Source organism: uncultured Dialister sp. (assembly GCA_900314595.1).
Taxonomy (GTDB): Bacteria; Bacillota; Negativicutes; order Veillonellales; family Dialisteraceae; genus Dialister.
Genome location: OMVW01000008.1, coordinates 1 through 57,671, shown reverse-complemented (window position 1 = coordinate 57,671; position 57,671 = coordinate 1). Strand labels below are relative to the sequence as shown.

Sequence of the window (57,671 nt, the reverse complement as noted above, 5' to 3'; positions counted from 1 at the left end):
GGGGTTTTCTTTACACAAAAAAGCGGCCCCTCTGGCAGGGTGCCGCTTTTTGTATCAGATATGATAGTAGGTCTTGTACCATTCCGCAAATTTACGAAGGCCTTCGCGAAGGGTGGTAGCAGGGCGATAGCCGTAGTCTTTTTCCAGGGCTCCGGTATCCGCATAGGTAACGGGAACGTCGCCGGCCTGCATGGGCACCAGTTTCTTGTGAGCTTCGAAGTCGTAGTCTTTGGGAAGGACACCGGCGCGAATGAGTTCCTGCTGCAGGATGTCTACGAACTGGAGGAGGTTTTCCGGCCGTCCACCGCCGATGTTATATACAGCATAGGGCGGAATGGGAAGGCCGTCTTCGCCGTTTTTCTTTTCCGGTGCCCCCTGCATGACGCGGATGATGCCTTCCACAATGTCATCGATGTAGGTGAAGTCCCTTTCGCAGTGGCCGTAGTTGAAAATCTGTATGGTCTTTCCGGCCCGCAGCTTGTCGGTAAACCCGAAGTAAGCCATATCCGGCCGTCCGGCAGGGCCATAGACGGTAAAGAAGCGGAGGCCTGTGGAGGGGATGTTGTAGAGCTTGGCGTAGCAGTGAGCCAGAAGTTCGTCTGATTTCTTGGTAGCCGCATAGAGGGAGACGGGATGATCCACTTTATCTTCGGTGCTGAAAGGAACTTTGGTGTTGCCGCCGTAGACGGAAGAGGAGGAGGCGTATACCAGGTGTTCTACGCCTTTGGCGCCTCCGTCATAGGAGTGACGGCAGGCTTCCAGAATATTGTAGAAGCCGATGAGATTGGATTCGATGTATACATCGGGGTTGGTGATGGAGTAGCGTACACCGGCCTGGGCAGCCAGGTTCACTACGATGTCCGGATGCCAGGTGCTGAAGATGTCTGTAATGCAGTCTTTATCTGCCAGATTGCCACGGATGAAATGGTATTCGCTTCCTTCTGCCAGGGCAGCCTCTTTTTCCAGTTCCTGCAGGCGGTATTCCTTCAGGGATACATCATAGTAGTCATTCATATTATCAATGCCGATGATGCGGATATTCTTCACTGTAAGCAGCCGCTTCACCAGATTGGCTCCGATAAATCCGGCAGAGCCGGTGACAAATACGGTTTTTCCCTCTAATGTAATCGGTGTTTTCATATGTTTCTCCTTTGCATGATCTTCTTGTTAAAATTTATTATTTTTCCAGTCTTTTAGGATAAGAGGAATGACCATTGCTCACCCCAGCAACATTGTATATTATAGCGCCATTTGATATAATGAAATAAATAAGTCAACTCGTGAAGGATATAGGCTGGGTTCCCAAATGGGAGTAGGCGCAGATACGCTGAGAATTCCTTTGCCCCTGGGGTTGGCTTATTTTTTTTATTTAAAGTCTTTTTGCCTTCCTTTTATATTTTTAATGATATTCTCCGGATCCTTTTTGATTTCATTATAAATCATTAGCAGCGCTGCTTCACTGTAAGTATATAATGTCTGCTTTCCGTTAATATACTTATAGCAATATTTGTCTTCATTTTTTACCCCATAAAACTTGACTATCAGATCAAAATGGCTGGATGTAAATATATGCAGTCTTTCATCCTCCGGTTGTTTAGATGGATTAATGAAATCTAAATGATCTCTTTTGATCCACCGATTGATAATTTCCAAACTCTGTTTCCGATTATAAGGGCACAATAGATGCTTATCTTTTACATCTCTAAGAATATATGCGGCTTCTGCCGCATTTTTTGTAATCGAAATTGTTGCTGTTGCTAATTCAGATTTCTTTGTAATATACATATCATGCCTAATCAGGACTGCATATTTACTATTCCCATTTTCCGGTACAGAGTCAATGATATTTTGCTGCGTTTTCAGCAAATGTGATGCAATTTGCTTTGGATATCTTGCTTGGATGACCTGTGGATCAACAGGTGAAATTTTAACGGAGAGTGTCAAAAAATTAGATGGTATGTTTTCCGTGACATCTTTGTTAAAATACTGGAGCATCTTATTTGTATAGTTGATTACGCAAGACTGAAATAATGGTATATAAATTTGCTCATACTCTTCTGTAATAAAATGGGTGCTCGTATTTCTAAGTTCAACGATTCGCTCTAAATTGATTCGCACAGGATCTTTATCATTCGTAAAAATCATCTCAATACAATTGGATAAAGTAATAGTTCTATCCTGCTGCTTTGCATAATAGATACTCTTTTCTCCTTGGGACTCTATCAAATACGCCTTAAGCATTAATTCCCATGCATTACAAATAAAGAAAGAGAAACCCTCTACCCTGTATCTAAGAGTAGGTTTATTATATATCTCAATCGCCATGATAAACGCTTCTATGCTCTTTTCCAGCATTTTATGACTGATGGCTTCCATTATCTGTTCACCTCTTTTTCCCCAAAATGGTTACGCTTTGGCTCCCAGGTATTTAAGATACAGGGAAATCATTTCTCCGTACCGTCCCTGCATTCTGGCGGTACGGGCAGCCTGGTGGAGGTTTTTGTGTCCTTTGGGCGGCACCAGGGGTACGTCTTTCCAGGGGGACTTCTTCTGAATGGCGGCGTATTCCTGCACCACCGGCCATGCCTGCACCCAGCTGTGCCAGGGTTTGGCGTGGCCGGCGAAGTGGATAATGACCTGGCGGTGATAGTCCTCATTCACCGGCTGTTTTTTGAAAAGGGACTGGCGGTCCAGGTTGTAAAGGTAGTTGTATTTCTTTTCAATGAAGAGGCATTTGCCGTCCAGCATTTCATTGTGGATATCCTGGTCATGATGGGAGAGGCGGTTTCCCACGCGGGCCACGTTTTCTTCGGCCCGGCGGACAATATCATCGAATAAATTCTCCTTCATCCAGTCTTTCACATTGATGAGCATCATGCCTGCATTGAAATACCGTTTCGTGTGGACCCGCTTCATCTGGAGCTCTTCCTTGCGGTCGGAGACCACGGCCACCATATTTCCTTTGAAATCAAGGTCTGCCAGGTATTTCAGAGATCCCCGGCACATCATATCTCCGTCCAGGTAAAGTACCCGGTCCGTCACGGGAGCCACTGTGGGCGCTACGAGGAACCGGTAGAAAAAGGCTGCCACTCCGTCGGAAAGGAGAAGTGTCTTGAATGCGGAATCATCGATGAGATGGACTTCGATGGGACATTTCATCATTTCCGCCGCCTGGGCGAGCCGCCCCTTTTCCAGAGTTGAAAGGGAATTGACAAAGAAATGGAAACAGAGCGGCAGATCTTCATTGTAGGCTGCCACGGTCAAGGCTACCACTCCCATATGGGAGATATAATCGGCCGTCCCCGTGAGGGCGATATGAAAAGCGCCGTCTTTTGCCTTTTCGCCTAAATGAAGAGTCTCCGTAACTGCATGAGAAAGAACGTTGGACATGTTTGCTCCTTGAGAAATATAGGGTAATTCATCTTATTATTTTAACATAAGTCAGCCGATAACGCTCGAATTAAGAAGATTAACCGAACTCATGCAGTGAAGTCGTTCTTCATTTTTCATTGTTCGTTATTCGATAAGGATATGGTTCGCTCTGCGAACCAATTTTTATGATGGCCCTTCGGGCCCTGGCCTACGGCTCTCTTGATTGATTTTATGGAAATATGCCTTTTACCTCTGGTCAGGAGAAAATCTCCCGGTCTGAAAGGGCTGTACTGCCAAATAAGATTTTCTAACCTGCCTGTGTACATTCCCCATAAAAAAGGTGCCGCATCAGCGGCACACCTTCACGAACAACGAATCACGAGCCACGAAGAACGATCATCGCAAATGACTCTATCCTTTATTTCTCATGTTCAACTATATACTCATAAATCCCCTGATGCAGGATCTTCTTATAATCTTCCACGCCCGGCTGGTCGTAGGTATTTACGTCGGCCAGGGCTCCTTCGTAGGCGATGGCGAGGAAGAAGAAGTACATGAGGGCTCCGAGATGGAAGGTGGTTCCTTCTCTCACAGAAATATGGCAGCTCATGCGTCCTTCGGAGGCCAGGGCTTCTTCGTTGGAGCGGAGGGCGGTCTTCAGCATGAAGGACATGGGAACCTGGCCGGTCACTTCTTTTTCGCTGCATTTCACGGAAATGTCTCTTGCCTTGTTTTCCACGGAGATGAACTGGACCAGTTTGTTTTTGGCTCCCTGCTGGTGTTCCTGGGTGAGGGAGTGCATATCCGTGGTTCCCACGGTAGCCACGGGGATTCGTCCGTAGTAGACTTTCTCCCCTTTATTGTTATATTTTTTCCCTAAAGATTCGCCGAGGAGCTGGGCATACCACCAGCCGAAGGACCGGAGCCGGTCTCCATAGGGCATGATGATTTCTGCTGCAATGCCATATTTCTTAAGGGCGATATATTTCAAAGCGGCCAGGAGAAGGGCCGGATTTTCTTTATAATTTTCGCTCCGGCAGGCTTCTTCCACCATTCTGGCTCCGGAGAGAAGCGCTTTTATATCCACACCGATGAGCTTTGCAAAAACGAGGCCCACCTGGGAGAGTTCGCTAAATCTGCCGCCGATACCGTCGGGTACGGTAAAGCAGAGGAAATGATGCTCATTGGCAAGAGCCCGGAGCACTCCTTTTTCCTTGTCCGTCACGCCTGCGACGGTGATATCTGCCTTGCCCTCAAGCTGGGCTGCAAGTCCATGAATGGCAGAGGCCGGTTCCAGGGTAATACCGGATTTGGAAATCGTAAGGAGCAGGACTTTGGCCTTCCGTCCCAGATGGCGGCTTTCCCTTTTCACCTGGTCCGCCAGCGCCAGGAGTCCCGTGGGATCCACATTGTGGCCGGCGAAGAAAACTTTCGGGAAACCTTTCCGTTCTTCCTTCGTCATCATATTCCAGAAAGGCCCGCAGTGAAGGTCAAAAAGCATCTGGTTTCCCAGGTAGGACCCGCCGATGCCGATGGAAATCACTACATCCTGCTCTTTGGAAAGAGCTTCCAGCTTTGAAAGGGCTTCTCTTTCCTTAAGAGGCATGAGTACTTCTTCTTCCAGTATATAAGGAAGGTGCGGAAAAAGGACCGGAGTCCCGTCAGGACCCAGGCCGGTCTTCCGAAGCTTCGTCACTTCACCTGCCGCCTTTGCGATTTCTCCGCTGAAGGCTTCCAGATCTTCTTTTTTCACACTCCAGGAATGTCCCAGAAGATTTCTGACATCAATCGTCAGTTCATTCTGTATATCCATAAAACACAATCACCTGACCCATTTTTCAATCGCAGCCCTCCCCGGCTGCCTTTTCCGTTCATAGTATCTATTATTATAAAGGATTTACGCAGTAGCGACAAGACAAAATAACGAATTTGTAAACAAATATGACGATTATGACGTAAAACTTCCCCTTTCCGTTCTAGTGAGCGCACTTTGTGAAATAAAATTTCTTCCCCAATCATCCCCGGCGGGGCTGATTCAAAATAACAGCAGGCTATGGAAACCATGCCGGTCGATACTGGAATTTCATGCGTTACGCAACGAGTAATACGCAGGAATTCCCGACTTCCGGACTGCATTCCCGGGCCGGCATGAAAATGCAGCTTCATTCCACACGGACCATCGTACGCCCTTCACCGCATTCGCGGAGCTCCCCGGGTTCCATCTACCTTTTTGTCCATTTTCGACTTGTACGATCGTACAGACCCTCCACTCTCCCCGCTCCACGCGCACGGCCGGGAATACACTTTGTCCCTCGTGCGGGGATGCAGGTACTCGTGCGGCAGGGAATACAGGTACAGACCGCTCATGTAGAGCCACCGCCTGCGTACAATCCTTTTCAACTCACCTGCGGGCCATAGGCCTGTACAAGAATTGGCCGCTTTAAAAATTTGACGCGGCCACCTGCCCGACCGCCCCGCAGTACCTGCCCGTCAAGTGAAAAAAGCCTGATTCCCTGCAAGGCTGTACCGGCAGGCAAATAAGTCCGCTTGCCGTAGTTCCGAAAAAAAGTTATAATAAATTAATTAATCAAATATTCTTATTGAAAGGTGTCTCATCTTGAAAAGAAAACAATACACCCTCGGAAAACCGGTTTCCTACAAAGGCAACGGACTTCACTCCGGCATGCCGGTGACCATGACCATGCTGCCCGCCGGAGAAGGCACAGGCATCGTATTCCGCCGGACGGACCTTCCCGGAGCTCCGGAAGTACCGGCCCAGAGCCGCTACATCACCAATACCCTCCGTGCCACGACCCTCGAAAAGGGAGAGGCCAAAGTATTTACCGTCGAACATCTTCTTTCCGCCCTTTTCGCGCTGAAGGTGGACAACTGCCTCATCGAAATGGATTCCCCGGAACCGCCGGTAGGAGACGGAAGTGCAAAGACTTTCTGCGATATGATCGAAGAAGCAGGTATTGTAGAGCAGGAAGCAGAGATTCCCGTGCTCACCCTTGAAAAAAGCGTAGCGGTCTACGAAGGGCAGAAATTCATCACCGCCCTTCCCTATGACGGCCTCCGCATCACTTTTATTTCCATCAATCCTCATCCGCTCCTGGGCACCCAGATGGTGGATGTAACGATTGACCACGATACATACATGAAGGAAATCGCTTCTGCCCGTACCATCGGCTTCACCTGGGAACTGGAAGCCATGAAGAAGATGGGCCTTGGAAGAGGCGGCACCCTGGAAAACGCAGTGGTTTACTCCGAGACAGAATGTCTCTCAGTTCCCCGTTTCCCGGATGAACTGGTACGCCACAAGATTCTCGATATCCTGGGAGATATTTCCCTGGTGGGCCCCCTTCATGCCCATATCATCGCCGTCCTTGGCAGTCACAAATTGAACGCCGGGCTTTCCGAAAAGCTCCAGGCTTTGAAATAAGGAGGAAATAGAATGGAACTCAATGTTGAAGAAATCATGGAAATCCTGCCGCATCGATACCCCATGCTGCTGGTCGATAAAATCATTGACATGGTTCCGCTGAAATATGCGGTAGGCGTCAAATGCGTGACCATGAATGAACCTTTCTTCCAGGGCCATTTCCCGGGACATCCCGTCATGCCGGGCGCCCTCATCTGTGAAGCCATGGCCCAGGTCGGCGGAGTCGCTCTCCAGTATCCGGAAGAATACAGGGGACTCATCCCCCTGTTCACCGGTATGGATAAAGTCCGTTTCCGTTCCCCCGTCCTTCCGGGAGACGTACTCGTCACCAGGGCGGAAATCAAGAAAATCATCGGCCGTATGGGCAAAGTACACTGCGAATGCCGCGTAGGGGACGTGCATAAAGCAGAAGCAGACTTCCTTTTCTATCTCCTGGATCCGAAAGAAACACCGGAAGCTAAGGAAAAAGAACAGGAAGCCAAAGCAGCTAAAAAATAATCAGACTTTTCTGTAATTTTTTTGTAAACAGTTAAATTTCATAGATTTTGGAAGAAAAAAAGAGATAATAAGAGAATTTCAAGAAAAATAAATCCCCTTCACCGTTTCGAACAGATTATAAAGAAGGGATTTATGTATAAAGAAATCAAAAATCCAAAATCCGACCGGAATTCAATTCCGGTTACAATAAAAGGGGAATGAGACCATGGAATTAAAAGTTATTAAATCGGCAGAACCGAATATTCATCCCACCGCTGTCATCGATCCCTCTGCTATCATTCATAAGAATGTAGTCATCGGGCCCTATGCAGTCATTGGTGAAAACTGTGAAATCGGGGAAGGCTCCATCATCGGTGCCCATGCTGTCATTGCCAAAAACGTGCGCATGGGTAAAGAAAACCACATTTATCCCCATGCAGTCATCGGCGAAGATCCGCAGGACCTGAAATTTACCGGCGAATACTCCACCGTCGTTCTCGGCGATCATAACCTGATCCGTGAATATGTGACTATCCACAGAGCTACCGGCGAAAACTGCGAAACCCGCATAGGCTCCTACAATATGCTCCAGGCTTACACCCATGTGGCTCACAACTGCAACTTCGGTGACCATATCGTTATGAGCTCCTTCTCCGGCGTGGCAGGCCATGTAACAGTGGAAGACCATGCAGTCATCGGCGGAATGAGCGGCATCCACCAGTTTGTGAAGATCGGCGCCTGTGCCATGGTAGGCGGCATGTCCAAGATCGTCCAGGACGTATGCCCCTTCGTGATCGTAGACGGCAACCCCTCCAGAGTCGTAGGCCTCAACTCCGTAGGTCTTGCAAGAAACAACATCAGCCCCGAAGTGAAGAGCTACCTGAAAAAGGCCTATCGCCTCATTTTCCGTTCCGGCCTCAAGCTGAACGATGCAATCCATGAAATGGAACAGGAACTCCCCTCCACCCCGGAAATCGAACACCTCCTCCGTTTCCTCCGGAACTGTGACAGAGGCCTGTGCAGGACGAGAGAGAGATAAGCTCGAGACATCTGTGCGAAATATAAGTTGTTCGTTGTTCGTTGTTCGTTCTTCGTGATTCGTGATTCGTGATTCGTGATTCGTGGTTCTTTCTTCGTAAATCAATGCAGCACCCTTTCGGAATGAAAGGGTGCTTTTTTATTGAAAATCCGGCGGAAACGGTCCGGAATCCCTGAAATTCCGGAAATTTTGGGGAAAAATGGAAATAGGGGCTGTACTCCTCTCACAGGTGCTGATTATAAAAACATTTTATATACAAAAACTCAAAATAAAATCCTCTTTTTGTACTATATAGGCAGAGCAAGGGAAATCACCCACGAACTTCCGCTACGGCAGCCATTCTCAGAGAAAGCGGAAAGGGCGACGGACCAGGCTCAAAAATTCACGGGCCCGTGAAGCAGAAAGAAAATACCAGTATGAGACAGAAAGCCGCTACACCCCGGGAGCAGTACGCCCTTCGGGAGTAGTGGCTTTTTGCGTGGGTATTTTGAAAAAACGGATGGCGGATTTATTGGAGACAGTTGTCAGATCAGATGATTTGAGTCAATTTCGGTATTCGGGATTAGCCTCACAAGGACATGCCCCGATAGATTCTTTTTCGAGATTTCGGGGTGCGGGATGCGGGGTGCGGGGAGGTTCCCCCCATTCCGCTAAAAGTACCGGTCGATTTGCCTCAAGCCCCCCAAGTCTCCATCGGCGGGCAAATTCCGTGATACTGTTAGAACGTATTTCATCTCTTGACCAAAAATCTCCTTCATGCTATGATATTTCTAACTTTACAAAAGACCATGACCGGAATCAGGCCCCGGAGTCTTCCCAGAGAGGCAGCGTTTGGTGAAAGCTGCTGAAGCGAAGCGGCCGCGTCACCCGGGAGTCCTTCTTTTGAAACGTTTGCGTAGGAAGAAGCGGCGGCTCCGTTACAGCCAAATCAAGTATGTGTACAAGGTGGTACCTCACGAATTCGTGCCCTGTCGGATTATTTCCGTCAGGGTTTTATATTTCCATACCGAAAGGAGAACTTTTATGAAAAAATCAGGCAATGCATTCATCGCCATCGGGCTCATGCTCTTTGCCCTCTTCTTTGGCGCGGGGAACCTGATCTTCCCGGTCTTCATGGGGCAGAATTCAGGCGTCAATACCATCCCGGCCACCATCGGCTTCCTCGTCACCGGGGTAGGCCTGCCCATCCTGGGGGTAGCCGCCATCGGGTATTCCGGAAACGACCTGCAGGGACTGGCTTCCCGTATTTCCAGGCCTTACGCCATTTTCTTCGCGGTGTGCCTGTACCTGACCATCGGGCCGGCCTTTGCCATCCCCCGTACGGCCACTACTTCTTTTGAAATAGCCATCGCTCCCTTCTTCGGAAGCGCTATGAAGACCACTGCCCTTTACGGGTTCTGCGCTCTTTTCTTCATCGTTTCCTGGTGGCTTTCCGTCACCCCTTCGAAACTGGTCGACCGCATCGGTAAAGTCATCACCCCGGTGCTCCTCCTCTTCCTGGCAGCGCTCTTCGTATTTTCCACCGTTTCCCCCATGGGCCCCTGGCAGGAAGCGACCGCCGGTTACCAGCCTTCCATGAAAGCCCTCACCCAGGGATTCATCGACGGATATGGAACGATGGACGTGCTGGCAGCCTTTGTTTTCGGAATTATCGTAGTCAACGCAGTCCGTCAGTACGGCGCTGAAACGCCGGAAGAAGTGGCAGCCTCCACCCTCCGCTCCGGCCTCATCGCAGGCCTCTGCCTGGGCATCATTTATATTTTCCTCTGCATCCTGGGCGCAAGCTCCGTCACAGTCCTGGGCATGCAGGACAACGGGGCAGGAGTCCTGGTCGGTGCGGCAAACCATTACTTCGGCTCTTTCGGAAATATCGTGATGGGTGTCATCGTGCTCCTTGCATGCCTCACCACCAGCGTAGGACTCATCACCTCCTGCGGCGAATATTTCTCCCGCCTTCTCCCCTTCCTTTCCTTTAAGAAATGGGTCACCGTCTTTGCTTTCGTTTCCTTCCTGGTAGGACTCTTCGGCCTCACCACCATCATCAAAGCAGCCATCCCGGTGCTCATGTTCCTCTATCCCCTGGCTATCGCCCTGATCATCCTTTCCTTCACCAATTCCTTCTTCGACGGAAGCCGGATTGTATACCGGATGGCCATCCTCTTCACCTTCATCCCCTCCCTCTATGACGGAATCCACACCGCCGGCCTTGCCCTTGGTGGAATCGATGCTTTCATGAAAGGCCTCCCCTTCGCCGCCCACGGCCTCGCCTGGGTATCCTTCTTCATCGTTGGATATGTGATCGGAATTGTACTTTCGAAAGTAAGAAAGTGAGGAGCAGTTAGTGGAAATAGAAATAAGAGACCCTGCCGAAAGACAGGGTCTCTTTTACTTTGGGGAAAGCTTTCATCTTTGACAGCTTTTGAATCGGGATTGTCGGGGATCTCGGGGATAATTCCGGGGTTCTCGGGAAGGTGGCGGGCATCAGATTCATGAAGCCCGCCTTTTTTGATCGTGCCTTTGGCCCTCATTTATGCCGGGTGAAGTTTTCCTTATCTGTGCAGTTCCCCCTCCCTCCCTTCGCGGGAGCTCCCCGAGGCTGCATGACTCTCACTGCCATGCGCGCCCCTGTCTTCGCCTCTCCTTCAAAAGGCGTTCGAGAGCAGCACCCGGAAGGGTTTGCCCGGTATCATGCCTTACGATTTCCTCATATGCGCATTGCAACTGTGGTGCAGTGATATTTCTTCAGCACTATCCCCCCTCTGCACAATTTTCTCTATCAGACAACATGCTGCAGGGCCCCACCTTCCCTGAGATGGGAAGGTGGCTGCGGAGCAGCCGGATAGGTTGTTAAACGGTACCCATCGATATGGCACGCCAAAGGCCGTGCGCGGAGCGCACTAAAAAAGATTGGTTCGCGAAGCGAACCATATCCTTCCCGACAGCCCCGATACTCCCGAGACCCCCGACATCCCCGAGCCAAAAGTTTTTATTCCTATGGACATCCTTTTATTTCCCCAAAATTTCCCCCTTTCCAAAAAAATCTGCTACAATACTGTTGGAGAGAAGTAAGGAGAAACTATGTCAAACACAGTAAAAAGATGGCCGGGCCTCATCCTTTCGGTGCTGGCCGTTTTCATCATGATTCTTGCAGGCTGCGGGAATGAGGAAAATCCCAATTCCCTGACCATTCCTGCGTCTACGGGGGAAAAAATCGAAGTCACCCTGGACAATTCGGATGATTTCCACATGGAAAAGCCAAATGAAGTGGTCCTCGTCTACCAGAAGAAGAAAGTCATGCTGCGCCTTGCCTTTATTTCCAAAGAGGAGGAAATGAAGCAGCGCTCTGCCATTATTACCATGCCTTTTGAAATCTACGAAGAGCGGGACGACTATATTTCCTATGCAGCCGCGGGCCCTCAGGGCATGGTGACTTACTATATGTACCCCGTAGGTGAAAAGACCTGGCTCTATGCAGGCACCCACCTGCCAAAGGAAGCGGCGGACAAAGTCCTTGCCCGCCTCCATTTCAAAGAGGTGAAATCATGAAAATCATGGTAAGCGCCTGCCTTCTGGGAAAGCGCTGCAAGTACAGCGGCGGAGACAACCGGAATGAGGCAGTCATTTCCTTTCTGAAAGATAAAGAATACGTGGCCGTGTGCCCCGAAGTGGCGGCGGGCATGCCCGTTCCCCGGCCGCCTGTGGAAATCAGGAAAGGCCGGGTCATTTCCATCGAAGGAAAAGACCTTGATGAAATATATCGGGAAGGCGTGCGGAAAACTCTCGAAGAAGCAGGCCCCGTGGACATGGCCATCCTCAAAGGAGGAAGCCCCACCTGCGGAGTCCATCAGATTTACGACGGAACCTTCAGCGGGACAAAAATCAGGGGAATGGGGATCCTCGCTTCTGCGCTCGCCGCAAAGGGTATTCCCCTCTATGATGAAAAAGATATTGAAAAAAGGAACGGAGAAATATAGTATGCTCATCGGCGGAATCGAAGCAGGCGGAACGAAAATCATCTGTGGCATCGGGGAATGGAAAGAAGGAAATCTGAAAATCCTCTCGGAAAAGCGGTTCCCCACCACCACGGCGGCTCAAGTCATCCCGGAAATGATTGCCTGGTTCAAACAGTACAATGTCAGAGCCCTGGGTATCGCCTCCTTCGGCCCCCTGGACCTGAAGAAAAATTCCACCACCTATGGCTATATCAAAGCCACCCCGAAAAAAGGCTGGCAGGACGTGGACTTCACAGGCCCCTTTGCAAAAGCTTTGAACGTACCCATCGAATTTGATACGGACGTCAACGGAGCAGCTCTCGGTGAAGCCGTCTACGGAGCAGGAAAAGGATGTGAAGTCGTGGCCTACATGACCGTAGGCACAGGAATCGGCGTGGGACTCTTTGCAAACGGACATCTCCTCCACGGACTCGTCCATCCCGAAGCAGGCCACATGAGGATCCTCCGCCATCCGAAAGACACATACAAAGGAAGCTGCGCCTTCCATAACGATACAGAAGGCGCAGGCGGGTGCCTCGAAGGCTATGCCTGCGGACCGGCCATCGCAGAGCGCTGGGGCGCCCCGGGCGAAACCCTCAGAGACCGGAAAGAAGTCTGGGAAATGGAAGCCTACTACCTCGGTCAGGGCGTGGCCAACCTCGTCCTCCTCTACTCCCCGGACAGAATCATCATCGGAGGAGGCGTCATGCACCAGGCACAGCTCTTTGATATGGTGCGTAAAGAAACAAGGAAAAACGTAAATGGCTACATCCACTCCGAAATGCTGGATGAAAAAATCGACAAATACATCGTTCCCCCGGCCCTGGGAGACCACGCAGGACTCATGGGGGCTCTGGAGCTGGGAAGAAGGGCGCTTTTGAAATAAGTCATTGAAACCATGAAATAAAATATGTGAAATCAACTTTTGAATCGGGACTCCCGGGGTTTCCGGGGATACCCGGGAGTCCCGGGAAGGTGGCGCCTTGAAATCATGAAGGCGCCTTTTCATATTTGACATCATCAAAATTACATGACGAAACAGCTCCCTCTCCATGGTCTCCCGCGAAAAAGGTTCCCCGGGAAGCTGACCCGAAGAGCCTGAAAAAGTAAGGAATACCCCGGCAGCCAAAGGCAGCTGAGGAGAAACTGCACTTTCGACAAAAATTATACATATCGATTTCGTCCGGCGTCCGAGCGCGGGGGAAGCTCCCGCGAGCAGGTATTGCGGGGCTATCTATCAGAAGAATGATAAATGTCATGCCGTTGTAATCATGAATTCCTTACGATACGTATGAATCTCCAGCTCCGGTATACCAATGGACTCCTATAATTCCATTTGAGCATATTCCAACTATTTGATACAATATAAAGAGTATATAAAGTGAGGTGTCATTATGTTTGTTCATGAATTAGCAAATACGGCTCCTGCTTCCCATATGGCCATCGTGGGAGATGCCACAGTCACCTATGGAGAACTTCGGGAACTGATCCGCCTGTATCGGAATACGCTCTATGAAATGGGAGTCAGAAAGGGCGCGAAAGTAGGCCTTTATTCGGCAAACAGGGCTGAATTTCTTTATGCGTACCTGGCCATCGTCAGCCTGGGTGCCATCTTTATTCCTATCAATAATTCCCTGGTAGACCGGGAAGTGGATTATATCCTGAAAGATTCAGGTACTTCCCTTCTCATTACAGATACGAAGCTCAATGTATCCTGTCCGACCGTGGATATTCACGATCTGGATTTCAAAGCTTCTGAAGACAAGGCAAAAGAAGCGCCTCCGTTCCCGTCGGATATCACCGAAGATGATCTCTGCGCCCTGGTGTATACATCCGGTACCACGGGCATCCCGAAAGGGGCCATGCTGACCCATAAGAATCTCATCGACAATGTGGAATGTTTCACAAAAATGGTCATCGTCAGGCCGGAAGACAAAGTCCTCTGCGTGCTTCCCATGTTCCATTGCTATGGGCTCACCACATCCATTAATTCCGTACTGTACAATCAGGGGACGATTGTCATTATCCGGACCAAGAGTCCTACGGAAATCATGAATGCCATCGTAGAACATGCGGTGACCATTGCTTTCATGGTTCCGCCCATGTACAATCTCCTGGCCCGTCATGGGGATCCGTCCCTTGTTTCCACGGTCCATGATTTCATTTCCGGCGGGGCACCTATCGCCCAGCCCATTGCCCAGGCCTTCTATGACCGTTTCCATCATCCCGTCCGTGAAGGCTATGGTTTGACGGAAGCCTCCCCGGTCGTTTCCGTCCTGCCCCAGGACCAGCTGAAATACCTCTCCGTAGGACCGGCTATCCCTGGAGTGGAAGCGAAAATCCTCACCGATTACGAAGGCCCCTATAAGCCCGGTACCGTAGGCGAACTCATGGTACGCGGCGGAAATGTGATGAAAGGCTACTGGAAGAAACCGGAAGAAACAGCCAAAGTCCTAGAACCGGACGGCTGGCTCCATACGGGCGATCTGGCCTACATGGATGAAGACAATTTCATCTACATCGTAGACCGCCTGAAAGATCTCATCATTGTAAACGGGGAAAATATTTACCCCGGTGAAGTAGAAGGCTGCATTTATGAAGTGGAAGGGGTCTCCGAATGTGCCGTAGTCGGCCATCCCGATGCCCTCAGAGGACAAGTCGTCTGGGCCTATGTAGTCATGAAACCGGGCTATGCCTATGACGAAGCAAAAATCCGCCGCTACCTCACCAAAAACCTGGCAGGTTACAAGATTCCGAGACGGTTCATCCCCATGGATGCCCTGCCCAAGAACGCATCCGGGAAGATTCTGAAGCGGGCGCTGAGAAATAAATAATGTAAGCCGTCAGCCATTGGCCGTTATCTGTCAGTGGTTGGCTTAGTGAAAATAGAAAAAGGCCGTATCGAAAGATGCGGTCTTTTTTGTGTGCCTTTGATTTCACGCCGGCTGCCTTAATCCCCCACGGAAAGGCCCCCTCCGGGTCCTCGTCTTTGGGTCAGAATCAATGGAGCCCGGTTCCATTCATCAATCAGGCCCATATGTGCCTGGCACGATAGATAAACTTAACCGGCCACCCTTTCAGCACTCGAAAGGGTGGAGCCCGATAGTATGCTTTACCATTTCCTCACATGTGCCATGAACATGCAGTGCAGTAAAATTTTCTTCGGCACGATCCTCTGGCAGGATAGTTATCTCTATCGGTCAGCATACTATCGGGCACCACCTTCCCCGGATGGAAAGGTGCCCGTCAGGGCGGATAGGTGTTTGAACGCTGCAAGACCAAAATGAGGGCCAGCGGCAAAATATAAAACTGCAGCGCCCACAAATATGCGCCGCCCCTGCCCGGGACCTCCGATATTCCAGAAATATCCCCGAAAATTCCCGATGCCAAAGCCTTTCATCATAAAATCCCCACACAAAAATGGCGCCCCTTCTTTTCAAAGGGCGCCACCTTTACGAACAACGAATCACGAATCACGAAGAACGAAAATCGATTCTGACTCTATCCATAAAAATCGACAATTGTCTCTTACTTAATATACGCAGTCGCCTTCAGCATGAGCATGTCATCCATCTTGCGGCCACCCATGTCTTCTGCCTTGAAGCCGTATTCTGCTTCGATGAGGAGACCTTTCATGGGTACGAAGCCTGCTTTGGCCAGGAAGAATTTAGCACCGCCGTAGTTATGTTTGTTGGATTCTACAGGACCAAGTGCATTGATTCCATCTACTTTATCAGCAAAGTAAGCCGGAACATTCTTCATACCATGCCAGTTTTTGTAAACGTGTCCCATGTACTGGTCGGTAATGGCATCGGAGGAGCCGCCGAAATAGGTGCCTGCCTGGCTGTATACATAGTCCAGACCAATCTGGTAGGAGCCCTTCTGGAGAATATTGGTGGTGCCGTAATGAAGTCCATAGTTGAAGGAGTATGGCTTTTCATTGTTCAGCGGGAGTTTCCGCAGGTTCTTGACATATTCACCCTGGATATGCCATTTCGGGGTGATGTAGTAAGCGCCGGCAAAGCCATAAGCTTTGCAGATATTTCCTACCGGTCCATTGGCCTTCATGGCATAGGCGTGGAATTCCCAGTTCATCGGCTTTTTGTAAATATAGGACATATAGGTAACAGGTACGTCTTCATCTTCGCCCCAGCCCATAACGGTATCGGAACCCATGGGGTAAAGAATGCTGGTATTCGGATCGAAATAACCGGTGCCGGTGAGTCCGTCAGCTGTCTTGGCAGCGGTAGCTGAAATGCCATTGCCGGCAGTAGAAAGCTGGGTTCCCTGAGCAATCAACTGCTGATTGCTGGTTGCAGTACCTACAGCAGCCATTTTGCTGCCAATACCGGACAAATTGGAACCAAGGCCTTTCATAGCACCAATCATCTCAGATGTATTATTGCTGCTCTGGAGAGTAGCCAAATTTTTAGAGAGACCGGCTAATTCCGCTGGAGCTAACTTCTGAAGCTGTGCCATAAGCTCTGGATTTCCCATGAGGCTGCCTGCCAGTGCTTTAAGATCATCTGCTTTGCTGCCAATCAAGGCTTTTGCCAGAGGAGCGGTATTGATCCCTCTCATCATCGGTCCTGTATAGTTGTAGTTGATATCGGTGGCACGGCCGTGGGCGATGGTGAATCTTCCGCCTTTCTGGTAGTCGCCGAAGGATACGAAGGCACCTTTGAACTGTCCGTCATAGGTATAACCGGTGACACCCATTTTGACCGGGAACTGGCCGATACCGATGAGGTTTTTAGAGGGTCCGAAGGGAAGTTTGGAAGTATCCTGTTTCTTGCCGAAGTGGTAGGTAGCCCACAGGCGGTTCATGTGCATATCGCTGTCGCCATGTCCGCTTCTGATGGAATCATCGTTTTCGGATTTCCAGTTGTACATGTTCGGGTCAAAGACGTCTTTGCCGTTCAGGCTGGTGAAGGATTCGAGCTGGCCATAGACGGTGGAACGGGGATTCACATTGGCCATGATGTTTACACGGGTACGGAGAGAAAGTTCGTCGTATTTTTCTTTATCCGATTTGAAAATATTGGAGTATCTCGGTACGTCCTGGACGCGGAGTTCGGTGATGACGGAAAGATTTCCCGTCTTCTTTTCCAGTTCGGAAACACGAACGCCCAGGCTTGTCAATTCGTCTGCATATTCGGCGGAGAGTTTCTGCACGGTTGCTTTCTGGGAATCGCTGAGGTTTTCTTTCTGCATGAGGCGGGCGATGATCTGGGCCAGTTCGTAGCGGCTCACATTCTTGTCCCCGCGGAAGGTGCCGTCCGGATATCCGTCGATCACATTATCTTCAGACAGCTGGGAAACGGCTTTGTAGGCCCAGGAAGATTCATCCACGTCTGCAAAGGGATTGGCTGCGGAAACGGTCCATGCTGCGCAGGTCATAACGGCTGCGGCTGCGATTTTCAGAAGGCTGTGCTTCATTTCTCTCTCCTTTTGAGCTTGCGCTCTCTTATTAAATTCTCAACAATAATATTTTTAAACGTTATTTCTATTCTGAATGATTTTTCTCTCATGAAACTAAAACATTATACCTTGAATTTATTTAATCTGTCAATAGGGATTAGCACCTGATAATAATTTATTATGGAAAAAGCTGCCGTCTCTTTCCCGGAAGAACATCTGTCGTCGGGGACAGAGGGTTCACAATCATTCGTTACCGAAGGGAAATAATCATGGTTAAGTCCTGTATTGATCGGAGAAATTCATCATTCCTTTCTCTGGGGGATCCTGTTTTCTCCCTGAAAAGTCCCGGGCGGAGCGTATATTTCCATGGATGAAAAAATACGCCTGTTTTTATAAATAAAACAAATTTATTTAAATCGATTAATTTTATGAATATTCTGTTTTAAACGGATCAAATCAGGTTATTTGTCAATCCCGGCCCTGCAGGAAATTTCCATCTCCCATCATTTCGTGCCTGTTTATTGTCATTTTGAGCCGCCTGCAGGGAATTTTATTTCTTCTGAATGAAATGTATATCCCGCGCATATTGAGAATTGTTAACTATATGTTATATTAATATGGTATATAATAATATTTTTTACATTATAAATAAAGCAGGGACATCTTTATGGCAACCGTAAAAAAGCGCCTTCTGCTGGTGGGCATTCCTGCCTTTCTGGCTGAAGAACTGACTGAAGTATTTGAGAAAGAGGACTGGGCTGTCCTTATTCCGGAAAAAGAGCTTTCCGATGAGAATATGGCCGATTATTTTGCAGCAAAACTTCCGGACGTCCTGATTTACAGGCTGGAGTCGGAGCGGGACGACTGCATTGCGCATCTGGACCAGCTTCTTTCTCATGCCATGAAGGCGAAAGTTTCCCACATCCTCCTTCTGGAGGAGGCAGGCGTTTTCCATCCGGGCATCCATGCGTTGGAAGATTCGATAGAGGATCCGCTGAACCGGAAGGGCCGCCGTTTCCGCCGTATGGAATCACTGGCTTCCATCTGGCGGACCAATGAAAAGCTGACCATCACCCTCGTCCGCATTCCTTCTCTCTACGGGAAGGGACAGAAACCGGGAGACGGTCTTATCGGGGAAATCCTGGATCATGCCTTCCGTGGAGAAAAAGCCCCCATCCTCACTGCGTCTTCTCAGCCCTTCCTTTCTGCCGGGGATGCGGCTTACGGACTTCTCCGCTGTGTCCTTTCAGGAAAAGATCTGGAAATCGTCCATCTGGGACCGGGCACTTCTCTGACCTGGGATGAATTCTCTGCCTTGGCAACTCCTCTCCTTCCGGAAGGAATCCGCCTTCCGGAGACCGATTTCCCGGAAAATCTTTCGGATGAAGAGCTGGACCACCATCTGATTTATGGAAGTGCCCTCCTGGACGGAAGCCTTGCGGAAAATAAACTGGGCTGGTCTTCCCGTAATGATGACCGGGAGGAAATCAGACAGGCTGTAGAGGAAATCATCGGCGCCTATAAGAAACAGCAGGCCGATGAAAAAGAGCTTCAGAAGAAAAAAGAAAAGAAAGACCGGCTGGAACGGCTCGTTCCATTTGCCGAAAATATCGCAGGCTTCCTCATCATGGCCCTCGTACTGGCGGTGCGCATTATTTCCGGCTCCCGCTCTCCTTTTGACTTCAATTATCTTTACATCGGGACCATGGGTCTCCTTTACGGAAAGCAGCAGTCCCTCCTGGCAGGCGCCCTCTCGGTGATTCTCCTGATCACCCAGATGGTGACGAGCGGCAGGGACCCTTATTCCATGCTTTACGATCCCATGTCCTTCCTTCACCTGATTTCCTATTTCTTTATTTCCGTCCTCACCGGTTATTTCGCAGACCGTGAGAAATATGAGGAAGATGCGGCGAAATGGCAGGAAAGCCGGGACAAGGCACAGATTTCTTTCTTAAGGAACCTTCTGAGGGAAAGCCAGAACGTCCGTGACAAGCTGTATCGTCAGGTCGTCAATTCCGAAGACAGCCTGGGCCGCGTATACCATATCATTCATCAGCTGGACAGCAGAGAAGAAGAAGAAATTTATACAGGCACCGCAGCAGTCACTTCGGAACTGCTGGATATCTCCGATCTTGCCATTTATGCAGCAGGCGGGGACGGCCGTACCCTGCGCCGCAGGGTCCATCTGGGAAGACGGGCCGCCATCCGCCCTGCTTCTCTGGAAATAAGTAAACATTCCTACCTCACCAGTCTCATGGAGAATGGGAAAATTTTCATGAACCGCCAATTCCTTGAAGATGCGCCGGACCTGGCTGCTCCGGTCATGGCCGATGGAAAGGTGGTGGCGGTGATTGAGCTGTACGGTCTTTCCTTCGACCAGTGGAGCTACCACGAAGAATGCCAGCTCTCCCTCATCGCCCGCCTTGCAGGCAGCGCCCTTTCCCGTGCAGCTGCCTGGGACGAAGCGCAGGGGGCCGGGAAATTCCTGCCGGATACCCGCATCCTTCGCAGGGAATCTTTTGAACAGATGATAACAATCCTTCACACCCGTCACCAGAAGCTTCAAGATGATCCGGGCCAGCTTTTCATCCTGGACAGCAATGGTCTGACTCCCGCAGGGCTCAGTGAAAAAGTCTGCTCCTGCATTTACAGCGAAGATTTCATCGGCGAATACAGGGATGGTTATGCAGTGCTCTTCCCGGATACGCCAGGGGATGCTCTTCCTTTGATTGAAGAACGTTTCCGCAAAGCCGGGCTGTCCGTCCTGCGAAAGGAAGAGGTGGTATAGCATGGAGATAGAATATATCTGCATCCATCTGGCCATCACTCTCCTGTATTTCCTTGTGATGAGGCGGAAAGCGGGCTGGAAGCAGGCAGGGGCCGAGACGCTCCTCGTCTTCTGTCTTCCGGTGATCGGTTTCCTTTCCTTTCTCATCTGGCACGTCCTGAGCTTTCGCCATCATAAGAGGATTGTCGGGGCAGATGACCGGCCGGATCAGGATGAGTCTTCTGCCATTAGCGGTATGATCTACCAGTCAGATATCGTGCCCTTCCGGGATATGGATCTCATAGGGAATGACCGGTTGAAACGCCGGCTCTTTATGACAGCCATTACCCAGGAAGTGGTGGATAATCCGGAAATCCTCCGCGAAGCAGTCCATGACGGGGACCGGGAAATATCTTATTATGCCGTTTCCCTCATCACCGCCAGGACGGAAAAGATCACTTCTGCCATTTTCGGGCTGGAAAAGCAGCTGAAAAATGTAATAGGAAGCGGGGAGGAAATACCGTTTCTGAAAGAATATGCCCATAAACTCATGGAATTTCTGGACGGCCGTTATGGCGATGAAAACCAGCGGAAGGAAAGGGAAAAAGCCCTCCTCAAAGTCCTGGAAAAACTGGCGGACCGGCTGCCGGATGAACCGGAGTGGCGGGTCCATTCCATCCGTCTTGCCATCAAACTTCATGAATACAGCCATGCGGAAGCGCTCATCACCCTTGCCAGGAAAAATCTGCAGGATTCGGAAGAATTCATCCGCCTTGCCCTGGAACTGGCCGTGGCCCGCCGGGACAGGAAAGCGGCCCTTTCCGCCCTTGAGGAGCTGAAGGCCTTCCCCGGCCGTCTCTCCTATGAATCCCTTAAGGCCATTCGTTACTGGGGAGGCGCTGCATGAACAGGAAAAGTATCGCTATCCTCATTTTCATCGCCTTCCTTGCCGGCTGTTTTTTCCAGTATACCCGCATGAAGGATTTCCTCCACATGGGTTCCCTCACCAATGCCATCGTGCAGCGCGAGGAAGCGGCCACTCCCTGGGCTGATGCAGAAACCATCCCCCGGGACCATTACTACATTCTCTATGACCCTTACCGCGTCACTTCCGCCTATGCAGCCCATAATGCGGAGGTCATGCTGAAAAAACAGAAAAAATCCTTTGAAATTCACAGGATTGATGAAGAACTGCCTCCCATCGGAGACAAAGTACAGGGCATCCTTCTGGCTGCCACCCGCCCGGCGGAATTGAAATCCATGGACCGGCTCAAAGAATATGCAGAAGGCGGCGGAACGGTCATCCTTCTCCAGCGCATCATGTCTTCCGACCCTTCTTCCACTTCCCCGGAAATCAATGAAGCCCTGGGCATCGTCCATCTCGGCCCTACGGGCTGGAAGGACGGGCTCAGCCTTAAAACTTCCTTCATCCCCGGAATGAAGGGAAAGCTGTTTCCTTCCGATGAAAAATACAGCACGGAAGGAAATACGGTCACTTTAAGTGATGATTCCACTGTGGAAATCTCTTCCCTGGACGGGACGCCGGTCATCTGGACCCATCCCTTCGGAAAGGGAAAATTTATCGTTTTCAACGGCAATGAAAGGCTGGACAAATCGAATGCAGGTTTCCTCTCCTCCCTCATCGCCCATGCGGGAGAAGAATCCATTTATCCCATCGTGGGGGTAAAAATTTTCTTCCTCGATGATTTCCCGGCTCCCGCACCGAAAGCCATCATCCCGAAGCTCCAGAAAGAGACGGGGCTCAATATGGCCGAATTCTACAGGCAGGAATGGTGGCCCTTCATGGCAGCGCTGGCAAGGAAAAACAACCTCCTCTACACTGCATCCATGATCGAATCCTATAATACGGATGTGGATGGAGACTTTGAAGGACCCGACTCCTCTGTCCGGGAAAACTTTATCGCCCAGGGGAGAGAACTCCTCGCCATCGGAGGCGAACTGGGGCTTCACGGCTACAACCATCAGCCCCTCACTTTGAAAAATATTCCCGACACCGGGTATGAACCCTGGCCCGATGAAAAATGGATGGCCGATTCCCTCCGGGAACTGTACCGTTATGCCAGAGGACTCTATCCCGATTACGATTTCCGCGTATATATCCCGCCGGCCAATATTCTGGACGAAAAGGGCCTTGAAGCGGTAAAAGAGACGCTTCCCGATGTCAGGGTCATCAGCTCCGTCTACAACGGACCTGCCGATTCGCCCTGGCGGATTCAGGATTTCTCCAGGAAAGACGGGATGTACTCGATTCCCCGCATTTCCTCCGGCTATGTGCCTGATGAGACGCAGCGCATCGCTGCCCTTTCCTCCATTCTGGAAATGGGGGTCTTCTCCCATTTCGTTCATCCTGATGAAATTCTTTACACCGAAAATGAAGGATATACCTGGAAGGATATGCAGGACGGACTTTCTTCCTTCATGGAAGAAACGACCCGCCGCTTCCCCTGGCTCACGCCGGTGACCGTATCCGAAAGCATTCCTTACTTTGATGATTATTTTGACCTGGATTACCGGATCATCAGGAACCCTCACTTCGTGGAAATCCACGCGTGGAATTTCAAAAATGAAGCCCGCTTCCTCCTCCACAGCAGCCATACCCTGGACCATGTGGATGGAGCGGAAGTGGAGAAAATCGATGAGGGCACCTGGTTCATCCGCATGAAAAATCCCGAGGCCCGTCTGTACTGGAAGGAGAATCCATGAAAATCTGTCTTCTCACCGAAGGCTCCTACCCCTATGTGGTAGGCGGCGTTTCCGCCTGGGTCCACATGCTCATGGAAGGCCTTCCGGAATTTGAATTCACCATTTATTCCATCGGCGCATTTGCCAGAGACCGGGGAAATTACAAGTACAAGCTTCCGGAAAACTGTACCGGTATCCGGGAAGTTTTCCTGGACGAAATCCTTTCCGAAAAGACCACAGGCCTCCGGAAATCGGTACTCACCCCCTCCCAGCGGGAAACCCTCACCGCCCTTGTCCGGGGTGAAGGGGATATCGACATGAAAGAGCTTATCCATATTTTCCGTGATCATTCCTGGAAAAGCCCGCTGGACATCTTCATGGCCGGTGATTTCTTCGATATCATCGAATCCGTCTATAAGGAGAAATACAGCTATCTCCCCTTTACCGACTATTTCTGGACCATGCGGTCCATGTTCCTTCCCCTTTTCTACCTGCTTCAGCAGGAAATCCCGCAGGCCGACGTCTATCACAGTGTAGCTGCCGGATACTGTGCCATTATCGGCAGCATCGCATCCACCCTCTGCCAAAAGCCCATCCTCCTCACGGAGCACGGCATTTATGCCAGGGAAAGAGAAGCGGAAATCATCAAGAGCGCCTGGGCAAAGGGAGATTTCAAATCCCTGTGGATCCGTTATTTCTACACCCTGGCCCGCCTCACCTACCGGCAGGTGGATCACGTATACACCCTTTTCGAGCATAATGCGGAAATAGAAAAGGAAATCGGCTGCGATCCGGCCAAAATTTCCATCATCCCCAATGGCGTCCATATGGAACAATTTGCCCATGTGCCGGAACTGACGGACCATCCGGGACCGGTGGTCATAGGAGCCGTCGTCCGGGTGGTGCCCATCAAGGATATCATCACCCTCATCCATGCTTTTTACCGGGTGCAGCAGGAAATACCGGATGCTGAATTTTACATCATGGGAAATACGGAAGAAGATCCGGAATACGCAAAGCTGTGCAGACATACGGTGGACGTCCTGGGACTTAACCACTGTCATTTCACAGGAACCATCAACGTGCCGGATTACCTGCCGAAGATGGACGTGCTGGTGCTTTCCAGTATTTCCGAAGGCCAGCCTCTCTCCGTGCTGGAAGGTTTCTCCGCGAAAAGGCCCTATGTGGCCACCGACGTGGGTTGCTGCCGCGAACTCATATATGGAGACAGTACCGACCATCTGGGCGCGGCGGGAGCCGTCGTGCCGCCTCTGGATGAGGAAGCCCTGGCAAGGGAAATCCTGCGCCTTGCGAAAGATTTCCCCCTCCGCCGGAAAATGGCACTCGTCGGCTACGAGCGGACGAAACGGAGCTACACGTATGAACATTTTATTAATTCCTATAGAGAAGTCTATAGAAATCTGGAAAGGAAGATGAAGAAATGGCAGGAGTCGGCTTCGAACTGAAAAAGCTCTTTACTGCCCGTACGGCAGTAGGCCATATCAAAGCTTACACCTATTCAATCATCGTCACTGCCGGGCCTTTCCTTCTCCTCACGGGCATGATGCTGGGAGTGCAGCTCCTTTTCCGCAGCCGCGGTATTTCCATGGATGAACAGAATCTTTTCCTGGCCCCGGTGGTCTATTCTTTCATCTTCTCCCAGATCCTCACCAGCGGTTTCGTCATGATTCTCACCCGCTACCTGGCGGACTGTCTTGCCACCGGTTTTCTAAGGGACGTCACTGCTTCCCTCTTTGGCATGTGCGTCCTTCTCGTAGTACCCGGGGCCGTTCTGGCTGCTTTATTTCTCAAAGGCAGTCCTGTCCCCGCCTTTTCAAAGGCCCTTTCCATCCTTTTATTCCTGGAACTCATCATCATCTGGGTGGAAAGTATTTATCTTTCCGCAGTGAAACGGTTTAAAAGGCTCCTCAGCGGATTTGTGCTGGGCATGGTCACGGCCCTGATTGCCTGTGCGGTCCTTCTTCTTTCGGGATTGCTTCTCCCCCATGCGGCGGCCCTTCTTTCCCTGTGCCTTGGCATGGCTGTCCTCATCACCACATTCCTTGTCCATGTGACAAGCCTCTTCGGACTGCCGGGAAAGGGACTTCTCTTCGGGTTCCTTCCCTATTTCGAAAAGCACTGGAAACTTTTCCTGGGCCAGCTGGGCTATACCACGGGCCTCTACATCCCCAATATCCTCATCTGGCAGGGCCCCTGGGGCATGGTGGTGGCCGATACTTACCGTTTCTCGCCCCTCTATGACGGAATCACTTTCTTTGCCTTCCTTTCCCTCCTGCCCCTGATGGCCCTTTTCGTAACGGCAACGGAAACGAATTTCTATAAAAAATATGCCGCCTACTTTGAAGCCATTACCCGGAAGGGCAGCCTGCAGGAAATAGAGGACGCCCGTCACGACCTCCTCTTCACCCTCTAGTTCCAGCTCCGGCAGGTGGTGGAATTCCAGTTCCTCTTCACCCTTCTCTTCCTGGCTTTTGGAGGTGCCCTACTCTCATGGGCCCACATCCCGGGAAATGAAGTAAACATGTTTGACGTACTTCTCTTTGCGGTCTTCTTCACCGGAGTGATGCAGATCCTCTACATCCTCCTCTCCTACTTTGACCTCCAGATGGCCGTGCTCCGCACGGGAGGCGCCTTTGCCCTCCTGAACCTGGCCGCCGGTCTCTGCGGACTTTACTTCGGCGGTACTGACTCCTATGGTTTTACATTCTTCATTGCGGCAGCCTTTACCCTCATCATTGGATGGCTCGAGCTCTCCCGCTTTACCTCCCACATGAGCTACTACGTATACTGTGCCCAGCCCATTTTTTACCGGCCGCCCAACGGACCTCTGACGAGACTGGCCCAAAAATTGAGCGGCGGACGGATCATAGACATCCCCCGTCTGGGTCCCGGAGAAGGGAGGAAATACTCATGATTGTAAGGAAATATTTCCTCACTCATAAAAGAATCCGCCTCTCCGCCGCCCTTCTCCTGCTCCTGGCAGCGCCAGCCGTAACAGATGCAGCTTACCACGATCCGGTGACAGAGGCGGCGCCTGCCATCACTGCCCTCCGGCAGGTCCGGGAGCAGATTGACTCCGTCCAGTCTGCCCATAGGAACCTCCGGGCTGCGCGGAAAGCCGTGCCGGAAGCGGAAAAGAACCTTTCCCTTTCAAAAGAATCGGTAGTCTCCGCTGAAAACGATAAAAAAGAAGCGGAGAAAAATCTCTCCGATGCGCAAAATGCTCTTTCCAATGCAGCCAGAGGCCTTTCCGAAGCCGAAGAGCGGTCTGCCCATGCGGATATCCTCCTTGCAGATGCCAGGAAAAACCTGGAAAAACAGCAGCAGGAAGCAGCGGAAAAGCAGGCAGCCCTGGAAAATATAGAAATCACCCTGGACTCACAGAAAGGGCAGATGGCCGGTACCACCCGGGCAGATGCCGTGAAACGGGCCGTAGAGGAAGTGGGTTATGCCCAGAACCGGATGAATGAAGCCATCCGCCTGGCCGGGCTTTACAGCGCAGGACTTTCCTCTGATGCCGGTTCCGGGGATGCGGAGCAGGCCTTCCTTGCCATGAAGCAGAAAGTGAACGAATCAACCGCCGCCTATGCAGGGGCGAAACAGGCCTATGAACAGGCCGCTTCCCTCCTTCCCTCCCTGGAAGCGACGTACAGGGATGCGGAAAAAGAAAAGGCAGACTCCCTCGCTGCTCAGGCTGAAACGCAGAAATGGTATGATTCCGCAGTCCGCTGGGTCGAAGAGAGCAAAAACAACCTCACCCGGGCAGAGGAAAATATCATTTCCTCCAGAAACTGGGTGACAGAAGCGGAAAATGCCCTGGATGCCTCCTTAAATTCCAGAAAAACCATAGCTAAAGACGTATGGGACATGGGAAACTGGGAAAGCTTCCGGCTCGGTATGGACTACCGCCACTGGAAAAATGGTCCCTACTCCGGCCATCAGATTTACAACTCCTTCTCCTGGTATAAATCGTTCCACACCGATTCCTACACTGGAGAAGAAAACGTCAGCGATGAAGACTGGCCAAAAGGAAATTCCCACAAAGGATTCGAGCTGGGCCTTGACATGGGCCGCCTCGAATCAAATACCGGCGCTTACCACGGAAAATCCTCCGGCTTCACCGATACCACCCTTTACGTGCGCTACCACAATGACCATCCGGTAAACAGCATGCGCTATGGCCTTGCCCTCGTCCTTCCTACCGGGGAAAACAGGTACTATCACAATGCCTACGTACCCAAAGGCCTCGGACTATTTCAAGACTTCGGCGGCGGCTGGCAGATCAGGCCTGAAATCGAAGCGATCCATCAATTGTCGGAAGAAGACCGCCTTACCGCCAGACTTTCCTACAATTTCAAAGGAAGCTACGCCTACTCCAAAGAAGACCCCTCCTGCAAAGTAGGACCGGGCAATGAGACAAGGGCCGATATTTCCTACGAACACAGCGAAAAGAAACACCAGCACAAATTCTGGATCTCCCATACCAATAAAGAACACACCTGGCAGGACGTAAGAAGGTATCCCGACTATGCCCGAAGCCGCATCCGCTACAACGATGGAGACGCCTGGGAAATCGGGGCAGCCGGCAGCTGGCAGATCCGCCTGAAAGACGCTCTGGGCGCCTATATGATTTACGGTTACACCGGAGAAACGACAGGAGGCCTTACAACCGGCTCCCTTTCGGAGGAAGAAATCCTCCTCTCCTTCACCCATACCATCCGGAAAGGCCTCTCCTGGCAGACCTTCCTCTCCTGGTACCACTCCACACTGAACTACGATCCCCTCTACCGCGAGGAATCCGCCCAGGACGGCTGGACAAGAAAGGGAATCGGTGCCCGCATCGACTGGGACGAAAGTCCCTATGCCCGCTGGACCCTTGCCCTGGAACGATACATCCGCTCCCAGGAAAGTTCACCCGACGCCCAGGGATATGGACTCTCCCTCTGGTATGCGAGGATGATGTAACTTTCCCGCTTGCCCCATTCCGAAAGGGAAACCGTAAAACAAGAAACTTTTGTGTCGGGGTGATCGGGATAATCGGGGTGGTCGGGGCGGTCGGGAAGGATATGGTTTCCTGCGGAAACCAATCTTATAATGCGCTTCGCGCACGGCCTTCGGCATTCATCTGATGGGACCGACATCGCCATATATTCAGACCAATTGTCTCAGAATTTTTTGCGAGAAGGCTCCCCTCGATAGAGGAGCTCCGCCGAAGGCGGTGAGGGGGAACTGCACTTTCGCCAGAAACCATACAAATCGAAGTTTCACGCCGGAGGCCCATATAAAAAAGGCGCCTGCCAAATATAAAGGCGCCACCACCCCTTTCCCCTTACCTCTTTCCCCTTGCCCCATTTCTCATTTGACACTTTCCCTTCTAATTCGCTAGCGACTCTAACCAAACGAGGTACTCATGACTCTGAAAAAACTCATCAAAACCATGGCAGCCGGTCTTCTCGGCCTGGGTCTTGCCGCAGCTCCCGCGACAGCGCAGGCTGTCTTTACGCCGGAGCAGGCTATGGTGGACCTCGCCAGTGATATCCATGACTATGCACGGGCGAGAAATCCGGATTTCCAGCTTCTTGGAAACGGAGCCATCGGCCTTCTGGAAGTGACGACGGATGAAAGTGAAAAGAGCGTGGAAAAACTCCTTTCCTCCCTGGATGGCTTCCTGGGAGAAAGCATGTTTTATATGGAAAAGGACGGAAAAACCGTCCCCCGGAGTCCGAAAGTCCTCACCTACCTGGATGCCATGCTGGCCAAGCCAAAAAGCAGAGGTCTTCCCGTATGGACACTGGACTATGTAACAGGCAGGAAGGCAGCTATCGACCGGAATAAAGGAACCATCCGGTCTTATATTTCCATGACCAGCGCCACCACCGGTCTCGATGAAATTCCACCGGAGGTGCCTCATGAAAATAAAAAAGATATCAAAAAATTAAAGGATGCGGAAAATTTCCTCATCCTCAATAATCCCATGAAATTTGAAAATAAAAAGGCTTACCTTTCCGCCCTCGCCGCGTCTCCCTTCGACGTAGTCATCATCGACCCCGATTATGGCGGAAGCCCCCTCACGGCGGATGATATTTCTCCCCTCAAAGAAAAGCCCCAGGGCGGGCAGCGCCTCCTCCTTGCCTACCTCAGCGTTGGGGAAGCTGCCGACTACCGCTCTTACTGGGATTCCTCCTGGAACGATGAATCCGCCCGCCCCGCCTGGCTGGAAAAGCCCAACCCCGCCTGGCCCGGCGCCTGGCGCGTCCGGTACTGGACAAAAGACTGGCGAAATATCCTTTATGGAAATAAGGAATCCTCCCTCGACCGGATCCTCTCCACCGGCTTCGACGGAGCCCTGCTGGATGTGATGGACGGATGGATGACGTTTAAATGAATGTGAAAAAGCGTTGCAAAGAAAATTTCCTTTGTAATGCTTTTTTAATTCTCCGGAAAAGCAAATCCATGAAATGGCAGATACTGTATACATTCGGCCCGCAAAACTTTTGAATCGGGAGTATCGGGGTTCGGGTATGTCGGGAGTATCGGGAAGGATATGGTTTCCTTCGGAAACCAATCATATAGTGCGCTCCGCGCACGGCCTTTGGCGCACATCTTTCAATACAGCAGTAATCACAAAAATATAGTCATTGGGCAGCCAATCGAAAAAGTCAAAACCTCCGCCTGTGTAAAGCCCCCATTTATACCCGGCGGCCATCAGGCCGCCACCTTCCCGAAAACCCCGACAGCCCCGATAATCCCGGTATTCCCGATTCAAAAGCTGCTCTAATTCAAAGTTTCTTTTCGGATAAGAGTTACAGACAAGCTTTATATATTTCCACTATATCCTCTTTCGTAAGAGGCACGAAGCCCTGTACTACTCCCTCCTGGCCTTTCCAGGAAATGACGTTGTCTGCCATCCGTTCGAAGAGGGTTTCGTCGATGGAAAGGTCCGAGAGTTTTGCGGGAAGTTCGAGGGTTTCACGGAGGAATTTCGTGAGCCGTTTGATACCTTTCCTGGCCACTTTCTCCCGGTCTCCTTTATTCTTGACTCCCATGACGTTGATGGCGAACTGACAGAGACGGGGCAGCGTTTCTTCCCGCAGAGCAAACCGGAGGAAAGCAGGTGTGAGAATCGCAAGGCCCAGGCCGTGAGGAATATCGTAGAAAGCGGAGAGCTCATGCTCCATCCCGTGGCAGCTCCAGGCTACGTGACGGCCGGACTCCACCAGATCATTGATGGCCCATACGGAGTCCCACATGAGGTTTGCCCTCGCTTCTTCATGATTTCCTTCTGCCATGGCGATAGGTGCCCAGCGGATGACGGAACGCATCATGGCTTCCATGTACCCATCGATAGAGTCGAAGCCTTCCTCCTGATTGAGGTACACTTCCAGCAGATGGGACAGGATATCCGCACTGCCGCAGGCAGTCTGGAAGGGAGAGACAGAGTACGTATTCTCCGGGCAGAGGAAGGAAACACGGGGCCTGAGGACTTCCGCGGACCAGCCGTATTTCTGATGGGTTACAGGATTCGTGATGACTGCACAGTCGTTCATTTCAGAGCCCGTGGCAGCCATAGTGGGAATGGTGATAAGGGGCACTGCCTTTTCGGGCTGTACTTTATTCACCACCAGGTCCCAGGGGCTTCCCTCATAGAGAGTGCTTCCTGCGATGACTTTGGCCGTATCGATGACAGACCCGCCGCCGGCAGCGAGGATGAGGTCCACCCCGCCCTCCCGGCAGAGCCTTGCCCCGCGGGCGGCCAGAGGCACTTCGGGATTTGGCTTCACCCCGGAAATCTCATAGCCAGAAAGACCGGCTTTGTCTATTTCTTCCACAATTTTGTCATAAAGGCCGTTCTTTTTGATGGAGCCTCCTCCATAGACGAGAAGCACCCGCGTGCCCCATTTGGCCAGTTCTTCATGGAGATGAGACAGCTCTCCGTTTCCGAAATAAATCTTCGTGCGATTATGATAAATAAATGAATCAACCATGGCAGATTCCTCCTTATTGATTTAATTATAGCATTTCAGGAATATGAGAAAAGAGGAAATACAGGAAGAAAAAGAGCCATCCGTTCCTTCACCCCGCCTGCGTACATCCCCCATAATACTCGTCGCTGCCTCAGCAGCGACACCTCCCCGCAATCCGCAATCCGAAATCCCCAATCCGAATACCCCATCTGCCTCCATCCACACAATCTGCCAGAGGCCTCAGACAAATACGTTATGCTTACATTCTTTAGTGACATTCCGCTGAATCCTGTAGTACGACCCCTCAGTCCGCTTCACGGCCAGCTCCCCAAGCCAGGGGAGCCTTGAACATTTCGACTTGACCCATATTCTTCAAATATTACCTGTACGTAATTCCTATAAAATCATTAAAGAGCTTTATCGATTCCGGCCAATTTCATTCAAGTCGTTATCGATTTCGCCCTCCCAGGTTTTGGGAGGGTGGCCGAGCGAAGCGAGGTCGGGTGGGTTCATCTACCGGTCTTTCAACTCGCCTGCGTACATCCCCCATATAAATTCGTTGCCACCTCAGCGGCAACACCTCCCCTTTCCCCTTTCCCCTGTTTTTTCGCTCCGCCTGTGAAAAGCCCCCATAATACTCGTCGCTGCCTCAGCAGCGACACCTTCCCGCAATCCGCAATCCCCAATCCGCAATCCGAATATCGCATCCGACTCCATCCATACAATCTGACAAAAGACTCAACTATGTTATAATAAAAGAAAGAATCGTTTGATTTTCAAAGGAGGTGGCTGTATGCGTTCCATCCGGTTGACCCAGCCCGATGTGCTGCTGGATCGGATTCTGCGGGAGGCAGTCGCCGCCGGAGCGAGCGACGTGCACCTGGAGCCTCAGGCGTCGTATCTTCGGGTGCGTTTCCGCATAGACGGCCTTCTCCATGAGTTCTACCGCCAGCCTTTGAAGCAGCTGGATGGATTATCGGTACGGACGAAGGTCATCGGCCACATGAATGTGGCGGAAAGCAGGCGGCCCCAGGACGGCTCCTGCACCATGGTCATCGATCATGTACCTTATGATTTCCGTATTTCCATCCTCCCTTCCATGTACGGGGAAAATATCGTCATCCGCATCCTTTCGGGGCAGGTCTCTTTCATCGAGAAGAATGATCTGGGCATGCTGCCCGTCCAGCAGGAAGCATTTCGAAGCGCTCTTTCCCGAAAAGCAGGCATGATCCTCACCTGCGGCCCCACGGGAAGCGGCAAGACGTCCACTCTCTATGCAGCGCTGAAGCTGCTGAACAGGGAGGGAGTCTCCATCGTTTCCGTGGAAGATCCGGTGGAATACCGGGTGGCAGGGGTCACCCAGGTGCAGGTGAATGAGCTGGCAGGCCTCACTTTTGAAAGCGGACTGCGCTCCATCGTTCGTCAGGACCCGGATATCCTGATGATCGGGGAAATCCGGGACAGGGAAACGGCGGAAATGGCAGTCCATGCATCTCTCACGGGCCATCTGGTGCTCTCCACCCTCCACACGAACCGGGCATCGGACGCGCCGCTCCGCCTCATGGATATGGGAATTCCACCCTACCTGCTCTCGGCATCCCTTTCCCTCGTCATGGCCCAGCGCCTGGCAGGGAAAGTGTGCGGACGCTGCGGGAGGGAAGACATATTGAATGAAGAAACAGCAGACGCCCTGAAGCTTCCAGGAAATTTCATCGGCACGAAAATCCGGAAAGGCGAAGGCTGTAAGGACTGCCACGAAGGACTTACCGGGCGGACCGGAGTCTTTGAACTGATTTCCATAGGCCGGGAAGAGCGGGAAATATTGAGAAATCAATTTTCTTCCGACCGTTTTTTAAAGCAGATGAAGAAGCAGGGCCAGCCCTCCATGGGAGAGGCGGCCCTCGAACTCATGAAAGCAGGCGTGATTCCTCCATCGGAAGCATCCCTGATTCTTGCAGGAGAGGAGTGAGTGTATGGAAATAGAAAAATGGATCCTCGCCAATGGTTCTATGACGGACATTCACCTCACCGAGGGAGAACCGGTGGTGATCCGCCAGAACGGAAACCTCAGGAAGATGAAGGAAATGGCAGATATTTCCCTCTTCCATGAACTTTTTGAGAAATACCTCTCCCCTTCGAAAAAGGCGGAGTTTGGTGAAAAAGGCTCCTGCGACGATGCTTTTTCCGTCGGAAATACGCGCATCCGTCTCCATATCTATCAGAGTTTCGGGAAAATGGCAGCTGCCCTTCGCATCCTGCCGGACCTTTCCCTCCTGCCGCCGGATCTGGATAAAGACTGGCTGGAAAGAACGGCCGCCCTGGACCATGGACTTGTCCTCATCTGCGGCCCTTCGGGAAGCGGAAAAAGTACCACCCTCTCCCGCCTGATTTCCCTCATCAATACAAGGAGGGCCTGTCACATCATCACCCTGGAAGATCCGGTGGAATATTGTATTTCCTCCATGAAATCCCTCGTCCACCAGCGGGAGTTGGGAAGAGACGTCCCCTCTTTTGCTGAGGGAATCCGCGATTCACTGAGGGAAGACCCGGATATCATTGCAGTGGGTGAAATGAGGGACAGCGCAACGATTTCTGCAGCTTTGACCGCTGCCGAGACCGGCCATCTGGTGCTGGGCACCCTCCACACCACGAGAGCCGCCGATTCAGTAAGCCGCATCATCCATGCCTACTCCGGCGAACGGGAAAGAGAGGCGAGGTCCCTTCTTTCCGCCAGCCTGAAGACCGTCTGCGCCCAGCAGCTCTACCGCACGGCAAAGGATACGATCCTCCTCCGGGAAATCCTCACGAATACCCCCGCTATTTCCCATCTCATCCGGGAAGGAAAGGAAGAGCAGATTCCTTCCTACATGGAAATGGGCCTTCACCAGATGCGCACATTGAAGCAGGCCGCTTACGGCCTTAGAAATATTTCCGAAAGAGAAAGAGATAAACTTCTGAAATATCTGGAACTGTAGAGGCGCCTATGAAGGAATTCATCTACAAAGCCTATGAAGAAGGCAGCAGCCCCGCCGAAGGATTCATCACGGCGGAAAGCCGGGAAGAAGCGGCAGAGAAAATATTCGGCCGCGGCCTTCACCTCGTCCATCTGGAAGAAGTAAAGGAAGAAAAAAAGGCCCTCCTTTGGGGTGCCCCTTTTTCCTCCCGCCGGACTCTTTCCCTCTTTGCAGAAGAATGGGCCTCCCTCCTGGAAGCAGGCCTCACCCTCACTGAATCCCTCTCCCTTCTCGAAGACCAGGCCAATCAGAAAGAACGGAAAGTGCTGAAAAAAATCGGAAAAACCATTTCCACCGGCCGGGGCGTCTGGGAAAGCTTCCGCCGGGCCAGGTGCTTTCCGCCCTTCTTCCTTTCCCTTCTCCAGGTAGGCGAACTTTCCGGGACCCTTCCCGAAGAACTCCGCCGCATTTCCGTCTACTATGAAAAAGAAGACCTCTTCCTGCAGAAAATAAAAAGCGCCCTGGCCTATCCAACTTTCGTCGTCCTCTTTGCCCTTTTCGTCTTCCTCATCATCCTCACCTTCATCCTTCCCTCCTTCGCCCTTCTTTTTGAAGCCCTTTCCCTTCCCCTGCCGCCAGTGGCAGAAGCCGCCCTCTCGCTGGGCCTCTTTCTGAAGGAAAAAGGATTCCTCCTCCTTTTATTTCTTTTATGTTTCCTCCTTTTTTCCCTCCTCTTCCTCCGCACGAAGAAAGGAAAAGGAAAGAGAGATGAAATTCTCTACCGCTCGAAGTTCTACCGGAGGCTCCTCCTCATCCGCTTCTGCTTTACCCTTTCAGCGCTCCTTGAAAGCGGACGGACCATGAGCGAATCCCTCTCCGCCACCAGAGAAGTGCTGGACAACCGGAGCGCCCGGCGGGCGATGAAGGAAATACAGGAAAAAGTCACAAGAGGCGGAGACTTCTCCAAAGTGCTCAAAGAGAGCGGTTTCTCCCTTCCCATCGTCACCCACCTGGCCAGGGTGGGCATGGAAAGCGGTGAACTCCCCCGGTTCCTCCGGCACGCAGGGAAAATCCTCACCAGGGATGCGGAAAGAAAGATCAACCGCTTCCGGGCCATCCTCGAACCGACAGTCCTTCTCACCGTAGGCATCCTTACCGCAGTCATCGTATTTTCCGTCATGCTGCCCGTTTTCACGGCAGCCGGTTCCCACATAGGAGGTTAATATGGTCAAAGCCGTCATCTTCGATATGGACGGTACCCTTTTCGATACGGAAACCCTTTTCCAGAACGAATGGAATCACATTGCCTCCGAAACGGGCGTGACCCTGCCCGATCATTTCAAGTATGAAATATGCGGCACCAGCGGGGAGCCTATGGACAGGATACTTGAGAAGTATTATCATGTAGATAAGGGTACTCCCATCCAGAAACTCTGCAAAGCGCGGGTCTCGGCCCTTCTCAAAAAAGAAGTGCCCCTGAAACCGGGCGTGAAAGGAATCCTTTCCTTCTTCAAAGAAAAAGGACTGCCCATGGCCATCGGCAGCTCCTCGCCCCTTCCCCTCATCCGGCAGAACCTTGAAGTCACCGGCCTTGGATCTTATTTCCGGGCCCTTGCCAGCGGAGATGAAGTGGAAAAAGGCAAGCCCTCCCCGGACATCTTCCTTCTGGCCGCCCAAAAACTGGGAATTCCGCCTTCAGAGTGCCTCGTCTTTGAGGACTCCCCCAACGGCATCCGTGCCGCATCCGCAGCCGGCATGACACCCGTCCTCGTACCGGACATCATGCCTGTAACGGAAGAAATACGGAAACAATGCGCTCACATCTTCAAAACACTTGCAGAAGCAGAAGCCTGCTTCAGAATCGCCCTGCCCTGAGCGCTGACAGCGCAGGAAAGAGTCAAAGCAAATGAAAAAATTACATCAGTTATTCTTTGTTAATTTCTTCCTTTTCCTCATCTGCCTCACCGAATTCTTCATCAAAGGAGCCCATACAGGCGCCGGTCTCTCCCCGGACACCCCTATGGTCCTCATCCCCTTCATCATCTTCTTCGGCCTCGTCACCCTGGTCACCGGAGTGGCCTGGGTAGTGGTGGTTTTGAGGAAGAAGTAGGGAGATTAGCAGTTAGTTTTTAGCCATTAACCGCCGGCCGCTGGCGGTCAAATAAAGTATCCCCGGTAGAGGATGCTTTTTATTTTGTCCATAACGCAGCCATTTGCACCGGGCCTTTCCCGTCTGTGCAGAGCCCCATATTGAAATTCGTGCCGCGGGAGCGGCACACCTTCACTTTCCACTTGTTACTTTTATCATTACTAACTCTTATATAAATTTTTTGGGGGGGAAAATTTACACAGGCAAGATGGAAAATCCCGTTCAGGTCGAAATCCCCCTCCTCCCCAAGTCCGGGGAGGTCCCGGAGCGAAGCGGAGGGGAAGGGGTTGTACAATGGGCTTTACCGGAAATGACTCAGAAGATTTCCTGCGTAACGTATTTTCCGGATTTACTTACCCGCTGCATGAACGAATCCGGTACGTCTGACCTGTTTTCGTCCACAGCCAGCAAAAAAAGAGCCCCCGAAAGGGAGCTCTTTTTGTTAGAACCTTCAGCTATTAGAAGTTGTAGTTCAGGGATACGGTGAACTGATCATCGTAGTCAATCTTGCTGTCGGAGCTTACGTCGAATGCATATTCACCATGGAGACGAACGTTCTTTGCCAGCATTACATCGCCGTTAACGAGCCAGAAGTGGGTATCGTTGTTTGCCAAGTCAGGGGTGTTCAGCGGGAATGCAGTGAAGGTGGAACCGTCGCTGATGTAACCGCCTTTTTCATTCTTTACATACTGAGCGGAGAGACGGAAGGAACCCGGTTTCTTTGCTGCATAGTGGCCATAGCCGATACCTGCAGTCCAGAGGATTGGATCGCCTTTTGCTTCGGTATTCTTATAGTAATCGCCGAATACGTCGAAGTCATCGGTGAGGCCTGCGGTGAGGCCTGCGCCCCAGTAGGTAGCCGGTTGTGCATCGCCTGCTTTACCGGTAAGTTCGTAATATTCAACATCATAAGCTACACGGCCAACCTTGCCGAGAAGTTTTGCATAAGCGGTATCTCCATTGATACCGGAATCTTCAGCCCATGCAGTGATACGGCCATAACCGCCTTCGAGAGCTACCTTGCCGGTACCGATCGTAGCCTGTACGCCTTTGAACTGGGTATCAAGAAGGAGACCGGTCTGTCCGGAGAAGATGAAGGAACGGCCCAGGTTAACGCCTACTTTGTCGCCAAACTGATGGTGAACATAGAGGACATCCATCTTGGTATCACTATCAGAATCTTTGAATTTCATGTTGGTGGTATAACGGCCTCTTACATAGGTCTTGTCATTGACCTGTGCCTTGGCATTGATACGCATACGGCCATCCCATACGCCATCTGCTTCGCCTTTATTGCCTTTAACAGTGTATTTCTGTTTATAACGCATACGGGCATCGCCGAACCAGGTGATGTTGCCTACTTTCTTTTCCAGGTTGGATACGCGGACGCCCAGGTTGGCCAGTTCGTCTGCATATTCGCCGGACAGTTTGTCGAGAGTTGCACGCTGCTCAGCGTTCAGCTGGTCTTCTTTAGCCATGAGGCGGGCAATGATCTGAGCCAGTTCATAACGGGTCATGTTGCGTTCACCTTTGAAGGTGCCGTCCGGATAGCCTTCGACTACGCCCTGGTCGGACAGGTCGGAAACTGCCTGGTAAGCCCAGTCATCCGGGGTTACGTCGGAGAACGGGTTTGCAGCGTATGCGGATACGCCTGCGGTGAGTGCAGCGACAGCTGCGATTGCGAGAATCTTTTTCATAATATCCTCTCCTCTGTGGAACAATAAAATGGAAATATATGGAATGCCCTGTAAAGGAGAGAAATTTCCGTAAGAGTTGCCGTGTTTCCTCTACTTACTTGTTCTCTTCTTTCATCTCCGCGGGCGATTGAGATGCGGATTTTAGTAGTTAGTCGTTAGTTTTTAGTTTTTAGACAATAGATATCTAACTGCTAAGCACTAAGCACTAAAAACTAAAAACTACAAACTATCCTTATGCAAAGAGTTCGTCTGAGAGAACTTTCTTCTTCCCTTCTTCGATGGTGAAGATGGAGGCGAGAAGTTTCTTTGTATAGGGGTCTTTGCCATTGTGGAGGTCGTTAATGGTTTCTACGACTCTTCCGTGCTGCATGATAACGATATTGTCGCAGAACATATTGGCCAGGGCCAGATCGTGGCAGATGAAGAAATAAGCCACGTTTGTTTCTCTCTGGAGGCGGCGAAGGAGTTCGATGACCGTTTTCTGTACGGATACGTCGAGAGCACTCGTTGCTTCGTCGCAGACGATGATTTCAGGCTTTAATACCAGGGCTCTGGCGATAGCGATACGCTGACGCTGGCCGCCGGACATGTTATTTGCATAGCGGTTGGCAAAATCATCAGGAAGATCGACGAGGCGCAGCATTTCTTTTGCTTTTTCTTCGACCTGGCTGGATTTGATCATTCCATAATTCAGGAGCGGTTCACAGATGATCTGCTTCACCCGCTGTTTCGGATTGAAGGCGGTGGAGGGGTCCTGGAAGACCATCTGGATGTGTTTTCTGGCCTGGCGGAGTTCTTCTCCTTTGAGGGCAGCAATATCTTTGCCATGGAAGAGGATTCTCCCGCTGGTCATGGTATAGAGACGGGTGAGGATCTTGGCCAGGGTGGATTTCCCGGAGCCCGATTCCCCTACGACGCCCAGGGTTTCGCCTCTGTGCAGGCTGATATTGACATGGTCAGAAGCGGCCAGGGTCTTGCCTCTCCCGAGATCGAATACTTTGCAGATGTCCTCCATGCGAAGGATTTCTTCTCCATAATCTTTCATGCGAATTCTCCTTCCAGTGTTGGGACTGCCGCGAGGAGCATCTTAGTGTAGTCCTCTTTCGGATGGTAAATGACGTCTTCCGCCTTGCCGTATTCCACGACAAGGCCATTTCTCATGACCATGATATCGTCAGCCATGAAGCAGGCAACGCCCATATTGTGAGTAACGATGATGATGGATGTATTCATTTTCTTTCTGACTTCCATCATTTCCTTGACGATGGCTGCCTGGGTGGTTACGTCAAGAGCCGAAGTCGGTTCGTCGGCCAGGAGCAGTTTCGGATGGAAGGCCATGGCCATGGCGATACCTACGCGCTGACGCATGCCGCCGGAAAGCTCGAAAGTATAGCTCTTCAGAATCTGTTCCGGGTCCGGAAGACGGACCATGGTGAGCATTTCAATCATGCGGTCGTGGGCTTCTTTTTCGTCCGTCATTCCGTGGATGGCCAGGAATTCACGGAACTGGTCACCAATTAGGCGGATGGGATTCATCATAGCCCCGCTGTCCTGGAAAATCATGGAAACATCGGTGCCGGAAAGTTTTCTGTGCATTTCAGGGGTTTTGAGTTCGGTATCCTGGCCTTCCAGGAGTGCCTGGCCTTCGGAAATATGGCCTCCCCCCGGGAGTACGTGCTGGATGGCACGGATGACTGTGGTCTTGCCGCTACCGGATTCGCCGACGATGGCAAGGATTTTCCCCTGTTCCAGGTTGAAAGTCACGTGGCGCACCACGGGATCTCTCTTCCCATAGGAGATGCCCAGGTCTTTTACTTCTAACAGCATAATGGCTCCTTTATTTCAAAATTGCCTTTCGGCAGAGAAATTCAGAACGGACGTGGTCCGGTGACTGCCGGATCAGGAGTCGGGGAATGAGGGGGGATGTATCTTTGGGAAAACTTTTTATTGAAAGGATAACTGTATAAACAGAAGCTTTTGTTTCGGGATTATGGGGGTTGTCGGGGATCCCGGGGTTCTCGGGGTGGTGCGGCGCATCAGTGGAAGGCGCCGATTTTTTATTTCCAAAGTTCCCTGTGAGATGACTTTTTCAGAAAAGTATCTTTAGAAACGAAAGTTTTTGGTTCGGGATTGTCGGGGATCCCGGGGATATCGGGAGTGTCGGAGTGGTGCGGCGCGTCAGTAGAAGGCGCCGCTTTTTTATTTCCCCAAATTTCCCGGGGAACACAAAGATTCCGATAGCAGTTATCCTTAAGAAAGTTTCCTGTCGAAGGCGTTGTACAGTCCTTCCCATTCCCCGGCCCCCAATCCCTGTCGGGAACAGGGCCTATAGGGGGCCGGCAGAATCTTATTTCAAACAGATTTCAAATTATTCAGCCGGAGCGATGTCCTTGGTTACCCAGTAGTAGTCGCACGGTTTGATATTCGCATTCTTGACCTTCTTGGAGGAGATCATATTGGTCTGCGGATAGCCGAATACGAGGGTAGCTGCGTCATCCTGGATGATCTTCTGCATCTTGATGATGATTTCTCTTCTCTTAGCCGGGTCGAATTCGGATTCGAGCTGGTTGGAGAGAGCATCATATTCAGGATTGCTGTAGCCGGAGCCGTTCTGCGGGTTGCTGCCATTTACATTGGTCTTCCAGTACATGTTGACGAATACTTCCGGATCCCCTGCCTGTTCGGAGAGGACGTTGGAAATGAGGAGGTCGTATTCGCCGCGGGTGCCGATGCCGTCAAGTACGTTGTAGTCTACGTTCTTCAGGTTAACCTTGATGCCTACTTTCTTTGCATCAGACTGGGTAGCTTCGGCAAAGAGCGGGAGTTCTGCACGGCCGGAGTAGAAGATGAAGTCCAGTTCGAGAGGTTTGCCGTCTTTTTCTACAATGCCGTCGCCGTCGGTATCTTTCCAGCCTGCGTCAGCCAGGAGTTTCTTTGCGTTTTCTACATTGTAGTTATCCGGGTATTCTTTCTTCAGCTGATCGAAGCCGAAGTCAATGGACGGCGGAAGAAGCGGGCCGCCAGGGGTGAAGGTATCTTTCAGGAGGACTTTGCAGTAGGTTTCACGGTCCAGGGACTGGAGGAGGGCCTTTCTGACATTCTTGTCAGCGAGAGGTTTGCCTTCTTTTACGCTGAGGCGGGCCAGTACGTCACGGATAGATGCAATCTTGCTGGTGGTGAATTTCTTTTCATCCTGGAACAGCTGCATATCGCCAGGTGCTACATTGACTGCTACGTCGATTTCACCCTTCTGGAGTGCCATTGCACGGGTATTCGGGTCATCGATGGTATTGATGGTGACATGAGCAAATGGAGCTTTGTCATAGAAGTTCGGGTTCTTGTCCAGTTCGGTCTTTGCTTTGGAGAAGGACTTGACAGCATATGGACCGGTGGAAATCGGGCCCTGTTTAGCAAAGTCTCTCGGACCATCTTCGGTCACATCGACGATGATAAAGAGCGGGTCGCCCAGCATGCCCGGGAGGGTTGCTACCGGTTTCTTGGTGTAAATGGTTACGTTCTGTCCATCAGCAGTGATGTGGTCCAGTTCAAACATAGCCTTTGCACGGGCAGCTTTTGCGAAAGTACGTTCAATAGATTTCTTGACTGCTTCGCCGGTGACCGGTTTGCCGTTGGAGAACTTAATGTCCTTAATCTTGAAGGTCCAGGACATCTTGTCATCTGCTACTTTCCAGCTTTCGGCAATCCAGGGTTCTGCATTCATCTTGTCATCGAAGTGAACAAGGCATTCACCTACGCCGTAACGCATAACCTGCCAGCCGAAGTAGTTATCGGTCGGTTCCAGGGAGTCAGCGAAGTTGGTAACGCCAACGACCAGGGTGTCTTTTGCAGTCTTGGAGGAAGATCCACCACCGCCGCCGCATCCTGCGAAGGCAAATGCCATGAGAGCTGCTGCTGCCAGAACCGCACCTTTTTTGTAAATAGATTTCATCTTTTGAACGCTTCCTTTCTTGGAAAAATGTGTGGAAAAATGGAATGGATTTATAAAAAATATAAATGAAGCCGGATGTTGAGGGACATTTGTCCCGACTATAGTCAGAGTCAATCATCCGAATCGTGATTCGTGGGTCGTGATTCGTATTGGTGGGCCGCATCAGTAAATAAGCGGCCATTTTATATGGATAATTCATAAAAATCTGCCAAAGGCCGGCGGCGGAGCCGCCTATAAAAGATTGGTTTCCGCAGGAAACCATATCCGCCCCGCATCCCGCACCCCGCATCCCGATTCAGGATAATGACACAAATCCTTTATGCCGAGGTGGGTCTAATTCCCGAATACCGAAAATGAGCCAGACCACTAAACGGACAGATGACTCCTATAATCAATCCTCATCTCTCGGGTCGAGTACATCTCGGAGGGCATCGCCCCAGAGGTTGAAGACTACGACGGTGAGGAAAATCGCAAGGCCCGGGAAGAACATGAGCCAGGGAGCAGTCTGGAGCTGCTGTCTGCCTTCATTCAGCATAAGGCCCCATTCCGGTGCCGGTGGCTGGGAGCCGAAGCCCAGGAAGGAAAGTCCTGCCAGTTCCATCATCATGGCGCCGATATCGGAAACTGCCGTAACGATGAGGACCGGGATAATATTCGGAAGAATATGGGCGATAAGGATATGGGTGGAAGTGCCGCCGCTTACAATGGCTGCGTCCACGAAATCTCTCTTTTTGATTTTCAATACGACGGACCTGGCGAGTCGTGCATATTTCGTCCAGGTGACCACCGTCAATGCGATCATGGCGTTTACAAGAGAACCGCCCATGACACCGGCAATGGCAATAGCCAGGATAACGCCAGGGAAGGAAATCATCATATCAGCCACACGCATAATGACTGTATCCACCATACCGCCATAATAGCCTGCGAGGACTCCCATGGTCGTTCCTACGCAGAAAATGATAGCTACCAGGGCAAGTACGCTGGTGAGGGAGTAGGTACCGCCATAAAGGATACGGGAAAGGACGTCGCGTCCCAGTTTATCAGTGCCGAAGAGATGAGCTGCCGAAGGAGCCTGGTTGGCATCTTTCATGACGGCTTCCAGAGGATTATATGGCGAAATCACAGGGGCCAGGATGACGATTAGAACAAGCAGACCTACCAGAAGAGTGGTATAACGGAAAGTTGGCTTTTCTTTGAAACCGCGAATAAGGTTTTCCATCGATTAACGGCCTCCTTTCCGAAGTCTCGGGTCAAGATGATGGTAAGACAGATCGACGACCAGGTTGATGACCATGTACATGAGGGCAATCCAGAGAACTACCGCCTGTACGGTCTGGAAGTCACGATAGGTAATGGCCTGGACTACCATGAAGCCCATGCCCGGCCAGGAGAATACGATTTCTACGACTGCCGCGCCGCCCAGGAGGGACCCGAAGGCAAGACCCAGGAGGGTAACCAGCGGGAGCAGTGCATTTGGCAGGACTTCTTTCCAGAGGATATGGGATTCCGAGAACCCTCTGGCTCTCGCGCCCATGACATAGTCCTGATTCAGTTCTTCCAGCACTGTGGCACGGACCTGACGCGTATATTTCGACGTCATGACGATGCCCAGAGTCGTTGCCGGAAGGATCAGGTTTTCAAAGGAAATATCGCCGCCCACGATGGGGAGAAGTCCCAGCTTCAGCGCGAAAATCCAGAGGAGCATGAGGCCCATCCAGAAGTTCGGAACCGATACGCCTACGAAGGAGAATCCGCGGATGAGGTAATCAAACCAGGTATTCTTCTTCACGGCTGTATAAATACCGAGAGGAATCGAGAAGACAAGCATGAAAACCGTAGAAGCCAGAGCCAGAATGACTGTGGCCGGCAGGGATTCCGCAATAGCCTCGATAACCGGTTTTTTCATCATGAAAGAGAAACCGAAATTGCCATGAAGCACACGGCCCAGCCAGTCCAGATACTGGAAAATAAATGGTTTATCCAGACCCAGTTCATGACGCAGCGCATCAATTTCCACCTGGCTGACCACGATATCTTCGTTGCCGGCAATCATCTGGCGGACCGGATCGCCCGGAGCCAGCATGACCAGGCAGAATGTGATGAAGCTGATCCCGATGAGGACCAGCACCATCTGGCCCAGCCGGATAGCCAATTGTTTCTTTCCCAAAATTACCATCTCCCGTTTTCTTAAATAATAAATAACCTATATATACACTATCCCCCCGCAGGGGATAGAAATTTCCCACGAAAAAAGCAAGGCCAGAGGGACCTTGTCGGATAATTCAAATAGCAATATTAAAAATACTCCCCAATACGAAACCGGAAGTTTTTCCCAAAACTCCCTAAACCGGATGAAGATCAGGGACCGCAGTCTTCTGGCGTACTGTCTTGCCCGCAATTTCTATCAGCATTTTTTGAAATTCGTATGTTTTATTTCAGAAATAGTATACCATGTTCATTTAATCTAATCAATCGTAAGTTTAATGTTTTTTTATAATTTGCCAATCTACTATCATGTTTACATTTTGAAAAACTATTTAATTTTAATATCTTCAATTTTATCGCTCATATCAATTGGCTTCCCCACTTTCCCCTGTCGCAAAAAAAGAAATAGTTACAATTCCGTTATAAAGATAAACAGGCCGAATGGATTCCTTTCGTTTCATCCTTCACGGTCCGCCCAGCCATTCCCCTTTTCCTGATTCTTTCATGCACTGCCATGTCTATCCCCGGTAGTTCAGCATGGTTCAATTATTGATTTGTTATACCATTTTGAGTATTATAAGTATGTCAAATCTAAATATTTTATATGCCAAAATATCAAAAAAGCTTAGGACTTGAAAAATTCAATTGCTTTTATTAAAAACATCATATATTATATAGACGCTGAACCAATAGACAATTCTGACAATCTGTTCTGTAAATTATATTTCTGGAAATGTATTTCCCGGAGGAATTTCCATGAATCATTATGACCGGCATTACCTGCGCATCGCGCTCCCTGCAGCACTGGAAGGACTCTTTATGATCCTTCTTTCCTCTACCGACCTCATCCTGGTCTCTGCACTGGGAAGCCTTTCCGTAGCGGCCGTCAGCATCTTCCTCCAGCCCCGTCTGGTGCTCCTCTGCTTTTCCAGGTCCCTGGCCTCTGCGGTCACTCTCGTCACCAGCCGGAGAGCCGGCGCCGGTGAACAGGGAGGCCGCGACGTGCCTCAGCTTCTGAAACAGTCCCTCACCCTCTGTGCTGCTACCCTGGGTGTCCTCCATATCCTTGCCTTTATTTTCATGAAAGAAATATTCCTCCTCATGGGCGCCAAGCCGGACTACCTGGAACTGGCCATGGAATATGGACCTTTCGCACTGCTGGGCGTTTATTTCACCTCCCTCACCCTGATTCTCCAGGCCGTGCAGCTGGGCTATGGAGATACCGCCAAAATCATGAAAGTCAATGTGGGTGGAAATATACTGAATGCCATTTTCAGCTTCCTCCTCATCCGCGGTTTCGGACCTTTCCCGGCCCTGGGAGTCGAAGGCGCAGCCATCGGAACTGCCGTAAGCACCCTCTTCTCCCTCATTCTTGCTTATTGCATGCTTTACAAGGATGGTTTCCTCACCGGAGGCAAATGGATTCCTGACCAGAAATATTTCGATGAAATCGTTCCGATTTTCTCCTCTGTCCTTTCCGAACAGGGCAGCGAGCGAATCGGTATGGTCCTTTTCTCCCGCATGGCAGCCGGCATGGGCACCGTACCCTTTGCGGTTCATTCCATCTGCATGAATATCTGCGATGTATACTGGGATTTCATCATGGGATTCGGCAAAGCCAATATGGTGGAAGCAGGCCAGGCCATGGGAAGCGGAAGCAAAGAAGACTGGCATGCCTACAAGAGAACCGGTTTCAAATGGTCCATGCTTCTCTCCGCGATTTCCTGCGGCGTCACCTGGATCTTCTCAACGGAAATCTTCTCCTTCTATTCCACCGCTCCCGATGCACTTGCCATGAGCGGAATTATCATGCTCTTCGTGGCTATCGTATCCTTCCCCGAATCCATCGCACTCTGGGGCTCCGGAATCCTCCGTGGAAGCGGATACACCGGAACCGTAGCTGCCTACTCTTTCATGTCCGTAGCGGTCATCCGCCCCATTATGACCGCCATTTTCCTCTACGTTTTCGATATGGGAATCGTAGGCACCTGGATCGCCCTCCTCCTGGACCAGTGCATCCGCGCCGCCTGCTCCTCCTACATGGTCTACCTCATTTCTCACGAAAAAACAGTCACCCTCTTTGGGATCACCATGAAACAGCATGTGTGATTTGACTGAGTCAATCGGCAGATACTTTGGTTTGTGTCTCATACGGTTTTCGTGAATCAGCCTCATCACGGCAAGCCCCGGTTGAGAAAACTTCGAGATTTCGTGATTCGTGATTCGTGATTCGTGGTTCGGGAAGGTACACCGCTCATGCGGTGCTTTTTTTTTGGGATTTATCGGAGTCAATTGTCAAATACTACGGTTTGAGTCAGCTGCGATATTCGTGGATTAGCAAACCGCGGCAAGCCCCGGTTGAGAAAACTTCGAGATTTCGTGATTCGTGATTCGTGGTTCGTGATTCGTAGTTCGTGGTTCGGGAAGGTACACCGTTCATGCGGTGCCTTTTTATTGGGATTTATCGGAGTCAATTGTCAAATACTACGGTTTGAGTCAGCTGCGGTATTCGTGAATTAGCAAACCACGGCAAGCCCCGGTTGAGAAAACTTCGAGATTTCGTGATTCGTGATTCGTGGAGGTGCACCGCTTGCGCGGTGCTTTTTTATCGGGATTTGGCACAGGCGGGTGAGGGGGAACTGCGCATTCCGCCAAACCCCATGTAAAAAATCGTTTTCCATCATTCCGTTACGTATGAAATTTCAGGTGTCAATTGTCATTCTTACGATAGACAGCCCCCTTCACCCGTTGGGGGACGCGGAATACGTCTGACGGCTTCGCCGCCGGAAGAGATATCTTTCACTTCATACTCAGGGTACATACGATACCGGATTCCCCATATGGACCCAATGTTTCAATCCCAAAACAAAAGAGCCGGCTGTCCTCACCCGGCTCTTTTTCTTATTTCTAATCACTAACCGCTAACGGCTCCTCATTTTTCTCCCACCCGTTCGCTGAACCATTTATTGGCCAGTTTTTCGTAGGTACCGTCGGTCATGATTTTCTTTAAGGCTTTATTGACATCGCCCTTCATCTTTTCATTGTCTTTGGCCAAAGCGATACCAAAGTTGTTTTCTGTGGGGATGGAGCCTCCCACGGTGAGTTTTTCGCTTCCTCCGTGACGGAGATAGTCCATGGCTGCCTGTTCATTGGCTACAGCAGCTTCTGTCGCGCCAAAGGTCACGGTCTGGAATACGTCTTCATAATGATCCAGGGATACGACGCCTTTGGGTTCCAGGAGCTTCACCCTGGCTTCGGAAGTGGAGCCTTTCTTGGCCGCAACGATTCTGCCCTTGAGGTCATTTTCATTTTTGATGCGACTTCCCTTCGGTACTACAATGAGATAATTGCTCATTTTGTAGTAGGGATCCGAAAAAGCGACCTGCTCTTTTCGTTTGTCCGTAATCGTAATGGCACCGATGGCCATATCCACGTCTTTTTTCGATACGGCGGAAATAAGCTGGTCAAAGTTCATATCCTTCCATTCGACCCTGGCTCCCATTTCCTTTGCCACCGCTTTCATCAGGTCGATTTCAAAACCGATCATCTGGTTTTTGCTGCTTTCATCCCAGTAGCGGAATGGCGGGTAATAAGGTTCCGTAGCTACTTTCAGCACTTTTTCGGAGGCAGCGGATTTGGCGGCTGAAGAAGCAGGAGCGCTCTTTCCCGCGCTTCCGCCGCAGCCTGCTGCCAGGCCCAATGCGCCGGCCAGAGCCAGCAGGAGCAGTCCTTTTTTCACGTGTTTCTTCATAGTTTCCTCCCGGGGGGAACAATCGGATCTATCTGTATATTATCATATTACAAATTTTTCTTTTTTCAACTTTTAATTAAATACTTTCATCAAATCAACTTTTATTTTTATTATAAAATAATTTATTAATTATTTAAAAGAAAACCGATTGCATCATTCCTCCCGATCGCACCTTTATTTCCACCTTCCCGAGAGGAAAGAGGCAGGTTTTCCGCCGGCCTAAATTCAGGAAATAAAAATGTGCGGAAGGATTTCCCTCCGCACATTCTCAAAAATTTTATTTCCTGTCAGCCGCCTTGTAGGAGAACCACTTATTGGCCAGTTCATCATAGGTGCCGCTTTCCATGACTTTTTTCAGGGCCCTGTTTACTTCGTCCTTCAGTTTGCCATTATCTTTGGCAATGGCTATGGCGAAATTGTTGCCTCCCGGAAGAGTACCCACCACGGTCAGCTTCTCGCTGCCTCCATGGGCCAGGTAATAATTGGCCGCCTGTTCGTCCGATATCCCGGCTTCTGCCTTTCCTTCGGCCACGGCCTTGTAGATATCTTCATAATGATCCAGGGGAACCACTTTCCCAAATCCCATTTCCTTCGCCCTGGTTTCAAAGGTAGAGCTCTTCTTGACGGCTACGGTCTTTCCCTTCAGGTCGTTTTCACTGCGGATGGAATTGCCCTTCTTCGGGACCACCACGGTATAAGCGCTTCGCTTGAAATAGACATCCGAGAAATCAACCTTCTGTTTTCTCTTTTCATTGACCGTCAGCGTGCCGATGGCCATATCCACGTCTTTTCTGGAAACGGAATCCAGCAGCTGGGAGAATTTCATATCTTTGAATTCCACAGAGGCTCCCATTTCTTTGGCTACCGCTTTCACCAGATCCATTTCAAAGCCCACGATCTGATTCTTTTCGCTCACATACCGGTAAGGCGGGTCATTGGCTTCCGTAGCCACCTTGAGCACCCGGCCTGCCCCGGAAGAAGCGGCAGAAGCGCTTCCTGCCCCGCTTCCGCCGCAGCCCGCAGACAGAACTACCATACCGGCCAGAGCCAGAATCAGAGAACCTTTCTTCAAAGTATCTTTCATGGTTTCCTCCTGAGGAAATTTATAACATATTGTAATCAGCCTATCTCTTTATAATATATAATATTATATTTATTTTTCAACTTTAAAAATTCAAGTTTTACTCATTTTATAATATAAAGTTTTTATATTAGCTAAAAGGATAATGAAGTTAAGAGCTGCATTGGCGTCAGGCCGGCGATGAGACTTTTCCCTCACCTGCCCCAATCGGAAATGGAATGATGATGGCTAATGGGTAATGGCTATTACCTATCCTCCATTACCACCAAATAAAAATGGCCCGCTTCCATTTTTGCAGGCCCCATTCACTGAAACCATAAATTCATATTTTTACCGGTTTTCTAAATTTCATCCTTGAATTTATCCTAAAATTCACATAGAATATGAAAAAGGAGGTAAAAATTATGATGATCGATACGAACTCTATGGTGCCCATTTCGGCAGCCAACCAGAATTTTTCGAAGGTGGCGAAAATGGCCGATGAACATGGCTCTGTGGTTATTATGAAGAATAATGCGCCCCGCTATGTACTGATTGACTTCAGCCGGCTGGACCACCTGCAGACGGCATCCATGTCCACTCTGGATACTTTGGCGGAAAAGCTCATGGATGAGAATGACGAGACCTTCCGGGAGCTTGCAAAATGATTATCCTTTCTGAAGAGGAAATCATTTTTCTCCATTCCAAGCTGATTCAAAGATATGGAGGCCTTGACGGAATACGTGACCGAGGCGGACTTGATTCCGCTATCAACGCACCATTTCAGACATTTGACGGGCAAGAGCTTTATCCGACAGTGATAGAAAAAACTGTCCGACTGGCTTATGGTCTTATTACCAACCATCCTTTTATCGATGGAAACAAAAGAATTGGAGCCATGGCACTTTTAATTGTCCTGAAGCTCAATCACTACGAATGCACATACAGGCAGGAAGAACTGATTCACATCATTATGTCCGTTGCTTCCGGTTCCAGGGATGAGCAGGACCTTCTCCACTGGGTGACTTCCCATTTAGACAATTAATTACAAACAAAAAGCATCCCGATTTCGAGGATGCTTTTTGTTTTGGTAAATGATTCAGAAAGTCCGCCTTTCATTTCCACTAACGGCTAACGGCTGACTTTTTAAATCTTTTCCGACTTCAAAGTCCCCTCTTCAATGACCAGCTTTCGTTCATGGAACCGATCCAGCGTGGACCGGTGGCCTACGCTGACCACTGTAATTTCCGGCATAGAAATAAGAAGGGAGTAGAGCTTCGTTTCCGTTTCTTCATCCATGGCAGAAGTGGCTTCATCGAGGAAGACCCATTTCGGGCGGTTCAGGAAGATACGGACGAAGGCGAGTTTCTGCTGTTCTCCAAGGGAGAGGATATGACTCCAGTCTCCTTCTTCGTCCAGATGATCCGCCCACTGGGCAAGGCCGCATTCTTTCATGAGGGAGATGACTTCTTCCGTATTTCCTTCATGGCCGGGGTAAAGGGCTGCTTCTTTTAAAGTACCAATCGGCATATAGGGCCGCTGGGGGATGAAGAGGGTATCCTTTCTTTGAGGCAGGTCCAGATGGCCCTTCGCATAAGGCCAGAGACCTGCGAGAACCCGGAGGATGGTCGATTTCCCGGAGCCCGAGGGGCCTTTAAGGATGACTTTTTCTCCGCTTCCGATTTCACAGGAAAGGTCCGGGAGCAGCGTATTTCCTTTCGGAAGGTCCACCTCCACATGGGAGAGAGTCAAAGTATTTCCTTCTTCTTTCCTTGTGAGGAGACCTTTCTGCTTTTCCGTATCTTGAAGGATGCTCTTCATATGGTCGTCAAAAGTCAGGAGTCGTTCTACGCAGGACATCCATTCCGCAAGAGACGAGTACACGTCCACGAAATAGGACATGGATTCCTGCACTTTGCCGAAGCAGTTGGCCACCTGCATGAGTCCGCCCAGGGAAATCGATTTCGAAAGGTAGCGGGGAGCTGCCACCACAAATGGAAATATAATGGCAATCTGGGCATAGGAATTGGTCAGCCAGGAAAGCTGCTTCTGCTTCCTGATGATGTAAACCGTATTCACCACAAGTTTCTGGAAACGGGTGCCCAGGATTTTCTTTTCCTGGGGTGCCCCATTATAGAAGGCTACAGTCTCCGCCGTTTCACGGAGCCGTACCATGGCATAACGGAAATCAGCTTCCATCTTCTGCTGGATGAAATTGAGTCCCACCAGTTTGTGTCCCACCTTATGGGTAATCCAGGTGCCCAGAATGGAATAGGCCAGAGCCGTCCACACAAGGTAGCCGTAAATGTGGTAGGTATTTCCACCGATTTCAAAAGAAAGAGGCTCCGAAAGAGACCAGAGGACGAAGATAAAGCAGAAAATCGTGGTAATCGCCCGAAGCAGCCCGCTCATAAAAGATAGGGTACGGGCCGTGAAAAGATTGATATCCTCGGAAATTCTCTGGTCCGGGTTATCCGAAAGTCCACCGGAAAACATTTCCATCCGGTAAAACATCTGATGAGACGTCCAGCGGGAAAGATACTCCTCCGTCATCCACCGCCGCCAGCGGAGGGCCAGCTTCTGCTGCAGGTAGTACGCATACACCGCAAAAGCGATGTGGGCGAAAGCAAGCCCCGTAAATTTGATCAGTCCGTGGTATACTGCATCAGCATCATAATTCTGGAGAGCCGAATAAAACTCATTAAACCAGTCATTTAAGAGCAATGTCATATAGACCGCCGCAATCGTAAGGACGATGATTCCCAGAAGATACGCCCAGGCCGATTTTTTCTCGCTGCTCTTCCAGTACCTGGCAGTCAGCGAAAAAAGAGCTTTCACCGTCTGCCGGTTCCACTTGCCATAAGTCGTCATATAATTTCTCCTTTGCAGGAAACAGGTATCATTGGAAATATTTTTAATTATACTACGACAGGGAAATTTGGGGAAAATGATATAATGGAAATAGAGGAAATCGTGATTCGTGGTCCGTGAAGATGTGCAGGTGTACCTCAGCCGGCATGAGTATGATGGGGACTCTACCCGAACGAGTGAGGAAGAACCGCAATTTCGACGGTAATCATACAAGTCGAATTGTTCAAGCCCTCCCAAGTCTTGGGAGGGTGGCGCCGAAGGCGACGGGTGGGTTGATCTATCGCTGCATGTCGAAAATGAACCGAATTATTCTTAGCGTTACGTACCATCCATTCCCACGAGGATGTGAATTTTTTAGAATTACCTACCGGAATATAGCAATGACAACCATCCGAAAATCAATCAACCTTAAAAAGTCGTTAACGAAGAATCAGCAGAAAATGATAAGAAAGGCTCAAAACAAGCCCATCATCTATGATTATGACTCCCCAGAACTAGCAGAGGAAGACTTCACCCATTTTAAGCCTGCAAAGCAAAAAGGCAAAACACCCATTAGCTATTAGCTTTAACTGCAGTCGCCTCGTATGAATGAGATTCTGCGAACTGATAACTGCTGACTATTAACATTTATAAACCTTTTCCCCTGAAAGGAGCAAACGTCAATGAAAAAATCATTCAAACCCCAGTCCTGGATTTACCCCCAGCCCTGCGTCGTCATCGGCACTTACGACAAAGAAGGAAACCCGGATGCCATGGTGGCTGCCTGGGCCGGCATTTACGATACGAATAAAATCGGAATCATGCTGGACCATCACCATAAGACCATGGACAATATCAAAGAAACAGGAGCCTTCACCATTTCCATGGCTACCGTAGATACTATGGCCGAATCCGACTACTTCGGCACCGTCAGCGCAAACAAAGTGGAAGGAAAAATCGAAAAAGTCGGCTTCCATACCGTCAAGAGCGAATTCGTCAATGCACCGGTCATCGAAGAATACCCCCTCACCTTCGAATGCAAAGTGGAAAAACTCATCCCCGAAGGCGAAGATTTCCATGTCGTAGGTACCATCGAAAACATCCTGGCCGACGAATCCATCCTCACCAATGGAAAACCGGACCCGAAAAAACTCCGTCCCATCTCCCTCGATGCAGTCAACGGAGACTATCTCGTAGTCGAAGAATCCGTGGGCAAAGCATGGAGAGAAGGAAGAAAGTTTATTAAGAAATAATCCATTTCACGTATTGAGTCATTTGCCTGTATCGTTCTTCGTTATTCGTTGTTCGTGCAGGTGGGTGCCTTGAAATCCCAAAGCAACTTTTCTATAGGGCAAAACAAAAGCAGGGCCTTTGCGGTCCTGCTTTTCATTTTTTGTACTGCTTTCCTTAAGCCCGGCTTTCGTTGATGGGGAGATGATTCTCCTTCGCCAGCCGGCGGATTTCTTCTTCTTTTATATCAAATAAGGATTCCAAAGTGACAAGGGGCAGTTGCTGTCTTATGCCTTTGAGAATCAAATTATTTCTTTCTTCTTTCTGTCCTTCTTTATGAGCCTCACGCCGCTCTTCACGGATTTTCATTTCATAAGTCATATAGCTCACTCCTTCCGTCGGATCTTCTTTTATTTAAAAAGGCATGATACCCAATCTGAACCCAGTATCATGCCTTTGATTTTATTCCAGGGAAGCCCTCAGCAGCTGACTTCAATGTGATTGTCTTTTGCAATAGCTTTTATTTTATCAATAGTGAGGCCGCTTACAGATGCAATGATTGGAATGGAGACTTTATTTCTAAGGAGATTTGTCACCATTTCCAGTTCTTTCCTTCGCTCACCAATTCTTTCAGCTTCCTTCCGCTCTTCTTTGATTTTCATTTCGTAAGTCATATATGTCATCCCCTTTGATTGATCAGCTTTTTCCTTTTTAATGGTCTGGTCGATTTCCTGTACAAATTCATCGTTACTTATAATACCGTTCACATAATCAAGAAATCTCTGCACATCCGGTTCCACATCATTCATGGTGCCTTTTGTGCTTAGAAGTATTTTCACAGCCCCGTCGGGAAGGGCGAGATTTGGTTCCTCATCGCAGCGATTCCGGAATGTATATTTATGGTGTCCGTCCTTTCACCTTTATTGTATAAAAATTTTATATAGATGCAAGCAGAATCGTCCTGCCGGATAGGGGTCCGATGAAATGGAAATATGATTTTCACTGCTTTTCAAGTATAGAGGAAATATAAATCTTCCGGATAGAGCGCTGCGCTTCTCCCCTTCCCGCGCGGGGCCGGGAATACACTGTGCCCCCCGCGCGGAGGTACAGGCTCGCGCAGGGCCGGGAATACAGGTTCGTGTCGAAATTGTAGAGTCACCGCCTGCGTACAATCCCGGACAACACTTATGCAGGCCAACAGCCCGTGCGCGGAGCGCACTATATAAATTGGTTTCCGCAGGAAACCATATCCACCCCGACAGCCCCGATGATTCCCGAGATCCCCGATCATCCCCGAAACAAAAGCTTTCGAAGATTCCGGTTTCCTTCCGAATGAAAAGTTTATCCCCCAAATCCCCATTTAAAAAGAGGCGCCTTCACAATTTCAAGGCGCCCACCTTCCCGACAGCCCCGATGATTCCCGAGATCCCCGATCATCCCCGAAACAAAAGCTTTCAAAGATTCCGGTTTCCTTCCGAACGAAAAGTTTATCCACCAAATCCCCCCTCTCATGCTACAATATAGTAGTAATTATAAATAAAAGGAGGATTTCCCATGCGCATTGTGGTCATTGGTGCCGGAGATACGGGCCGCATGATTTCGGAGCTTTTGTCAAATGAAGGCTATGAAGTCGTAGTGGTGGATACGGACGGAGACAAACTGGATACGATTCGGGATGATATGGATGTACTGACCATCCAGGCAGACGGGACGAGTCCTTCTTTCATGAGAAGTCCCGACGTGGCGGGAGCAGATCTGCTGGTATCGGTAACGGACCTGGATGAGGTGAATATCATCGCCTGCATCCTGGCGAAGAAAAATGGCATCACCCATACTATCGCCCGCATAAGGGACCCGAAGTTCCTGGCGGAACCGGCGGAGTATATCGAAGGAAATTTCAGTATCGATCTCATTCTGAGTCCGGAGCTCATTACGGCTCGTGAAATTTCACGGCTCGTCATGACCCCTTCGGCCCTCAATATCGAAGATTTCGCAGAAGGAAGGGTCCGTCTCGTAGAGGCCAAAGTGGATCCCAAATCCCCTTTCTGCCATAAAATGCTGAAAGATATCAAACTGCCGAGATCCGTCCTCATCGCCCTCATCATGCGGGACCATCATATGATCATCCCTCATGGCACCGATCAGCTGCTGCCGCTCGATAATGTCTATGTCATCGGAAGTCCGGAATCCCTGAAGGAAATGGCTGCCCGTTATCAGGGAAATGCCCAGGAGCAGAGAAAAACGATGCGGGCCCTCATCATCGGGGCAGGCCGCACGGGACAGGCCCTGGCGCCCATGCTGGAAGCCCAGGGGATTTCCGTCAAAGTCATCGATAATAATGAAGACAACTGCAAGGCCATGAGTTTGAAACTGAAAAAAGGCCTCGTCCTTCATGGAGACGGGACGGATATCGATATGCTCACTTCCGAAGGGGTTTCGGAGGCAGATACGGTCATCTGCACCACCCGGGACGAAAAGCAGAATCTCCTCATGGCTCTTGTGGCGAAACATTTAGGCGCGAAACAGACCATTGTCCGCGTGACCCGGACCGAATATATTTCCCTCATGCGCCAGGTAGGCATCGATATCGTCCTTTCCACCCGAATCCTGGCAGCAGCGGAAGTCCTTTCCTTCGTACGGAGCGGGTCCGTCGTTTCCGTTTCCCTCCTGGACGGAGCCAAAGTACAGGCCATGGAAATGATTCTCCCTCCGGGCTCCCCCATCGAGGGCAAACCCCTCATGAAAGCCAATATCCCGAAATCCTGCCTCATCGGCGCATTTGTGCGGAATGGACAGGTCCAGATTCCGGGCGGCCTTTCCGTGCTGCAGGCGGGAGACAATGTAATCCTTATCGTCCAGGCCGACAAAGCCCAGGACGTGATTTCCTATTTCAAAGGGAGCAAATAATATGAACCGGTTCGTCATAGAAGGCATGCTGGCCCGGCTTCTCCTCTATGCGGGCCTCGTGCTTCTCATCCCTCTGGCACTGTCCCTGATTTTTGGCGGGTCCATCATCGCCTTCCTGCTGCCCCTTCTCATTTCCATAGGGCTTTACTATTTCCTGAATAGAAATAAAGCGCCCCTCAATGCAGGCCTTACGCCCCGTGAAAGTACGGCCATCACCGTCCTTTCCTGGCTGGCCGTATCCCTTCTCTATACGCTCCCCTACCTGCTGAGCGGCTATCTGTCCCCTCTGGACAGCCTGGTGGAAAGTATTTCCGGCCTTACCGGCACGGGAGCGACGGTCATCGAGCATCTCGAATACCTGCCCGTTTCCTTCCTCTTCTTCCGTTCCCTCACCGAATGGCTGGGAGGACTGGGCATCATCGTCATTTTCGTCGCCCTTTTCCCCCAGGCGGGGCGAAGCATGACCCGCATGGTGAACCTGGAAAGTACCGGCGTCAGTTCCTCGAAAGCCCTTCCCCGCATCAGAGATACGGCCCGTTCTCTTTTCACCGTCTACCTCTCCCTCACCCTTCTGGCCATCCTCATCCTCTGGATTTGGGGAATGAATACCATGGATTCCATCAACTACGGCATGTCCGCCATCAGCACGGGCGGCTACTCCATCCAGGGAGAAAGCATCGCCTATTTCAAAAGCGGAACACTGGAAATCATCCTCATTTTTTTCATGGTCCTATCGTCCGCCAACTACGGCATTTACGTGGAAGCCTGGAAACGGGGACCGAAAGTCATCTTGAAAGATACGGAATTCAGGGTATACCTGGCCCTCACCGCAGCCGGTGCCCTGCTCATCGCTTTTGCCTGCATTTTCCAGGGACATATGGATATACTGACTTCCATCCGGGAAGCTTTTTTCCATGCTGCTTCGTCCTCCTCCACCACCTGTTTCTTTGCCGCAGACTATGATCAATGGCCGGCGCTGGCGAAATATGTGATTCTTCTCCTCTTCATGGTAGGCGGCTGCGGAGGATCCACAGCGGGAGGACTCAAAGTCATCCGCATCATCCTCCTCTTCAAATGCTTTTCTGCCCTTCTGAAGCTCCATCTCCATCCAAGGGCCGTAGTCCATATGACAGTAAAAAGGGAACAATTTTCTTTAAATACAGTCCTCCAGACTCTGGCCTTCTTCTTCATCTACATGTCCCTCTCCGCCCTCTGGGCCGCCTGCTTCATGATGGATGGCCAGGACTTCATCGATTCCATCGGACTTGCCTTCGCCACCATGAGCAACGCAGGCCCGGCCTTCGGAAACTTCGGACCCACCGCCACCTACACGGCCCTGCCGCCCTTCAGCAAAATCATCGCCTGCCTCTCCATGCTCTTCGGAAGACTGGAATCCATTACACTTCTTGCTGTGTTCATCCCTGGCTTCTGGAGGAGGAGCGGGTGGTGAGCGGCTGAGTCACTCCTGCTATATCTATGCTGAGTCACATAGTGCCTTTCGGATTACGGAAGGCGGATTGCGGGAATGTGGCCGCCGAATTCATAGGGCGGCTTTTTTTTTGGTTGACAACTGATGAAGAAGGCCCGCACTGCACAATCAAGGTACAGATGAGGATAATGGGTAAATTGACAATCGGTCACCACCCTCTCAGGTGTTGAGAGGGTGCCGGAGCGAAGCGAAGGCGGGTGAGTTCATCTATGACAGCCGGCACATGTGA

General features: G+C 50.5%; 42 protein-coding genes and 1 pseudogene. 26 read left to right on the top strand and 17 right to left on the bottom strand.

Features of this window, described 5'->3' with window-relative positions; genetic code table 11:
• Positions 1-54: 54 nt before the first annotated feature.
• The 4 genes from QZN42_RS04445 to QZN42_RS04430 form a co-directional block, all read right to left on the bottom strand.
• Positions 55-1,140, bottom strand: a complete 1,086-nt coding sequence (locus tag QZN42_RS04445) for an NAD-dependent epimerase/dehydratase family protein (protein ID WP_296954650.1) — start codon at positions 1,138-1,140, stop codon at positions 55-57.
• 225 nt (positions 1,141-1,365) lie between these two features.
• Positions 1,366-2,376 (bottom strand): DUF3644 domain-containing protein, encoded by a 1,011-nt coding sequence (locus tag QZN42_RS04440; RefSeq protein ID WP_296954648.1) that lies wholly within the window; start codon positions 2,374-2,376, stop codon positions 1,366-1,368.
• Positions 2,377-2,406: 30 nt separating this feature from the next.
• Entirely contained in the window at positions 2,407-3,390 is a 984-nt protein-coding gene (locus tag QZN42_RS04435; RefSeq protein WP_296954645.1) for a glycosyltransferase family 8 protein, read from the bottom strand.
• 400 nt (positions 3,391-3,790) lie between these two features.
• Complete coding sequence (locus QZN42_RS04430) at positions 3,791-5,185, bottom strand: glucose-6-phosphate isomerase (protein WP_296954644.1); 1,395 nt, start codon at positions 5,183-5,185, stop codon at positions 3,791-3,793.
• A gap of 804 nt (positions 5,186-5,989) precedes the next feature.
• Between QZN42_RS04430 and lpxC the strand changes: the two genes are divergently transcribed.
• The 8 genes from lpxC (at position 5,990) to QZN42_RS04390 (ending at position 15,156) form a co-directional block, all read left to right on the top strand.
• The gene (lpxC, locus tag QZN42_RS04425) at positions 5,990-6,814 is read left to right on the top strand and encodes a UDP-3-O-acyl-N-acetylglucosamine deacetylase (RefSeq protein WP_296954643.1); all 825 of its coding nucleotides are present in this window, start codon (positions 5,990-5,992) and stop codon (positions 6,812-6,814) included.
• A 12-nt stretch (positions 6,815-6,826) separates the two neighbouring features.
• The gene (gene fabZ / locus QZN42_RS04420; protein WP_296954641.1) at positions 6,827-7,312 is read left to right on the top strand and encodes a 3-hydroxyacyl-ACP dehydratase FabZ; all 486 of its coding nucleotides are present in this window, start codon (positions 6,827-6,829) and stop codon (positions 7,310-7,312) included.
• A gap of 205 nt (positions 7,313-7,517) precedes the next feature.
• Positions 7,518-8,330: an acyl-ACP--UDP-N-acetylglucosamine O-acyltransferase gene (gene lpxA / locus QZN42_RS04415; RefSeq protein ID WP_296954640.1), complete on the top strand. Its 813-nt coding sequence runs from the start codon at positions 7,518-7,520 to the stop codon at positions 8,328-8,330.
• Positions 8,331-9,353: 1,023 nt separating this feature from the next.
• Positions 9,354-10,661, top strand: a complete 1,308-nt coding sequence (gene brnQ / locus QZN42_RS04410) for a branched-chain amino acid transport system II carrier protein (RefSeq protein ID WP_296954638.1) — start codon at positions 9,354-9,356, stop codon at positions 10,659-10,661.
• Positions 10,662-11,408: 747 nt separating this feature from the next.
• Entirely contained in the window at positions 11,409-11,876 is a 468-nt protein-coding gene (locus QZN42_RS04405; RefSeq protein WP_296954636.1) for a hypothetical protein, read from the top strand.
• Positions 11,873-12,304, top strand: coding sequence for a DUF523 domain-containing protein (locus QZN42_RS04400; RefSeq protein ID WP_296954634.1), 432 nt, complete (start codon positions 11,873-11,875; stop codon positions 12,302-12,304). Before QZN42_RS04405 ends, QZN42_RS04400 begins: the two co-directional genes overlap by 4 nt.
• Entirely contained in the window at positions 12,264-13,208 is a 945-nt protein-coding gene (locus QZN42_RS04395; protein WP_296954632.1) for an ROK family protein, read from the top strand. The genes QZN42_RS04400 and QZN42_RS04395 overlap by 41 nt, the downstream gene beginning before the upstream one ends.
• A gap of 508 nt (positions 13,209-13,716) precedes the next feature.
• Entirely contained in the window at positions 13,717-15,156 is a 1,440-nt protein-coding gene (locus QZN42_RS04390) for a class I adenylate-forming enzyme family protein (RefSeq protein WP_296954630.1), read from the top strand.
• A gap of 694 nt (positions 15,157-15,850) precedes the next feature.
• On the opposite strand, the gene QZN42_RS04385 is transcribed toward QZN42_RS04390, so the two are convergent.
• Positions 15,851-17,761: an S-layer homology domain-containing protein gene (locus tag QZN42_RS04385; RefSeq protein WP_296954627.1), complete on the bottom strand. Its 1,911-nt coding sequence runs from the start codon at positions 17,759-17,761 to the stop codon at positions 15,851-15,853.
• A 649-nt stretch (positions 17,762-18,410) separates the two neighbouring features.
• Here QZN42_RS04385 and QZN42_RS04380 point away from each other — a divergent pair.
• The 7 genes and pseudogenes from QZN42_RS04380 to QZN42_RS04350 all read left to right on the top strand — a co-directional run bounded on the left by QZN42_RS04380 (position 18,411) and on the right by QZN42_RS04350 (position 29,619).
• A complete protein-coding gene (locus QZN42_RS04380) occupies positions 18,411-20,531 on the top strand; it encodes a hypothetical protein (protein WP_296954626.1) in 2,121 nt (706 codons plus the stop codon).
• Between the two features lies 1 nt (position 20,532).
• Positions 20,533-21,417 carry a hypothetical protein gene (locus QZN42_RS04375; RefSeq protein ID WP_296954624.1) on the top strand — a complete coding sequence of 295 codons (885 nt, stop codon included), beginning with the start codon at positions 20,533-20,535 and terminating at the stop codon, positions 21,415-21,417.
• The gene (locus QZN42_RS04370) at positions 21,414-23,234 is read left to right on the top strand and encodes a DUF2194 domain-containing protein (protein ID WP_296954622.1); all 1,821 of its coding nucleotides are present in this window, start codon (positions 21,414-21,416) and stop codon (positions 23,232-23,234) included. Before QZN42_RS04375 ends, QZN42_RS04370 begins: the two co-directional genes overlap by 4 nt.
• Complete coding sequence (gene pelF / locus QZN42_RS04365) at positions 23,231-24,679, top strand: GT4 family glycosyltransferase PelF (protein WP_296954620.1); 1,449 nt, start codon at positions 23,231-23,233, stop codon at positions 24,677-24,679. The genes QZN42_RS04370 and pelF overlap by 4 nt, the downstream gene beginning before the upstream one ends.
• Positions 24,655-26,148 (top strand): annotated as a pseudogene (pelG, locus tag QZN42_RS04360) (exopolysaccharide Pel transporter PelG). The gene pelF and the pseudogene pelG overlap by 25 nt, the downstream one beginning before the upstream one ends.
• On the top strand, positions 26,145-28,199 hold the full coding sequence (locus QZN42_RS04355) for a hypothetical protein (RefSeq protein ID WP_296954618.1): 2,055 nt from the start codon (positions 26,145-26,147) through the stop codon (positions 28,197-28,199). The pseudogene pelG and the gene QZN42_RS04355 overlap by 4 nt, the downstream one beginning before the upstream one ends.
• Before the next feature lie 445 nt (positions 28,200-28,644).
• Positions 28,645-29,619 carry an endo alpha-1,4 polygalactosaminidase gene (locus QZN42_RS04350; RefSeq protein ID WP_296954616.1) on the top strand — a complete coding sequence of 325 codons (975 nt, stop codon included), beginning with the start codon at positions 28,645-28,647 and terminating at the stop codon, positions 29,617-29,619.
• A gap of 418 nt (positions 29,620-30,037) precedes the next feature.
• On the opposite strand, the gene QZN42_RS04345 is transcribed toward QZN42_RS04350, so the two are convergent.
• Complete coding sequence (locus tag QZN42_RS04345) at positions 30,038-31,219, bottom strand: iron-containing alcohol dehydrogenase (protein ID WP_296954614.1); 1,182 nt, start codon at positions 31,217-31,219, stop codon at positions 30,038-30,040.
• Positions 31,220-31,991: 772 nt separating this feature from the next.
• Between QZN42_RS04345 and QZN42_RS04340 the strand changes: the two genes are divergently transcribed.
• The 5 genes from QZN42_RS04340 to QZN42_RS04320 are packed head-to-tail and all read left to right on the top strand — an operon-like array spanning position 31,992 to position 36,262.
• On the top strand, positions 31,992-33,167 hold the full coding sequence (locus QZN42_RS04340) for a GspE/PulE family protein (RefSeq protein ID WP_296954613.1): 1,176 nt from the start codon (positions 31,992-31,994) through the stop codon (positions 33,165-33,167).
• 4 nt (positions 33,168-33,171) lie between these two features.
• Positions 33,172-34,173, top strand: coding sequence for a type IV pilus twitching motility protein PilT (locus tag QZN42_RS04335; RefSeq protein WP_296954611.1), 1,002 nt, complete (start codon positions 33,172-33,174; stop codon positions 34,171-34,173).
• 8 nt (positions 34,174-34,181) lie between these two features.
• Positions 34,182-35,375 carry a type II secretion system F family protein gene (locus QZN42_RS04330; protein WP_296954609.1) on the top strand — a complete coding sequence of 398 codons (1,194 nt, stop codon included), beginning with the start codon at positions 34,182-34,184 and terminating at the stop codon, positions 35,373-35,375.
• Position 35,376: 1 nt separating this feature from the next.
• The gene (locus QZN42_RS04325) at positions 35,377-36,027 is read left to right on the top strand and encodes an HAD family phosphatase (RefSeq protein ID WP_296954608.1); all 651 of its coding nucleotides are present in this window, start codon (positions 35,377-35,379) and stop codon (positions 36,025-36,027) included.
• A gap of 31 nt (positions 36,028-36,058) precedes the next feature.
• Positions 36,059-36,262, top strand: a complete 204-nt coding sequence (locus QZN42_RS04320) for a hypothetical protein (protein ID WP_296954606.1) — start codon at positions 36,059-36,061, stop codon at positions 36,260-36,262.
• A gap of 497 nt (positions 36,263-36,759) precedes the next feature.
• Here the strand turns inward: QZN42_RS04320 and QZN42_RS04315 are convergent, their stop codons facing one another.
• The 6 genes from QZN42_RS04315 to nikB all read right to left on the bottom strand — a co-directional run bounded on the left by QZN42_RS04315 (position 36,760) and on the right by nikB (position 44,117).
• Positions 36,760-37,998 carry an S-layer homology domain-containing protein gene (locus QZN42_RS04315; RefSeq protein ID WP_296954605.1) on the bottom strand — a complete coding sequence of 413 codons (1,239 nt, stop codon included), beginning with the start codon at positions 37,996-37,998 and terminating at the stop codon, positions 36,760-36,762.
• A 232-nt stretch (positions 37,999-38,230) separates the two neighbouring features.
• Positions 38,231-39,043 carry an ABC transporter ATP-binding protein gene (locus QZN42_RS04310; RefSeq protein WP_296954603.1) on the bottom strand — a complete coding sequence of 271 codons (813 nt, stop codon included), beginning with the start codon at positions 39,041-39,043 and terminating at the stop codon, positions 38,231-38,233.
• The gene (locus tag QZN42_RS04305; protein ID WP_296954601.1) at positions 39,040-39,825 is read right to left on the bottom strand and encodes an ABC transporter ATP-binding protein; all 786 of its coding nucleotides are present in this window, start codon (positions 39,823-39,825) and stop codon (positions 39,040-39,042) included. Before QZN42_RS04305 ends, QZN42_RS04310 begins: the two co-directional genes overlap by 4 nt.
• A gap of 541 nt (positions 39,826-40,366) precedes the next feature.
• Positions 40,367-41,947 carry an ABC transporter substrate-binding protein gene (locus tag QZN42_RS04300; RefSeq protein ID WP_296954599.1) on the bottom strand — a complete coding sequence of 527 codons (1,581 nt, stop codon included), beginning with the start codon at positions 41,945-41,947 and terminating at the stop codon, positions 40,367-40,369.
• Between the two features lie 391 nt (positions 41,948-42,338).
• Positions 42,339-43,169 (bottom strand): nickel transporter permease, encoded by an 831-nt coding sequence (gene nikC / locus QZN42_RS04295; RefSeq protein WP_296954597.1) that lies wholly within the window; start codon positions 43,167-43,169, stop codon positions 42,339-42,341.
• Between the two features lie 3 nt (positions 43,170-43,172).
• Positions 43,173-44,117 carry a nickel ABC transporter permease gene (gene nikB, locus QZN42_RS04290; protein WP_330224597.1) on the bottom strand — a complete coding sequence of 315 codons (945 nt, stop codon included), beginning with the start codon at positions 44,115-44,117 and terminating at the stop codon, positions 43,173-43,175.
• A gap of 794 nt (positions 44,118-44,911) precedes the next feature.
• On the opposite strand from nikB, the gene QZN42_RS04285 reads away from it, so the two are divergent.
• On the top strand, positions 44,912-46,264 hold the full coding sequence (locus QZN42_RS04285; RefSeq protein WP_296954594.1) for an MATE family efflux transporter: 1,353 nt from the start codon (positions 44,912-44,914) through the stop codon (positions 46,262-46,264).
• Positions 46,265-47,087: 823 nt separating this feature from the next.
• Here the strand turns inward: QZN42_RS04285 and QZN42_RS04280 are convergent.
• Both QZN42_RS04280 and QZN42_RS04275 read right to left on the bottom strand, forming a co-directional pair.
• Positions 47,088-47,906: an ABC transporter substrate-binding protein gene (locus QZN42_RS04280; RefSeq protein ID WP_296954592.1), complete on the bottom strand. Its 819-nt coding sequence runs from the start codon at positions 47,904-47,906 to the stop codon at positions 47,088-47,090.
• 277 nt (positions 47,907-48,183) lie between these two features.
• Positions 48,184-48,990, bottom strand: a complete 807-nt coding sequence (locus QZN42_RS04275; RefSeq protein WP_296954590.1) for an ABC transporter substrate-binding protein — start codon at positions 48,988-48,990, stop codon at positions 48,184-48,186.
• Positions 48,991-49,391: 401 nt separating this feature from the next.
• Here QZN42_RS04275 and QZN42_RS04270 point away from each other — a divergent pair, with 401 nt between their 5' ends.
• A complete protein-coding gene (locus tag QZN42_RS04270) occupies positions 49,392-49,634 on the top strand; it encodes a type II toxin-antitoxin system Phd/YefM family antitoxin (protein ID WP_296954589.1) in 243 nt (80 codons plus the stop codon).
• On the top strand, positions 49,631-50,011 hold the full coding sequence (locus QZN42_RS04265; protein ID WP_296954587.1) for a type II toxin-antitoxin system death-on-curing family toxin: 381 nt from the start codon (positions 49,631-49,633) through the stop codon (positions 50,009-50,011). The genes QZN42_RS04270 and QZN42_RS04265 overlap by 4 nt, the downstream gene beginning before the upstream one ends.
• A 101-nt stretch (positions 50,012-50,112) precedes the next feature.
• On the opposite strand, the gene QZN42_RS04260 is transcribed toward QZN42_RS04265, so the two are convergent.
• Complete coding sequence (locus tag QZN42_RS04260) at positions 50,113-51,837, bottom strand: ABC transporter ATP-binding protein/permease (RefSeq protein ID WP_296954585.1); 1,725 nt, start codon at positions 51,835-51,837, stop codon at positions 50,113-50,115.
• A 662-nt stretch (positions 51,838-52,499) separates the two neighbouring features.
• Here QZN42_RS04260 and QZN42_RS04255 point away from each other — a divergent pair.
• Complete coding sequence (locus QZN42_RS04255; protein WP_296954584.1) at positions 52,500-53,069, top strand: flavin reductase family protein; 570 nt, start codon at positions 52,500-52,502, stop codon at positions 53,067-53,069.
• Positions 53,070-53,223: 154 nt separating this feature from the next.
• Here QZN42_RS04255 and QZN42_RS04250 read toward each other — a convergent pair whose 3' ends face one another.
• Both QZN42_RS04250 and QZN42_RS04245 read right to left on the bottom strand, forming a co-directional pair.
• A complete protein-coding gene (locus tag QZN42_RS04250; protein ID WP_296954582.1) occupies positions 53,224-53,427 on the bottom strand; it encodes a hypothetical protein in 204 nt (67 codons plus the stop codon).
• Positions 53,428-53,525: 98 nt separating this feature from the next.
• Positions 53,526-53,855: a hypothetical protein gene (locus QZN42_RS04245; RefSeq protein ID WP_296954580.1), complete on the bottom strand. Its 330-nt coding sequence runs from the start codon at positions 53,853-53,855 to the stop codon at positions 53,526-53,528.
• A gap of 745 nt (positions 53,856-54,600) precedes the next feature.
• On the opposite strand from QZN42_RS04245, the gene trkA reads away from it, so the two are divergent.
• Positions 54,601-55,953, top strand: coding sequence for a Trk system potassium transporter TrkA (gene trkA / locus QZN42_RS04240; RefSeq protein WP_296954578.1), 1,353 nt, complete (start codon positions 54,601-54,603; stop codon positions 55,951-55,953).
• A gap of 1 nt (position 55,954) precedes the next feature.
• The gene (locus QZN42_RS04235; protein ID WP_296954576.1) at positions 55,955-57,403 is read left to right on the top strand and encodes a TrkH family potassium uptake protein; all 1,449 of its coding nucleotides are present in this window, start codon (positions 55,955-55,957) and stop codon (positions 57,401-57,403) included.
• The last annotated feature ends 268 nt before the right edge of the window (positions 57,404-57,671 follow it).

What these genes read in the sequence shown, in the direction of transcription:
- QZN42_RS04330 (WP_296954609.1), top strand. Translation starts at nt 34,182, where the DNA reads ATGAAGGAATTCATCTACAAAGCCTATGAAGAAGGCAGCAGCCCCGCC.
- QZN42_RS04265 (WP_296954587.1), top strand. Translation starts at nt 49,631, where the DNA reads ATGATTATCCTTTCTGAAGAGGAAATCATTTTTCTCCATTCCAAGCTG.
- QZN42_RS04350 (WP_296954616.1), top strand. Translation starts at nt 28,645, where the DNA reads ATGACTCTGAAAAAACTCATCAAAACCATGGCAGCCGGTCTTCTCGGC.
- QZN42_RS04375 (WP_296954624.1), top strand. Translation starts at nt 20,533, where the DNA reads ATGGAGATAGAATATATCTGCATCCATCTGGCCATCACTCTCCTGTAT.
- QZN42_RS04255 (WP_296954584.1), top strand. Translation starts at nt 52,500, where the DNA reads ATGAAAAAATCATTCAAACCCCAGTCCTGGATTTACCCCCAGCCCTGC.
- QZN42_RS04335 (WP_296954611.1), top strand. Translation starts at nt 33,172, where the DNA reads ATGGAAATAGAAAAATGGATCCTCGCCAATGGTTCTATGACGGACATT.
- QZN42_RS04440 (WP_296954648.1), bottom strand. Translation starts at nt 2,376, where the DNA reads ATGGAAGCCATCAGTCATAAAATGCTGGAAAAGAGCATAGAAGCGTTT.
- trkA (WP_296954578.1), top strand. Translation starts at nt 54,601, where the DNA reads ATGCGCATTGTGGTCATTGGTGCCGGAGATACGGGCCGCATGATTTCG.
- nikC (WP_296954597.1), bottom strand. Translation starts at nt 43,169, where the DNA reads ATGGAAAACCTTATTCGCGGTTTCAAAGAAAAGCCAACTTTCCGTTAT.
- QZN42_RS04355 (WP_296954618.1), top strand. Translation starts at nt 26,145, where the DNA reads ATGATTGTAAGGAAATATTTCCTCACTCATAAAAGAATCCGCCTCTCC.
- QZN42_RS04280 (WP_296954592.1), bottom strand. Translation starts at nt 47,906, where the DNA reads ATGAAGAAACACGTGAAAAAAGGACTGCTCCTGCTGGCTCTGGCCGGC.
- QZN42_RS04390 (WP_296954630.1), top strand. Translation starts at nt 13,717, where the DNA reads ATGTTTGTTCATGAATTAGCAAATACGGCTCCTGCTTCCCATATGGCC.
- QZN42_RS04310 (WP_296954603.1), bottom strand. Translation starts at nt 39,043, where the DNA reads ATGAAAGATTATGGAGAAGAAATCCTTCGCATGGAGGACATCTGCAAA.
- pelF (WP_296954620.1), top strand. Translation starts at nt 23,231, where the DNA reads ATGAAAATCTGTCTTCTCACCGAAGGCTCCTACCCCTATGTGGTAGGC.
- QZN42_RS04380 (WP_296954626.1), top strand. Translation starts at nt 18,411, where the DNA reads ATGGCAACCGTAAAAAAGCGCCTTCTGCTGGTGGGCATTCCTGCCTTT.
- QZN42_RS04260 (WP_296954585.1), bottom strand. Translation starts at nt 51,837, where the DNA reads ATGACGACTTATGGCAAGTGGAACCGGCAGACGGTGAAAGCTCTTTTT.
- QZN42_RS04345 (WP_296954614.1), bottom strand. Translation starts at nt 31,219, where the DNA reads ATGGTTGATTCATTTATTTATCATAATCGCACGAAGATTTATTTCGGA.
- QZN42_RS04315 (WP_296954605.1), bottom strand. Translation starts at nt 37,998, where the DNA reads ATGAAAAAGATTCTCGCAATCGCAGCTGTCGCTGCACTCACCGCAGGC.
- QZN42_RS04250 (WP_296954582.1), bottom strand. Translation starts at nt 53,427, where the DNA reads ATGACTTATGAAATGAAAATCCGTGAAGAGCGGCGTGAGGCTCATAAA.
- QZN42_RS04445 (WP_296954650.1), bottom strand. Translation starts at nt 1,140, where the DNA reads ATGAAAACACCGATTACATTAGAGGGAAAAACCGTATTTGTCACCGGC.
- QZN42_RS04285 (WP_296954594.1), top strand. Translation starts at nt 44,912, where the DNA reads ATGAATCATTATGACCGGCATTACCTGCGCATCGCGCTCCCTGCAGCA.
- QZN42_RS04270 (WP_296954589.1), top strand. Translation starts at nt 49,392, where the DNA reads ATGATGATCGATACGAACTCTATGGTGCCCATTTCGGCAGCCAACCAG.
- QZN42_RS04235 (WP_296954576.1), top strand. Translation starts at nt 55,955, where the DNA reads ATGAACCGGTTCGTCATAGAAGGCATGCTGGCCCGGCTTCTCCTCTAT.
- QZN42_RS04395 (WP_296954632.1), top strand. Translation starts at nt 12,264, where the DNA reads ATGATGAAAAAGATATTGAAAAAAGGAACGGAGAAATATAGTATGCTC.
- QZN42_RS04300 (WP_296954599.1), bottom strand. Translation starts at nt 41,947, where the DNA reads ATGAAATCTATTTACAAAAAAGGTGCGGTTCTGGCAGCAGCAGCTCTC.
- QZN42_RS04385 (WP_296954627.1), bottom strand. Translation starts at nt 17,761, where the DNA reads ATGAAGCACAGCCTTCTGAAAATCGCAGCCGCAGCCGTTATGACCTGC.
- lpxA (WP_296954640.1), top strand. Translation starts at nt 7,518, where the DNA reads ATGGAATTAAAAGTTATTAAATCGGCAGAACCGAATATTCATCCCACC.
- QZN42_RS04405 (WP_296954636.1), top strand. Translation starts at nt 11,409, where the DNA reads ATGTCAAACACAGTAAAAAGATGGCCGGGCCTCATCCTTTCGGTGCTG.
- fabZ (WP_296954641.1), top strand. Translation starts at nt 6,827, where the DNA reads ATGGAACTCAATGTTGAAGAAATCATGGAAATCCTGCCGCATCGATAC.
- QZN42_RS04435 (WP_296954645.1), bottom strand. Translation starts at nt 3,390, where the DNA reads ATGTCCAACGTTCTTTCTCATGCAGTTACGGAGACTCTTCATTTAGGC.
- QZN42_RS04370 (WP_296954622.1), top strand. Translation starts at nt 21,414, where the DNA reads ATGAACAGGAAAAGTATCGCTATCCTCATTTTCATCGCCTTCCTTGCC.
- QZN42_RS04400 (WP_296954634.1), top strand. Translation starts at nt 11,873, where the DNA reads ATGAAAATCATGGTAAGCGCCTGCCTTCTGGGAAAGCGCTGCAAGTAC.
- QZN42_RS04325 (WP_296954608.1), top strand. Translation starts at nt 35,377, where the DNA reads ATGGTCAAAGCCGTCATCTTCGATATGGACGGTACCCTTTTCGATACG.
- QZN42_RS04430 (WP_296954644.1), bottom strand. Translation starts at nt 5,185, where the DNA reads ATGGATATACAGAATGAACTGACGATTGATGTCAGAAATCTTCTGGGA.
- QZN42_RS04305 (WP_296954601.1), bottom strand. Translation starts at nt 39,825, where the DNA reads ATGCTGTTAGAAGTAAAAGACCTGGGCATCTCCTATGGGAAGAGAGAT.
- brnQ (WP_296954638.1), top strand. Translation starts at nt 9,354, where the DNA reads ATGAAAAAATCAGGCAATGCATTCATCGCCATCGGGCTCATGCTCTTT.
- QZN42_RS04320 (WP_296954606.1), top strand. Translation starts at nt 36,059, where the DNA reads ATGAAAAAATTACATCAGTTATTCTTTGTTAATTTCTTCCTTTTCCTC.
- QZN42_RS04340 (WP_296954613.1), top strand. Translation starts at nt 31,992, where the DNA reads ATGCGTTCCATCCGGTTGACCCAGCCCGATGTGCTGCTGGATCGGATT.
- QZN42_RS04275 (WP_296954590.1), bottom strand. Translation starts at nt 48,990, where the DNA reads ATGAAAGATACTTTGAAGAAAGGTTCTCTGATTCTGGCTCTGGCCGGT.
- QZN42_RS04245 (WP_296954580.1), bottom strand. Translation starts at nt 53,855, where the DNA reads ATGAATGATGTGGAACCGGATGTGCAGAGATTTCTTGATTATGTGAAC.